At 53.5% G+C, this 56,799-nt stretch carries 54 protein-coding genes and 2 tRNA genes (2 of these 56 running past the window's edge); 26 read left to right on the top strand and 30 right to left on the bottom strand.

The window, feature by feature from the left end; translation table 11 throughout:
- On the top strand, window positions 1-157 hold the 3' portion of the coding sequence (locus tag M2407_RS07780; protein ID WP_044551811.1) for a fumarylacetoacetate hydrolase family protein. 500 nt of this gene lie to the left of the window's left edge; 157 of the gene's 657 nt are visible here — the last part of the coding sequence; its start codon lies beyond the left edge, outside the window; the stop codon is at window positions 155-157.
- Window positions 158-226: 69 nt separating this feature from the next.
- On the opposite strand, the gene M2407_RS07775 is transcribed toward M2407_RS07780, so the two are convergent.
- The gene (locus M2407_RS07775) at window positions 227-475 is read right to left on the bottom strand and encodes a CsbD family protein (protein WP_012145476.1); all 249 of its coding nucleotides are present in this window, start codon (window positions 473-475) and stop codon (window positions 227-229) included.
- 409 nt (window positions 476-884) lie between these two features.
- On the opposite strand from M2407_RS07775, the gene M2407_RS07770 reads away from it, so the two are divergent.
- Window positions 885-1,331 carry a YcgN family cysteine cluster protein gene (locus M2407_RS07770; protein WP_020827237.1) on the top strand — a complete coding sequence of 149 codons (447 nt, stop codon included), beginning with the start codon at window positions 885-887 and terminating at the stop codon, window positions 1,329-1,331.
- Between the two features lie 508 nt (window positions 1,332-1,839).
- On the opposite strand, the gene dsbB is transcribed toward M2407_RS07770, so the two are convergent.
- The gene (gene dsbB / locus M2407_RS07765) at window positions 1,840-2,370 is read right to left on the bottom strand and encodes a disulfide bond formation protein DsbB (RefSeq protein WP_020827236.1); all 531 of its coding nucleotides are present in this window, start codon (window positions 2,368-2,370) and stop codon (window positions 1,840-1,842) included.
- Window positions 2,371-2,494: 124 nt separating this feature from the next.
- Window positions 2,495-4,066, bottom strand: a complete 1,572-nt coding sequence (gene nhaB, locus M2407_RS07760) for a sodium/proton antiporter NhaB (protein WP_142815093.1) — start codon at window positions 4,064-4,066, stop codon at window positions 2,495-2,497.
- 243 nt (window positions 4,067-4,309) lie between these two features.
- Between nhaB and fadR the strand changes: the two genes are divergently transcribed.
- Window positions 4,310-5,029: a fatty acid metabolism transcriptional regulator FadR gene (gene fadR / locus M2407_RS07755; RefSeq protein WP_020827234.1), complete on the top strand. Its 720-nt coding sequence runs from the start codon at window positions 4,310-4,312 to the stop codon at window positions 5,027-5,029.
- 63 nt (window positions 5,030-5,092) lie between these two features.
- On the opposite strand, the gene M2407_RS07750 is transcribed toward fadR, so the two are convergent.
- Entirely contained in the window at window positions 5,093-6,628 is a 1,536-nt protein-coding gene (locus M2407_RS07750; RefSeq protein ID WP_020827233.1) for a SpoVR family protein, read from the bottom strand.
- Window positions 6,629-7,166: 538 nt separating this feature from the next.
- Here M2407_RS07750 and M2407_RS07745 point away from each other — a divergent pair.
- A complete protein-coding gene (locus M2407_RS07745; RefSeq protein ID WP_259217515.1) occupies window positions 7,167-8,471 on the top strand; it encodes a D-amino acid dehydrogenase in 1,305 nt (434 codons plus the stop codon).
- 73 nt (window positions 8,472-8,544) lie between these two features.
- On the top strand, window positions 8,545-9,618 hold the full coding sequence (gene dadX, locus M2407_RS07740) for a catabolic alanine racemase DadX (protein WP_142815094.1): 1,074 nt from the start codon (window positions 8,545-8,547) through the stop codon (window positions 9,616-9,618).
- Window positions 9,619-9,621: 3 nt separating this feature from the next.
- Here the strand turns inward: dadX and M2407_RS07735 are convergent, their stop codons facing one another.
- From M2407_RS07735 to M2407_RS07705, 7 genes are all read right to left on the bottom strand, one after another.
- Window positions 9,622-10,815 (bottom strand): multidrug effflux MFS transporter, encoded by a 1,194-nt coding sequence (locus tag M2407_RS07735; protein ID WP_259217514.1) that lies wholly within the window; start codon window positions 10,813-10,815, stop codon window positions 9,622-9,624.
- Window positions 10,816-10,924: 109 nt separating this feature from the next.
- Window positions 10,925-11,485: a 3'-5' exonuclease gene (locus tag M2407_RS07730; RefSeq protein ID WP_115058663.1), complete on the bottom strand. Its 561-nt coding sequence runs from the start codon at window positions 11,483-11,485 to the stop codon at window positions 10,925-10,927.
- A 62-nt stretch (window positions 11,486-11,547) separates the two neighbouring features.
- Window positions 11,548-13,266, bottom strand: a complete 1,719-nt coding sequence (locus M2407_RS07725) for an ABC transporter permease subunit (protein WP_259217513.1) — start codon at window positions 13,264-13,266, stop codon at window positions 11,548-11,550.
- Window positions 13,266-14,774: an ABC transporter substrate-binding protein gene (locus tag M2407_RS07720; RefSeq protein ID WP_217331336.1), complete on the bottom strand. Its 1,509-nt coding sequence runs from the start codon at window positions 14,772-14,774 to the stop codon at window positions 13,266-13,268. Before M2407_RS07720 ends, M2407_RS07725 begins: the two co-directional genes overlap by 1 nt.
- Before the next feature lie 17 nt (window positions 14,775-14,791).
- Window positions 14,792-15,583: an ABC transporter ATP-binding protein gene (locus M2407_RS07715; protein ID WP_122079537.1), complete on the bottom strand. Its 792-nt coding sequence runs from the start codon at window positions 15,581-15,583 to the stop codon at window positions 14,792-14,794.
- A 4-nt stretch (window positions 15,584-15,587) separates the two neighbouring features.
- Window positions 15,588-16,397 (bottom strand): ABC transporter ATP-binding protein, encoded by an 810-nt coding sequence (locus tag M2407_RS07710; RefSeq protein ID WP_130015433.1) that lies wholly within the window; start codon window positions 16,395-16,397, stop codon window positions 15,588-15,590.
- Between the two features lie 318 nt (window positions 16,398-16,715).
- Window positions 16,716-17,198, bottom strand: coding sequence for a hypothetical protein (locus tag M2407_RS07705; RefSeq protein ID WP_122079535.1), 483 nt, complete (start codon window positions 17,196-17,198; stop codon window positions 16,716-16,718).
- Between the two features lie 170 nt (window positions 17,199-17,368).
- Here M2407_RS07705 and M2407_RS07700 point away from each other — a divergent pair, with 170 nt between their 5' ends.
- Together M2407_RS07700 and M2407_RS07695 are read left to right on the top strand one after the other, a co-directional pair.
- Window positions 17,369-17,662, top strand: a complete 294-nt coding sequence (locus tag M2407_RS07700) for a hypothetical protein (protein WP_122079534.1) — start codon at window positions 17,369-17,371, stop codon at window positions 17,660-17,662.
- A 439-nt stretch (window positions 17,663-18,101) separates the two neighbouring features.
- Window positions 18,102-20,219 (top strand): TonB-dependent siderophore receptor, encoded by a 2,118-nt coding sequence (locus M2407_RS07695; RefSeq protein ID WP_259217511.1) that lies wholly within the window; start codon window positions 18,102-18,104, stop codon window positions 20,217-20,219.
- A 55-nt stretch (window positions 20,220-20,274) separates the two neighbouring features.
- On the opposite strand, the gene M2407_RS07690 is transcribed toward M2407_RS07695, so the two are convergent.
- Window positions 20,275-20,451: a GhoT/OrtT family toxin gene (locus M2407_RS07690; RefSeq protein WP_020827221.1), complete on the bottom strand. Its 177-nt coding sequence runs from the start codon at window positions 20,449-20,451 to the stop codon at window positions 20,275-20,277.
- A gap of 223 nt (window positions 20,452-20,674) precedes the next feature.
- Here M2407_RS07690 and M2407_RS07685 point away from each other — a divergent pair, with 223 nt between their 5' ends.
- The 3 genes from M2407_RS07685 (at window position 20,675) to M2407_RS07675 (ending at window position 22,561) form a co-directional block, all read left to right on the top strand.
- A complete protein-coding gene (locus M2407_RS07685) occupies window positions 20,675-20,833 on the top strand; it encodes a YqaE/Pmp3 family membrane protein (RefSeq protein WP_020827220.1) in 159 nt (52 codons plus the stop codon).
- Between the two features lie 328 nt (window positions 20,834-21,161).
- Entirely contained in the window at window positions 21,162-21,719 is a 558-nt protein-coding gene (locus tag M2407_RS07680) for a GNAT family N-acetyltransferase (RefSeq protein WP_128864698.1), read from the top strand.
- A 152-nt stretch (window positions 21,720-21,871) separates the two neighbouring features.
- Window positions 21,872-22,561 (top strand): alpha/beta hydrolase, encoded by a 690-nt coding sequence (locus M2407_RS07675; protein ID WP_201896318.1) that lies wholly within the window; start codon window positions 21,872-21,874, stop codon window positions 22,559-22,561.
- Window positions 22,562-22,660: 99 nt separating this feature from the next.
- Here M2407_RS07675 and M2407_RS07670 read toward each other — a convergent pair whose 3' ends face one another.
- On the bottom strand, window positions 22,661-23,233 hold the full coding sequence (locus M2407_RS07670; protein WP_128864696.1) for a type 1 glutamine amidotransferase family protein: 573 nt from the start codon (window positions 23,231-23,233) through the stop codon (window positions 22,661-22,663).
- Between the two features lie 614 nt (window positions 23,234-23,847).
- Between M2407_RS07670 and M2407_RS07665 the strand changes: the two genes are divergently transcribed.
- Entirely contained in the window at window positions 23,848-24,327 is a 480-nt protein-coding gene (locus M2407_RS07665) for a GNAT family N-acetyltransferase (RefSeq protein ID WP_259217505.1), read from the top strand.
- A gap of 30 nt (window positions 24,328-24,357) precedes the next feature.
- Here M2407_RS07665 and M2407_RS07660 read toward each other — a convergent pair whose 3' ends face one another.
- Together M2407_RS07660 and yeaG are read right to left on the bottom strand one after the other, a co-directional pair.
- Window positions 24,358-25,626, bottom strand: coding sequence for a YeaH/YhbH family protein (locus tag M2407_RS07660; RefSeq protein ID WP_020827215.1), 1,269 nt, complete (start codon window positions 25,624-25,626; stop codon window positions 24,358-24,360).
- Between the two features lie 189 nt (window positions 25,627-25,815).
- Window positions 25,816-27,750 carry a protein kinase YeaG gene (gene yeaG / locus M2407_RS07655; protein WP_020827214.1) on the bottom strand — a complete coding sequence of 645 codons (1,935 nt, stop codon included), beginning with the start codon at window positions 27,748-27,750 and terminating at the stop codon, window positions 25,816-25,818.
- A gap of 82 nt (window positions 27,751-27,832) precedes the next feature.
- Between yeaG and M2407_RS07650 the strand changes: the two genes are divergently transcribed.
- Both M2407_RS07650 and M2407_RS07645 read left to right on the top strand, forming a co-directional pair.
- Window positions 27,833-28,072: a hypothetical protein gene (locus M2407_RS07650; RefSeq protein WP_128864695.1), complete on the top strand. Its 240-nt coding sequence runs from the start codon at window positions 27,833-27,835 to the stop codon at window positions 28,070-28,072.
- A 108-nt stretch (window positions 28,073-28,180) separates the two neighbouring features.
- Window positions 28,181-28,945 carry a MipA/OmpV family protein gene (locus M2407_RS07645; RefSeq protein ID WP_020827213.1) on the top strand — a complete coding sequence of 255 codons (765 nt, stop codon included), beginning with the start codon at window positions 28,181-28,183 and terminating at the stop codon, window positions 28,943-28,945.
- A gap of 115 nt (window positions 28,946-29,060) precedes the next feature.
- Here the strand turns inward: M2407_RS07645 and M2407_RS07640 are convergent, their stop codons facing one another.
- Both M2407_RS07640 and gapA read right to left on the bottom strand, forming a co-directional pair.
- A complete protein-coding gene (locus M2407_RS07640) occupies window positions 29,061-29,936 on the bottom strand; it encodes a D-hexose-6-phosphate mutarotase (RefSeq protein WP_020827212.1) in 876 nt (291 codons plus the stop codon).
- An 80-nt stretch (window positions 29,937-30,016) separates the two neighbouring features.
- A complete protein-coding gene (gene gapA, locus M2407_RS07635; protein ID WP_012145453.1) occupies window positions 30,017-31,012 on the bottom strand; it encodes a glyceraldehyde-3-phosphate dehydrogenase in 996 nt (331 codons plus the stop codon).
- Window positions 31,013-31,360: 348 nt separating this feature from the next.
- Here gapA and msrB point away from each other — a divergent pair, with 348 nt between their 5' ends.
- Together msrB and M2407_RS07625 are read left to right on the top strand one after the other, a co-directional pair.
- On the top strand, window positions 31,361-31,774 hold the full coding sequence (gene msrB / locus M2407_RS07630; RefSeq protein ID WP_020827211.1) for a peptide-methionine (R)-S-oxide reductase MsrB: 414 nt from the start codon (window positions 31,361-31,363) through the stop codon (window positions 31,772-31,774).
- 65 nt (window positions 31,775-31,839) lie between these two features.
- On the top strand, window positions 31,840-32,112 hold the full coding sequence (locus M2407_RS07625; RefSeq protein WP_020827210.1) for a YeaC family protein: 273 nt from the start codon (window positions 31,840-31,842) through the stop codon (window positions 32,110-32,112).
- Window positions 32,113-32,150: 38 nt separating this feature from the next.
- Here M2407_RS07625 and M2407_RS07620 read toward each other — a convergent pair whose 3' ends face one another.
- From M2407_RS07620 to sppA, 4 genes are all read right to left on the bottom strand, one after another.
- Window positions 32,151-33,431, bottom strand: a complete 1,281-nt coding sequence (locus M2407_RS07620) for a glycoside hydrolase family 18 protein (protein WP_259217497.1) — start codon at window positions 33,429-33,431, stop codon at window positions 32,151-32,153.
- A gap of 231 nt (window positions 33,432-33,662) precedes the next feature.
- Window positions 33,663-34,295 carry a bifunctional nicotinamidase/pyrazinamidase gene (gene pncA / locus M2407_RS07615; protein WP_259217496.1) on the bottom strand — a complete coding sequence of 211 codons (633 nt, stop codon included), beginning with the start codon at window positions 34,293-34,295 and terminating at the stop codon, window positions 33,663-33,665.
- 24 nt (window positions 34,296-34,319) lie between these two features.
- A complete protein-coding gene (gene ansA / locus M2407_RS07610; protein ID WP_041415430.1) occupies window positions 34,320-35,336 on the bottom strand; it encodes an asparaginase in 1,017 nt (338 codons plus the stop codon).
- Between the two features lie 93 nt (window positions 35,337-35,429).
- A complete protein-coding gene (gene sppA / locus M2407_RS07605) occupies window positions 35,430-37,286 on the bottom strand; it encodes a signal peptide peptidase SppA (protein ID WP_259217494.1) in 1,857 nt (618 codons plus the stop codon).
- A gap of 160 nt (window positions 37,287-37,446) precedes the next feature.
- Here sppA and M2407_RS07600 point away from each other — a divergent pair, with 160 nt between their 5' ends.
- The 5 genes from M2407_RS07600 to M2407_RS07580 all read left to right on the top strand — a co-directional run bounded on the left by M2407_RS07600 (window position 37,447) and on the right by M2407_RS07580 (window position 42,535).
- Complete coding sequence (locus tag M2407_RS07600; protein WP_020827205.1) at window positions 37,447-37,998, top strand: NAD(P)H nitroreductase; 552 nt, start codon at window positions 37,447-37,449, stop codon at window positions 37,996-37,998.
- Between the two features lie 160 nt (window positions 37,999-38,158).
- Complete coding sequence (gene selD, locus M2407_RS07595; protein ID WP_201896322.1) at window positions 38,159-39,202, top strand: selenide, water dikinase SelD; 1,044 nt, start codon at window positions 38,159-38,161, stop codon at window positions 39,200-39,202.
- Window positions 39,202-40,320, top strand: a complete 1,119-nt coding sequence (gene mnmH, locus M2407_RS07590) for a tRNA 2-selenouridine(34) synthase MnmH (protein WP_259217490.1) — start codon at window positions 39,202-39,204, stop codon at window positions 40,318-40,320. Before selD ends, mnmH begins: the two co-directional genes overlap by 1 nt.
- Window positions 40,320-42,245 (top strand): DNA topoisomerase III, encoded by a 1,926-nt coding sequence (locus M2407_RS07585; RefSeq protein WP_020827202.1) that lies wholly within the window; start codon window positions 40,320-40,322, stop codon window positions 42,243-42,245. Before mnmH ends, M2407_RS07585 begins: the two co-directional genes overlap by 1 nt.
- A complete protein-coding gene (locus tag M2407_RS07580; RefSeq protein ID WP_128864690.1) occupies window positions 42,242-42,535 on the top strand; it encodes a DUF1496 domain-containing protein in 294 nt (97 codons plus the stop codon). Before M2407_RS07585 ends, M2407_RS07580 begins: the two co-directional genes overlap by 4 nt.
- A gap of 18 nt (window positions 42,536-42,553) precedes the next feature.
- Here M2407_RS07580 and M2407_RS07575 read toward each other — a convergent pair whose 3' ends face one another.
- From M2407_RS07575 to M2407_RS07545, 7 genes are all read right to left on the bottom strand, one after another.
- Window positions 42,554-42,955: a pyrimidine (deoxy)nucleoside triphosphate diphosphatase gene (locus tag M2407_RS07575; protein ID WP_046373373.1), complete on the bottom strand. Its 402-nt coding sequence runs from the start codon at window positions 42,953-42,955 to the stop codon at window positions 42,554-42,556.
- Window positions 42,956-43,000: 45 nt separating this feature from the next.
- The gene (gene xthA / locus M2407_RS07570; protein WP_020827199.1) at window positions 43,001-43,807 is read right to left on the bottom strand and encodes an exodeoxyribonuclease III; all 807 of its coding nucleotides are present in this window, start codon (window positions 43,805-43,807) and stop codon (window positions 43,001-43,003) included.
- Window positions 43,808-43,909: 102 nt separating this feature from the next.
- A complete protein-coding gene (locus tag M2407_RS07565; protein ID WP_020827198.1) occupies window positions 43,910-44,482 on the bottom strand; it encodes a TIGR00730 family Rossman fold protein in 573 nt (190 codons plus the stop codon).
- A 151-nt stretch (window positions 44,483-44,633) separates the two neighbouring features.
- Window positions 44,634-44,718, bottom strand: a tRNA-Tyr gene (locus M2407_RS07560).
- Window positions 44,719-44,814: 96 nt separating this feature from the next.
- Window positions 44,815-44,899: transfer RNA gene (locus M2407_RS07555), tRNA-Tyr, on the bottom strand.
- Window positions 44,900-45,057: 158 nt separating this feature from the next.
- Complete coding sequence (gene purU / locus M2407_RS07550) at window positions 45,058-45,906, bottom strand: formyltetrahydrofolate deformylase (RefSeq protein ID WP_020827197.1); 849 nt, start codon at window positions 45,904-45,906, stop codon at window positions 45,058-45,060.
- A 110-nt stretch (window positions 45,907-46,016) separates the two neighbouring features.
- Window positions 46,017-46,481, bottom strand: coding sequence for a YchJ family protein (locus M2407_RS07545; protein ID WP_046373374.1), 465 nt, complete (start codon window positions 46,479-46,481; stop codon window positions 46,017-46,019).
- A 143-nt stretch (window positions 46,482-46,624) separates the two neighbouring features.
- On the opposite strand from M2407_RS07545, the gene rssA reads away from it, so the two are divergent.
- The 5 genes from rssA to M2407_RS07520 all read left to right on the top strand — a co-directional run bounded on the left by rssA (window position 46,625) and on the right by M2407_RS07520 (window position 52,171).
- Window positions 46,625-47,530 carry a patatin-like phospholipase RssA gene (gene rssA, locus M2407_RS07540; protein ID WP_122079521.1) on the top strand — a complete coding sequence of 302 codons (906 nt, stop codon included), beginning with the start codon at window positions 46,625-46,627 and terminating at the stop codon, window positions 47,528-47,530.
- Between the two features lie 105 nt (window positions 47,531-47,635).
- Window positions 47,636-48,649 carry a two-component system response regulator RssB gene (gene rssB, locus M2407_RS07535; protein ID WP_041415428.1) on the top strand — a complete coding sequence of 338 codons (1,014 nt, stop codon included), beginning with the start codon at window positions 47,636-47,638 and terminating at the stop codon, window positions 48,647-48,649.
- A gap of 197 nt (window positions 48,650-48,846) precedes the next feature.
- Window positions 48,847-49,764, top strand: a complete 918-nt coding sequence (gene galU, locus M2407_RS07530) for a UTP--glucose-1-phosphate uridylyltransferase GalU (protein ID WP_130016750.1) — start codon at window positions 48,847-48,849, stop codon at window positions 49,762-49,764.
- Window positions 49,765-49,807: 43 nt separating this feature from the next.
- Window positions 49,808-51,151: a UDP-glucose/GDP-mannose dehydrogenase family protein gene (locus M2407_RS07525; RefSeq protein ID WP_061069108.1), complete on the top strand. Its 1,344-nt coding sequence runs from the start codon at window positions 49,808-49,810 to the stop codon at window positions 51,149-51,151.
- A gap of 9 nt (window positions 51,152-51,160) precedes the next feature.
- Entirely contained in the window at window positions 51,161-52,171 is a 1,011-nt protein-coding gene (locus tag M2407_RS07520) for an NAD-dependent epimerase (RefSeq protein ID WP_128864688.1), read from the top strand.
- A 206-nt stretch (window positions 52,172-52,377) separates the two neighbouring features.
- Here the strand turns inward: M2407_RS07520 and hns are convergent, their stop codons facing one another.
- Entirely contained in the window at window positions 52,378-52,785 is a 408-nt protein-coding gene (hns, locus tag M2407_RS07515; protein WP_006321188.1) for a histone-like nucleoid-structuring protein H-NS, read from the bottom strand.
- 701 nt (window positions 52,786-53,486) lie between these two features.
- Here hns and M2407_RS07510 point away from each other — a divergent pair.
- Entirely contained in the window at window positions 53,487-54,071 is a 585-nt protein-coding gene (locus M2407_RS07510) for a thymidine kinase (protein WP_122079517.1), read from the top strand.
- A 134-nt stretch (window positions 54,072-54,205) separates the two neighbouring features.
- Here M2407_RS07510 and adhE read toward each other — a convergent pair whose 3' ends face one another.
- A protein-coding gene (gene adhE, locus M2407_RS07505) for a bifunctional acetaldehyde-CoA/alcohol dehydrogenase (RefSeq protein ID WP_259217483.1) crosses the window boundary here: on the bottom strand, window positions 54,206-56,799 show its 3' portion. The gene runs 79 nt beyond the window's last position; only the last 2,594 of its 2,673 coding nucleotides appear in the window; its start codon lies off the right edge, out of view — the gene reads right to left on this strand; it ends in the stop codon at window positions 54,206-54,208.

Raw genomic sequence — 56,799 nt, 5'->3', positions numbered from 1 at the left:
GATCCTGCCGCTGATCAGCTATATGAGCCGCTTTTTCACGTTGCGCGCAGGCGACATTATCCTTACCGGCACGCCGCAGGGCGTCGGCCCGATGAGCTCTGGCGACATGCTGAAAGTCACCCTCAACGGTAAATCACTGACCACACGCGTGATTTGAAACCTGGGTAAAACGCAATAAAAAAGGCCCCGCAGGGCCTTTTTTTTCGGTGACGATAGGTCAAAACGCTTATTTACGGCCCAGCAAGAAACCGAAAACAATCCCGACGGCGGCGGCGATAGCTACGCCGGCCAGTGGGTTAGATTCAACCTGAGTCCGCACCGTATCGGCAGCATCTCGAGCCGCGTAACTGGCCTGAGAGGCATATTTGCGGGCTGCGCCTTTGACTTGATGATCCGGTGAGTCCGTTGCTTTACCAAAAGCTTCTTCAACGGCGCCGGCAGCTTCATTTACTTTGTCTTCTGCTTTCCCAAACATACTTGGTTCCTTATCTTCATTCAAAAGGCGAACATTAAACATAGCAGGGATATGCGCTTCTTGGCGGCAAAATGTGCTTTATGAGATGAATCTTACCCGTGAATAATGATGAACAGGGATATGGATGAGGGGGAAACGAAAGGATGATAGACCTGAGTTTTGTACGTATAATTAGACGATATGCTTGGTGTGTTTTATCCCTTTAAGTATCAAGGGTAACGGCCTGATAATACTGGCCGAAAATGTTGAATACCGTTGTTTTAAATAGCGTTTTTTTTAAGCGAACATATTGTTATCGCTATGATTATATTGTGTTTTCAGCCTTTCCATTTGGCTGGGATATCTATATAGTGCACCCTCAAAACCTGCTTGCAGGTTATCTATTCATTTACCTATACCGGACGCGAACATGTCACAAACCCCTTTTTGGCAACAAAAAACGCTGGCGGAAATGTCAGAACAAGAGTGGGAATCGCTGTGCGACGGTTGTGGGCAATGCTGTCTGAATAAGCTGATCGACGAAGATACCGACGAGATTTATTTCACCAACGTAGCCTGTAACCAGCTGAATATTAAGTCGTGCCAGTGCCGCAACTATGAGCGCCGCTTTGAGCTGGAAGAGGACTGCATCAAACTGACGCGTGAAAACCTCACTACCTTCGATTGGCTGCCACCGACCTGCGCATACCGTTTGATTGGTGAAGGCAAGCCGCTGTTTGCGTGGCACCCGCTGGTCAGCGGTTCTAAAGCTGCGATGCACGGGGAGCGTATTACGGTACGACATATTGCGGTGCGGGAAAGTGAAGTGGTGGACTGGCAGGATCACATCTTGAACAAACCGAGCTGGGCGAGATAAGGAAAAAAGCCCCTGCAAAGATGAGGGGCAAGACACACAACAACACCAGGGAAATCGTTAAATATTAACTTGCGGATATTATAGGGATTCTCTGATAAAACTTCATCAAAATATCGATGCAATAATGCATCGCTATGATGAATTTTTTTGTATGAAGTGAGTGGCGAGGAAAATCGTTGCGCCAGTATTTTTGTGAGGTAAGACCGAAAAAGTGAAGCGAGGCTTTCGTAGATAAGACATTTTACTCTTCTAACTTAATGTTATGTAAATTACGCGTCAAATCCTGCCCAGATGCTTCTTTTTAAACCTGATGTTAGGTAGTTTGAGCGCTCTCACGCTAAGTTTCGAGAGTAAAATAATGAAAATGATACGCCTGTTTGCCATAGCTGGAGCACTAATAGTGCTCGTTTATTACCTTACACATACCTAATCTCGCATTACCTCTGAAGATCATCAGTCACTCGATGAAAAACGGCGCCCTGAGGCGCCGTTTTTCATGCTGTCATGCTCAGCGGCCAAACAGATCGCGGCGGCGTGGGCGGACAAATTGTGCCAGCAGCACAACGATAGCAATCAACAAATAAGCTGCAAAGATGCCAACCAGCCACTGCGGCATTTCCAGCGTCAAAAATTCCCATTGGCGTACCGAACAGTCGCCTGATGCGTGGAACACCGCAGGCAGCCATTTGTCCAGCGGCAGCCAGGACGGGAAGCTGACGAAGAAATCGCAGGTATTAAACGGCGAAGGGTGTAGTTGGATCATGGTGTGTTTCCATGCCAGCTGCAGGCCTTCCCAGGCACTGTAAATCCACAGCAGAATAGCGGCATAACGCAGCGGCGTTTTCGGCGCGATGGCACCCAGCAGCGAGGCGCCGAGAATACCAAACAGCGCGCAACGTTCGTAAATGCACATGACACAGGGTTGCAGCAGCATTACATGCTGAAAGTAGAGTGCGACTAATTCCAGCGCCAGCGCAGTCAGGGCCATCAACAGCCAAGCACCGCGCCCCTGTGAGCAGCGGTTAAAGAATTGCAACATATATTTATTCTTCCATGCAGTAAGCAATTGAACTGGCAGTGTAAACCAATTCAACCCCGCTGCCAGCCACCTGAGCCGGATTCAGCACAAAAATAGTCGCTGACAGCGGAGTGGGTTTACAGGGTTAGTGTGCAGCGGCTTCGAGCGACGGCAGCGTCAGCCAATGCCACTGGGTCAGCAGGTCGGTCATGGGCGCCAGGGTAAATTGTACGCACAACAGACCAACCAGGGTTAATACCACTGTATAAGGCAATGCCATCCATACCATTCGCCCATAGGATAAACGTACCAGGGGGGCCAGTGCGGAGGTCAGCAAGAACAGGAAGGCGGCCTGGCCATTCGGCGTGGCGACCGACGGCAAATTGGTCCCGGTATTAATGGCGACCGCTAACATTTCAAACTGCTTCAGGGAAATGGCACCATTTTCAAATGCGGCGCGCGCTTCATTAATGTAAACCGTACCGACGAACACATTGTCGGATACTGAAGACAGCAAGCCATTGAACAGATAAAACAGCGAAAGTTGGGAAGAGGGTTCCGCCTGCAAAACGAATTGAATTACCGGGGTAAACAGGTGTTGCTCAATGATCACCGCCACCACGGTGAAAAATACCGTCAGCAGGGCGGTGAAGGGCAAGGCCTCCTGGAAGGCTTTGCCGATGGCGTGCTCATCGGTTACGCCACACAGGGAAGTGGCGAGGATAATCACCGACAGGCCAATCAGGCCAACCTCCGCCAGATGGAAGGCCAGGGCGACAATCAGCCAAACGCCGATAAGTGCCTGAACCACTAATTTGACCTGCTCTTGTTTACTGCGCCCGGCAGTCGCCTGGCGGTCAAACTCTGTCAGCACTTCGCGCACGCGCTCCGGGAGTTTTGCTCCGTAGCCGAAGACGCCAAAGCGCTCAAGCAGCAGGCAGACCAGCAGACCACAGATCAATACCGGTAAAGTGACGGGCGCCATGCGCAGGAAGAAGTCGACAAAGCCCCAGTCGGCGCTTTTGGCGATAATCAGGTTCTGCGGTTCGCCCACCATGGTCATCACACCGCCCAAGGCTGTACCGACACCAGCATGCATCAGCAGACTGCGCAAAAAGGCGCGGAACTGCTCCAGCGTCTGTTTGTTATCGTCGCTTACCAGGTTGCTGTCGTCGTTGACGTCGGCAGCGCCGCCGGAAGGGTTCGACACCACGTTGTGGTAAATCGAATAAAACCCGGTTGCGACGCTGATGACTACCGCAACAACCGTCAGCGCATCGAGGAAGGCGGACAAAAATGCCGCCGCAAAACAGAAGGCTAAAGACAGCAGTATTTTAGAGCGAATATTGAGCAGCAGCTTGGTGAAGACGAACAGCAGTAGCTGCTTCATAAAGTAGATGCCGGCCACCATAAAGATCAGCAACAGCAGGACTTCCAGATTATGGGCAATCTCTTCGCCCACCCGATCGGGGCTGGTCATGCCGATCAACACCGCTTCAATGGCCAGCAGGCCGCCCGGCAGCAGGGGATAGCACTTCAGCGCCATCGCCAGCGTGAAGATAAATTCGATGACCAGTAGCCAACCCGCGATGAAGGGATCGACCAGGAAGAAAACCAGCGGATTGACCAACAAGAAGATGAGGATGGCCAGTTTGTACCAGTCAGGTGATTGCCCGAGGAAGTTTTTCACCAGGGCACTGCGTAAAGTCGTTTCCATTATGCGTTACACGTCCTGAAAATAAGTTGTCACATATTACCCTAACAATGCCGCAGGGGCAGAAGCAATACGGGCTTGCTTTACGACGTGAAATTTCTCTGACGCGGTGTTTTTGCACGTTTTTTGCCACTTTATGCACACTTTCGTTTAATGTTTTTCGCTCACGCTATGTCATGCCAAGGCGATCTGGTATGATCAGCCGACTACTATTACTGATTATCGTTGCTACGGAACGTCAAACACATGGTCATAAAGGCGCAGAGTCCTGCCGGTTTCGCGGAAGAATACATTATCGAGAGTATCTGGAATAATCGCTTCCCTCCTGGCTCTATTTTGCCCGCGGAGCGTGAGCTTTCAGAATTGATTGGTGTTACGCGCACCACGTTACGCGAAGTTTTACAACGCCTGGCCCGTGATGGCTGGCTGACCATTCAGCATGGCAAACCGACCAAAGTAAATAATTTCTGGGAAACATCCGGCCTCAATATTCTTGAGACGGTGGCACGCCTCGATCACAAAAGTGTTCCACAGTTGATCGACAACTTGCTGTCGGTTCGTACCAATATTGCCGCAATCTTTATTCGCGCAGCGGTGCGTAATCATCCTGAGGCTGCTCAGGAAGTCTTGGCGAAAGCGACTCAAGTGGAAGATCAGGCGGACGCTTTCAACCTGTTGGACTACGAAATTTTCCGCGGTCTCGCATTCGCTTCCGGCAACCCGATTTACGGTCTGATCTTCAACGGCCTCAAAGGCCTGTACACCCGTGTCGGTCGTTACTACTTCTCAAATCCGGAGTCCCGCAAGCTGGCGCTGACTTTCTACAGCAAGCTGTCGACGCTGTGCCATGAAAAGTCGTACGATCAGGTGATGGATTGCGTGCGTAACTACGGTAAAGACAGCGGGGCCATCTGGCAGAGCATGCAAGGCACCATGCCGAGCGATCTGACTGAAGCCCGCCGTTAGTTTCACCTCTCGCATTACGCAAAAGGGGCGCCAGTGGCGCCCCTTTGTCATGGTCACTAAATCCTACAGCGGAGTCGGCCGCGGCGGACAACGTTCCAGCAGCTCGACGCTGCCATCCTCGTTGAGCTGTTCCAGAATAATGTCGAAGCCCCACAGGCGATGCAGGTGTTTCATCACCTCACGCCGGCTTTTGTCCAGCGGCGCCCGGTCTTGTGGAATATAACGCAACGTCAATGAGCGATCGCCGCGCAAATCCACATTCCAGATCTGAATGTTCGGCTCGTGGTCGCTCAGGTTATATTGCGCCGACAGCTCCTGACGGATCGCCCGATAGCCCGCCTCATTATGGATCGCCGCAATCTCCAGGTAGTTATTGCGGTCGTCATCGAGCACGGTGAACAGCCGGAAGTCACGCATGATTTTCGGGGACAGGAACTGGCTGATAAAACTTTCGTCCTTAAAATCACGCATGGCGAAGTGCAGCGTTTCCAGCCAGTCTTTACCGGCAATGTCCGGGAACCAGTAGCGATCTTCTTCGGTCGGCGACTGACAGATGCGCTTGATGTCCTGGAACATGGCAAAGCCCAACGCGTAAGGGTTAATCCCGTTGTAATAAGGACTATTGTAAGGCGGCTGGTACACCACGTTGGTGTGGCTGTGCAAAAACTCCAGCATAAAGCGTTCGGTCACCCGGCCTTCATCGTAAAGATGGTTGAGGATGGTGTAGTGCCAGAATGTCGCCCAGCCTTCGTTCATCACCTGCGTTTGTTTTTGCGGATAAAAATACTGGCTCACTTTGCGCACGATGCGCAGCACCTCACGCTGCCAGGGTTCCAGCAGCGGCGCATTTTTCTCCATAAAGTAGAGGATGTTCTCCTGCGGCTCGCTTGGATAGCGACGCGCTTGTTCAGGCGCCTCTTCGCGTTCTACCCGCGGCAGGGTCTTCCACAGCGTATTGACCTGACTTTGCAGATACTCCTCGCGGCTCTTCTGGCGGGCTTTTTCTTCGACCAGGGAAATCTTCTGCGGGCGTTTATAGCGGTCCACGCCGTAGTTCATCAGCGCGTGGCAGGAATCGAGCAGCTTCTCCACTTCTTCAACGCCGTAGCGTTCTTCGCACTGACTGATGTAGTGGCGGGCGAACAGCAGATAATCGACGATCGAACTGGCGTCGGTCCAACTGCGGAACAGGTAATTATTTTTGAAAAACGAGTTGTGGCCGTAGCAGGCGTGCGCCATGACCAGCGCTTGCATGGTGATGGTATTTTCTTCCATCAGGTAGGCGATGCAAGGGTTGGAGTTGATGACGATTTCATAGGCCAGCCCCTGCTGCCCATGTTTGTAGCGCTGCTCGGTCTCAATGAATTTTTTACCGAATGACCAATGGGTATAGTTAATCGGCATGCCGACGCTCGAATAGGCGTCCATCATCTGTTCTGAGGTAATCACCTCGATCTGATGCGGGTAGGTATCGAGCTTGTAATGTTTGGCTACGCGATCGATGTGCTCCAGATACACCTGCAGCAGCTCGAACGTCCAGTCCGGTCCATCGCTCAGACGTTTATCTTCCTTGACCTTTTCATGTGTTGAAGTAGTCATCAGCGCACCCTCGTTATTACGGACCTTGCTCGAACGGCAGACCCTAGATCAATCGTAGCTCAATCTGGGCAGAGGTAATAATGATATAAAGCTTAAAAATTCAACGATCTGACGTCGCCTTCCCGCCTCAGGAAGCGACAGGGGCATTTTAGGGCGAGTTTTTTCTGCTGAAGCGACTGCGGATATGTATGAAATGTTATCTCGATGAAATGGCTTTTAAGTGGTTTTTTATTCTGTTTCTGTGGGCCTGTTTCATTTTTATGTTCTGTTAAAACCTTGTTGCGCGTTGTAGCTTTTCTTGGTGCTCTCAATGCTGTCAATGACAGCATAATAGGGGCCGTTTCGCTCATTAATCTGCCTTTGACAACATCTTATCGCTATTTATAGGTAGCTATTGCAAAAGAACCGGCCATGAACGATAAATTAATTGTGAATGTTGTCACGTTTGATGATGAAGATGTTGGACGGATTTTTCCACTGAGTTAATTTCCTGTGAGCAGAAGATTATGCTTTGTGAAGCCTTGAGCTGGAGTCAGCGATGCGAGTGGTAATTTTAGGTAGTGGGGTGGTGGGCGTTGCCAGTGCCTGGTATTTGGCGAAGGCGGGGCATGAGGTGACGGTAATCGATCGTCAGCCTGGTCCGGCCATGGAAACCAGCGCGGCAAACGCCGGGCAAATCTCGCCGGGCTATGCGGCGCCGTGGGCTGCGCCTGGCGTACCGTTGAAGGCAATCAAATGGATGTTCCAGCGCCATGCGCCGCTGGCGGTTCGTTTGGACGGCAGCCGTTTCCAGCTGAGCTGGATGTGGCAGATGCTGAAAAACTGCAACACCGAACACTACATGACCAACAAAGGTCGCATGGTGCGGTTGGCGGAATACAGCCGCGATTGCATCAAAGCGTTGCGCCAGGAAACCGGCATTCAGTACGAAGGCCGTCAGGGCGGTACGCTGCAGCTGTTTCGCACCCAGCAACAGTTTGAAAGCGCCTCCAAGGACATCGCGGTGCTGGAAGACGCCGGCGTGCCTTACAAACTGTTGGAAGCCAGTCAACTGTCCACCGTCGAACCTGCGCTGGCTCAGGTGGCGCATAAGCTGACCGGCGGTCTGCAACTGCCAAACGATGAAACCGGCGATTGCCAACTCTTCACCCAGCAGTTGGCCAAGCTGGCCCAGCAAGCGGGCGTTACTTTCCTGTATAACCGCAGCGTCGATCGCCTGCTGGTGGAAGGGGATAAAATCAGCGGCGTGCAATGTGGCGGGGAGATCTTCAAGGCCGACAGCTACGTGGTGGCCTTTGGTTCGTATTCCACCGCGCTGCTGCGCGATCTGGTCTCGATCCCTGTGTATCCGTTGAAAGGCTACTCACTGACCATTCCCATTACGGATGAGGCCGCGGCACCATTCTCGACCGTTTTGGATGAAACTTACAAAATCGCCATCACCCGTTTCGACCAGCGTATTCGCGTCGGTGGCATGGCGGAAATTGTCGGTTTTAATACCCAGCTCGAACAAAAACGCCGCGAGACGCTAGAGATGGTGGTACGCGATCTTTACCCTAACGGTGGGCGGGTGGAGGAAGCTACTTTCTGGACCGGTTTGCGTCCGATGACGCCGGACGGTACGCCGATTGTCGGTAAGACTTCGCTGAAAAACCTGTTCCTGAATACCGGGCATGGCACGCTGGGGTGGACAATGGCCTGTGGTTCTGGCCAGCTGCTTTCCGATCTGATTTCCGGCATCACGCCGGCTATTCCGTCAGATGACCTGGCGGTAGCGCGCTACAGCGCCGGATTTCGCAGCGCTTACACTGCGCCCTTGAATGATGTGCATCACGCGCGTTAAAAACCTTAATTAGACAATGTTGCGGTCGCGGACGTAGGTTCGTGACCGCATTCGCAGGCCCGTAGGAGTTCCCATGCCTCGCCCGATTACCGCCACGCTGCACCTTGGCGCCTTTGAAAATAACCTGCAAGTGGTCCGTCGTTGTGCTCCAAGTGCCAAAGTCTGGTCAGTGGTCAAGGCCAATGCTTATGGTCATGGCATTAAACATGTTTGGCGTAGCATGGCGCAAACGGATGGTTTTGCCCTGTTGGATCTCGCCGAAGCGATTATGCTGCGCGAGTCAGGTTGGCAAGGACCGATCTTGCTGTTGGAAGGTTTTTTCAAAGCGCAGGATTTAGCCCTGCTGGATCGCTACCGTTTAACGACGTCGGTGCACAGCGATTGGCAACTGGCGGCGATAGCCGAAGCCAAACTATCGGCACCGCTGGATGTTTACCTGAAAGTGAACAGCGGCATGAACCGTCTGGGGTTTGCCCCTGAGCGGTTGCACGCCGTTTGGCTGAAAGCTCAGCAGATAAGCAATATTGCCAGCCTGACGCTAATGAGCCATTTCGCCACCGCCGACGGTCCACAGGGCGTCGAAGCGCAGATGGCGACCATTAAGACAGCGGCGGCGGGCATTACTGCGCCGCGCTGTCTGGCCAACTCTGCCGCCACCTTGTGGCATCCGGAAACCCATTGCAGTTGGGTGCGGCCGGGCATAGTTCTCTATGGCGCTTCGCCGAGCGGCCAATCGCAGGATATTGCCGACAGCGGGCTGCAGCCTACGATGACCTTGAGCAGCGAAATTATTGGTGTTCAAACGCTAAAACAGAACGATCAGGTTGGCTATGGCTGGCGTTATCGCGCCGAAGGTGCACAACGCATCGGGGTGGTAGCCTGCGGCTATGCAGACGGCTACCCGCGCCATGCGCAAACGGGCACGCCGGTCTGGGTGGATGGCGTGCTGACGCGAACGCTGGGTACGGTGTCGATGGACATGCTGGCGGTCGATCTGACGCCTTGCCCGCATGCCGATATTGGTGCTGAAGTGGAGTTGTGGGGGCGGCGCCTGCCGGTTGACGATGTCGCTGCCGCGGCAGGCACGCTGGGCTATGAATTGCTGACGGCGTTGGCCGCCAGAGTGCCTATCGTTACCGAGGCCTGAGCCTCAGGCAATTTTCTTCAGTTGCCCCTTGATTTGCTTGCTGCGCTGCCGTGCGTGCAGCGCCAGCAGGCAACCTACCAGCATCACCAGCGCCAGCGACAGCTTGGGCTGCAACGGCAGCGCCATCGCCAACAGACCCAGGCCTGCGCCGCCGGCCATCTGCACAAAACCTACCAGCGCAGAAGCGACACCGGCCTCGTTGGAGTAGGGCTCAAGCGCATAACTGGTCGCCGGGCCCATCACGAAAGCTAAGCCCGCGCAGGCGCTGGCGACGGGCAGCATATAGGCCAGCCAGTGAGTTTGCGCCGAGCCGGAAAGCCAGGTAACCCCGAGCAGCAGGCCTACGCATCCGATACCCATCAGAATTCCCCCGGTTGCCAGACACACCGGGCGTCCCACCTTGTGAATGATGCGGTTGGCAAAGAAACTCACCAGCATGATCCAAAAACCGTTGGCACCAAACACCAGAGAGAATTGCAATGGCGTCAGGTCGGCGGTGCCCATCAGCACGTTGGGTGCCAGCGAGACGTAGGTCAATGCCATACCCATCGCGCCGGAGTTGACCACGGCGAAGGACAGAAAACGGCGATCTTTGAGGATGCGAGCATATTGGCGTACCGGTAAACCTTTAACACGCACCGTATCTGCCGGGCGGGTTTCCGGCAGGCGCAGAGCGATCAACACCAGCACGGCCAGGGCATAACATACCAGGAACCAGAAAGGCGCGCGCCAGCCTAAGGCTTCCGCCAGTAACCCACCCAGCAGCGGGGCCAGTGCGGGAATAATGTTAAGCGTGCCGTTGAGGAAGCCGAAGGCGCGAGCCGCGTCGTCGCCGTTCATCCGATCGCGCACGCCGCTAAATGCCACAACGGCGGTGCAGCAGACCGCTACGCCCTGCAGCAAACGTGAAGCGACGAACACCGTCGGGGTGGTGGCCAGCGCGGCCATGGCGGCACCAATCATGTAGATGACGATACCGGCCAGCGCCACGGGTTTGCGGCCGTAGTTGTCCACCAGTGGCCCGGCAATAATCTGCCCAAGACCCAGCACCAAAATGAACAGTGAAATGGTGGACTGGATCAGCGCTTCACTGCTGTTAAGGCCAAGAGCGATGGCCGGGATAGTTGGCAGATAAAGATCGATACCCAGCGGGCCGAGCAGCACCAGGCTAAGGAGCAGAAACAGAAATTTTTGCATAACAAAAACAGCACATCCGAGTGACAAAGAGGGCTAGAGTAGAGACTCTGGCGATAAATGGAAAGGGGCAAAACATCGGCCGACCTTCGGCATGCCTAACTTACTGGAATCAAAGCGACGCGGCTTTGCGATAGTAAAGTGCGGAGATGGTATCCGCCACGTAGCGGGCCTGATGTTTGGCGTCGTCCAGCGCACGATGAGGTGTGCCTTCGAATGCCCGTTCTTTTTTCGGATTAAAGCCCAGCAATTCGGCCAGAGTGATCACCGTACGCACGTCCTGTGTGTCCCAAAACTTCCACGGGCAGGGCATGTCCAGTTGCTGAAAGGCATGCTCGAGGATAGTGCAGTCGAACTCCTTGCCATTGCCCCAGACTTTAACCTGGTCAGTGCTGTTCATATGGATAAAGCGACTCAAATTGGTCAACGTGCGCTTGAGGCTCTCAGTGCCGCCAAACGCCAGCTTGCGTGCTTCATCCGACTGCTTGGCCCACCAGGCGACGGTATCCAGGTTGATGGTTCTGCCTGGCTGATCTTTTTGGCTGCTGACGGCATTTTCAAATTCGGCACCGAGTTGGCCGGTTTGGGGATCGAAAAACACGGCGGCCACCACCAGGATCACCGCGCTCGGTTTTATGTCCAGTGTTTCTATGTCTAACATCAGATGGTGCATGGGGGACTCCCGGCTGGTAGAGATAAAAATAATGTTACTACAAACCGGATCAGGATGCGCCGTCAGCGTCGGCGATTGCCGGCGGTATTTGCCAGCGTGACAGCCAGCACGGCCAACAGCACCAGCGCTACCGCTGGCGCCAAAACGCCCCACGGCGCCCGTTCGATATAGGGCATGCCCTCGGCCAGTACCAGCCCCCATTCCGCACTCGGGGGCTGTGGCCCCAGGCCAAGAAAACCCAGCGCCGCCAGCGCCAGCGCAATACCCGGCAGGCGCAGCATGGCGTGGCGCAGCAGGGGAACCCACAGCGCCGGCAAGAGGTAGTGCGTCAGAGTACGACAGCGGCCGATCCCCAACACTGGCAACATGCGGATATAGGGCTGAGTGCGGGCCTCAGCCAACAGTGAGGCGCAGTGAGCGGACAGCGGCGCCCAACTGACCAGCATTACCGCGCAGGCAGCACCGAAGGGGGAAGGCCCGGTGACAGCGGTGACCAACAGCCCTGCGACTATCGGCGGCGTAGCGTTTGCCAACTCAATAATCCCGCACATCAGGCGAGGCATCAACCCGAACACTATCCCCAGGAACAGCGAGGCGAAGCTGACTGCCAGCGCCAACAGGCTGGTATTCAGTGCACCGTAGGCGACACGTGCCAGAATGTCCCGGCCGGTGGCGTCTGCGCCAAAGGGCAGATCCAGGCTGGGTGGCTGCAGACGGATATGCAGTGACGAAAAGGGATCGCGGATGATCCCGCTCAGCACTAACAGACACAGCAACAGCGCCGCGACGGCGGCAAAAATATAACTCGCCCGGCTGCTGTGCTGTGGCGGCGTTGAATTGGGTAATGCGGCGGCTATTCGGCCCAGCAACAGGTAATGGGCTCCCTGCATCAGGAAACCGGTGCCGAAGGCCAGCAGCAACAGGATCAGGATCCCGCATTGCAAGGCGGGCAGATCCTGAGCGATGGCGGCCCCCAATGTTGCCCGGCCCAGTCCCGGTATGGCGAACACTTTCTCGACGGCGATCGCGCCGCCGGTCAGTCCAATCAGCACTAAACCGACCTGCGGCAGCAGTGCAGGCAGCGTGCGGCGCAGAACGGCCAACAGGCAATGCCGCCGGGCGATACCGGCAAGGCTCCAGGTCAGCAACCAGCGTTCGGAGAAGGTTGCGGCCAGGCCGTCATTGAGCAACAGCGCCAGCAGGCCGCCGGCCGGTAAGCCCAGGGCCAGTGCTGGCAGAATGGCATGTTGCAGGCTTTGCCAGCCGTAGGGAGGAAACCACTGCAGCCAGACGGCGCCAACGATCAACAGCAGCGCCGCCAGCAAAAATTCGGGCAGTGCGGTCAGGGATACCGCCAACACGCCTGCGGGACGGTAGTTCTCGCCATGCAGGCCGCGCCACAGGGTTGGCAACGCCAGCAGTATCGCCACCACTACTGCGACTGCCAGCGCGTAGCCCATCAGCGTCAGAGAAACCCCTGTGGCCTGCAACATGCCTTCCAGCACCGGGCGACTGGAAATCCACGAGTTGCCGGCATCACCCTGCAGCACGCCGTGAAACCAGCGGCCAAGCAGCCGCAAGGGCCCGTCGTCCAGGCCATATTGCTGACGAATGGCATTCAGGGCTTCCGGGGTAGCCTCTTGTTCACCCGAACGCGCACGCAGCAAGCTGAGCGCAGGATCGCGCCCGGACAGCCAAGGCATCAGGCCAATCAATACGATCATCCCCAGCAGCGAGAACAGGCGTGAGGCGAGTGGCAATAGCCGTAGTGCTTTTTCCATCAAGGTTGCTCTGGGGCGATGAAGCTGCGAGGCGTCACCAGCAGGCGTTCACGCGGATCACGTTCTACGCTCCTCATTACGGCAGCCTCCCCCTGGATCACGCGTTCATGCAGCAAGGGTATCGCCGCATGGGTTGCCAGAATGCGGCTTTCTGCCGCGATGATGGCCTGACGTCGTTGTGGCCCGGCAGGAATGGCTGCGGCCTGAGTCAATGCTTCGTCCACCTGCGGATCGCACAGTTGAGCAATATTGAAGGAACCCCGGCAGGCGAAGTCACTGTACATGTAGGCCAGTGGATCGCCAGAGTCCAGCACCGTGGCTCGCGACAAGATAAAAGCATCAAATTTACCCGCCAGCGCATCGGCTTCAATGTGCGCATATTCCCGCACTTCCTGCTTTACCACAAAACCGGCGGCGCTGAGTTGCTGCGCCAGATATACCGCCACTTCGGGTAGCTCGGCGCGATCGCTGAAAGTGGCCAGAGTGATGGTTTTGCCTTCAACCGTGGTTGGCGGCAGAGTCGGTTGCGGCTGGCGCAACGGCGCGGCCCAACGCAGCGCTGGCCCCAGCAGCCCGGAGGCAATATCGGCGCGGCCTTCGTAAACGTTGTCCACCAACGGGCGACGCTGGATCGCCGCGGCGGCGGCGGCGCGCATGGCCGGATCGCGGAAAGCACCGACCCGGGTGTTCAGATACAGCGTATTGGTGCGCGGCATGGGTACTTCGTGGATCAATTCTGCCGCAATTAACGGTAACTGCGAGACTGGCAGCGCCTCTACCAAATCGGCGCTGCCGGTGCGCAGGGCGGCAGCGCGGGCGGCGCTATCCGGGACAAAGTTGACGTCGATTCCTGGGGCGGCCGCTTTCTCGCCCCAATAGCCGTCGAAGCGGTTTAGACGAGCGCTACTGGTGCCGTTGATCTCTGTTAGCACAAAGGCGCCGGTTCCGGCCTGCAAGGGATTAACCACCCCGTTGGCGCCATAGGCCCGTTCGGCGAGGATCGCCAATTGTGGGCTGGACAACCGCTGCGGGAGGAGCGGATCGGGCACGGCGGTTGTGATCACGACAGCATTATCACCTTCTGGGACGATAGCCAATTCGACGCCGTCAAGAATGCGCGGTTTGGGGGCGGCGTTCATCGCCGCTGAAAGCGAACGCACCACGCTGTCCGGGGTCATCGCGCTACCATCATGGAAATTGACCCCCGATCGTAGTACGAAGCGCCAGCGGTGTTGATCCAGCTGTTGCCATTCGGTTGCCAGCGCCGGTTCAGCCTCGCCGTCGGCGTTCAGCACCACCAGCGTTTCGGCGGTGCTCCAGCGCGAAAGTTTAAACGCGTCATCGCTCAACGGGGTGAGCCCGGAGCGTGGGGGCTGAAGCATCGCCAGTCGGATGCGCCGTTCGTCGCCGGTGTTTTCTTTGGGGTCAACAGGGTCAAAGCAGCCGACGAGCAGCAAACTGCCGGCGAGCAGGCAGCCGGTTGGGCCAATAAAGCGCGGGTTGAACATGCAAACTCCTCAAAATTTTAGTGCTGGAAAAAGGACGGCAACAGCGGAATGGCGTCGATCAAACGGCGGGTAGCGGAATGCCTCGGGGCGTGAAGCAGTTCATGGGTGGGGCGGTCTTCCACAATGACGCCCGACGCCATCACCAGCGTGCGCTGACATAAGGCGGCAACCAGTGAAATATCGTGGGAAACAAGCAACATGCCCATATTTTGCTGACGGGCAATCTGGTCGAGCAGGGCGATGATCTGCTGACGCAGCGGCAAATCCAGGCCGCTGACCGGTTCATCGGCCAGTAAAAAACGGGGTTTCAGCGCAATAGCACGCGCCAGGGCTACCCGTTGCGCCTGCCCGCCGGAAAGTTGCCCGGCTCGCACATACAGCAGGCTTTCATCCAATTCGACCTGTCGCAAAGCCCGTTCGGCCGCGATACCCCAATCCTGACGTGGACCAAGTTGGCGCAAGGGAGCGGTAATTAGTTCCGCTACCCTGTGGCGAGGGTTCAGCGAAGCATGGGCGTCCTGAGGTACGTACTGCACTAACCGTCGGTACCAGCGCAATCTATGAACCGGGGCGGGGCGAATTTCCTCGCCCTGACACATGATATGACCGGCGTCCGCCGTTTCGAGCGCCAGCAACAGCTTAAGCAGCGTTGATTTCCCGGCCCCGGAGCAGCCCACTAATCCAACGCGTTGTGCAGAGTACAGGTTCAGATCGGTAGGTTGTAGCCCACCGGCTCCCGATGAAAATTGTCGGCAGACCTGCTGCAGGCTGATAAAGGGCATTTCCCCGCTCATGGGCAGATTGTTCATGCCGTTACCCTGCCAGGCTCAGTGATGGGGGCCGGTTAAATGCCGGGCGTTGAGCACTGGCGACCAGCTGTTGGGTGTATGGATGCTGGGGGTGCTGTAACAATCGGCCGAAGGAGCCCTGTTCGGCTATTTCCCCGTTCACCAGCACGATGGCACGTTGACACAGACCGGCGGCAACGGCCAGATCGTGAGTAATAAACAGTAACGCCGGCGCGCTGGGGCGTTCGGTGTAGCTTTTCAGGATATCAATCAGCTGATGCTGGCTGACCATGTCCAGAGCGGTGGTAGGTTCATCTGCGATCAACAGGCTTTTCTCACCGAGTAAGGCCAGTGCTGCACATATTCGCTGACATTGGCCCCCGGACAGTTGATTGGGGTAACGCGTCATAACGTTGTCCGGCGACATTCCCAACGCTGTCAGTAATTCCGCGGCGCAGTGCTGGGCCTGGCATTTCGTCAGGGGATTTTGGCTGCGTAGCGCCAGGGTCAATTGCTGGCCCACGGTGGTCAGGGGATTGAGGCTGGTAAAAGGATCCTGAAAAATGGCTGCCAATTCAGTGTTTTTGCGCCGTTGCAAACGCAGACCATTAACTTCTCGCCCTTGCAGTCGAATCGAACCGCTAACCGTTGCTCCGACCGGCAGCGTGCCCAGAATGGCGGCGGCGGTCAGTGATTTGCCGGAACCCGATGCGCCCAGCAGGCATAAACGTTCACCTGCATGCAAAGTGAAGCTCAGATCGTGGACCTTGACCTCCGCGTTCAGTGAGAGCGTCAGGTGTTCTACGGTAAGTAACGGCGGGGTTTGGCTTTCCATTAATGCATCTGTGTTGGCTTATTGTGGTATGTAATAACATAACATTTCGACCTCTGAAATGACCAGCGGATTAATGAAATACTTTGAAATAGTCTAAACAGGGATAAGCAAGGTATGATAGTCAGGGTTTTGTTGTCAGGTTGGTCCTATCGGTGAGAACGCTTATTTTCATTTTATGCATGGCCGGTTATTTGCTGGTGCTGAGCTACCTTGGCGTATTTGTCACTGATAAAATATGTGAAAAATCCAATAACTACACCAAGGTCTGCCGTCTGGTTGATATCTCGGAACCCCATATCCCCCGTTAGATGCTGGCCGTCAGCCTAAATAATCGGTGGTAATTAACGGCGTCAGCACCCCCGACAGAACGGCTAACGTAGCCCATTGTCTCCACCCCAGGTTAGCCAGCCAATCTTGGCGCAGCGGCGGTGTCGCGAGCTGGCCGACAGAGACTGTGCCCGCCAGCAGCAGCGTCAGCAGAATGAACACCAGCCCACGGCTCCAGAGAGTAAACTCGATGTGCAGCAGGTTGGCGTAATACAAGCGCATCAGGATATAGTAAGCCAGCATGACCCAAGCGAAATAGGTGCGTTTTTTCAACACGTGGTAAAGCATAAACGCGATGAACAAGCTGTGGCACGCTGAGATCAGTGGCGCTTCAATCGGGTGCCTGACACAGCCGTTATATACTGCCAGATAAATATTAAAGATCAGCAACGCATAAACGGTATATATATACCAGCCAAAGATGATTTTAAGTTTTTTGCGGTTTGGCGGGATAGGGCGATCGTCCGGTATCATTGGAGCCTCCTGAGCTGACTAGCGTTATAACACCAAAAAACTAAATGAAATTTAAACGCCAGACAGGCTTTATTTTACCTTGAAGTGGGAACTATTCGGGGTCTATCGGGTCTGTTCAAAACGTCATGCTCAAGCTTGCTGTAGCCGAATTATAATGGTAATTCATTGATATGAAAGAGTATAAAAACGAGCGCTTCGCTCTGTGCTTGCTGATAGCTACGCTGGGATTTTATTTTTTTCTGCCGCCGCTGTTGGTCGCTATATTTTGCCAATGGTTTAACCTAAATCCCTTCTTTATTATTCGGATTTGGCACATTAATCCCTTTTCCGCCGCACGGGGAATTCCTCTCTACCAGACTTTTATATACATATTAACGCTGTGGGTAATGGCGAATGTTCTGCTTGGTGGTATTTTGCTGGTGGCTGGCCGTTTGCATGCCTGGTTCATTAAACGTTCTCGTTGAACGCCAATCGAGACGTAACGGCAGAAAGTTGTAGATAGAAATTCGTTCGTAAAGGATAATGATAGTCGTTATCATTATTGATTGCCAGGTGAGAGGTGAAGGGTTGTCTCCTTATGCGCTCCGCTCGTCTGGCCTGACAGGGTTCATATGACATCCCGTTTTCTTGCCAGCCTGGAGCTGGCTTTTTTTTTGTCTTTTTTTCATATGCATAAACGCTTTCTGGTTTATGTGCTTGCGGGCTGAACAGAACGCTTTGTTTGCTTATTAAAAGTTGCCTGATGCTTGAAATTTACTATCGATAAAGATAATAATTATCATTAATATTTCACTTTGTTTACATTCACCACACCGATTGAACATCTGAGCAAGTTGTCAGCCAGCGCTGCTGACAGGGGGGCTTTTGGGTGTCATTTAATGTTTTTTACTGGGGATTACAGGTATGCCGATGATTTTTCCTGTCAAACGGTCACGGGTTTTGTGTGCGTTTGCGATGTTCCTGCCGCTGGTGTCTTTCGCTGAGGATACTCTGGTTGTCACTGCTAAACCCGCGGATACGGCGGAAGCAGCGACGCACGGCTATCAAGCTACGACCAGCCTGGGGGCGACCAAAACCGATAAACCCTTGATCCTGACTGCACAGTCCGTTTCGGTGGTGACGCGCCAACAAATGACCGACCAGAATACTCAAACGGTTAACGATGCCCTGAAATATACACCTGGTGTTTTCACTAACTTCGCCGGTGGTGCAACGCGCTATGACACCATTGCGTTACGTGGTTTTCACGGTGGCGACGTTAATAACACCTTCCTTGATGGTCTGCGGTTATTGAGTGACGGCGGCACCTATAATGCCTTGCAGGTTGACCCCTGGTTCCTGGAACGCATCGACGTTATCAAAGGGCCTTCATCGGTCATGTACGGGCAAAGCATTCCGGGCGGATTGGTCGCTTTGACCTCCAAGCGACCCCAGTTTGCCACGGAAGGGCACGTTAACCTGATGGCAGGCAATAACAACACCCAGGGTGGCGCTTTCGATGTGACCGGCGCGCTGTCGGAACAGTGGGCTTATCGGTTGACCGGGATGACGCGCAGTAGCGAAACCATGTATGACCATCAACGTGAGGAACGCTATGCCATTTCACCGTCATTACTGTGGCAGCCGGATGAAAATACCTCGCTGCTGCTGAAAGCTTACCTGCAAAAAGATCCCTCAGGCGGTTATCACAGTGCGGTACCGGCAGATGGCAGCCTCTATTCCAGTTCCGGTGACAAGCTGGGGCGTGGCTTCTTTGATGGCGAGAGCAGCCGCAATGTGTTCAAACGTTGGGAACAGATTTACAGCTACGCTTTCTCGCACAGCTTTAACGACGTTTGGTCATTCCGCCAGAATGCCAGTTACACCCACTCCAATGTTGAATTACAGCAGGTGTACCAGATTGGTTGGAATGACGATCACAGCCTATTGAATCGCTATTACAGCGGTTCAGCCACTTCGCTGGATGCCTTCGCCGTTGATAACCAGTTGGAAGCCGATTTTGCGACCGGGCTGCTGGATCATAAGGTGATGCTGGGTTTGGATTACCAGCGCCTGCGTAATAATCTGTGGGATGAGTCTGCGGGAGCTTCGCAGCTTAATCCTTACACCGGCGTGTCCGGCGGTGACGCATTAACCAACCTGACACATACCGATTCCCGACGTCGTTATGAGCAGACCGGCGTTTATCTGCAGGATGAAATCAGCTTACAGAATTGGTATCTGAATCTGTCAGGGCGCTTCGACCGTATCGAATCTAAAAATACGGTGCTCAACACCGGCACCAGCGATGCCCGCACCGACGACAATTTCAGCGGCCGTGGCTCACTGTTGTACCGCTTCGATAACGGTTTCTCGCCTTACGTCAGTTACAGCACCGCAGTTACCCCGGAGGCATTGCCCGATCAAAACGGCCATATGCTGAAACCCAGCACCAGCGAGCAGTATGAGGTGGGCCTGAAGTACCAGCCACCAGGCAGTTCCTCGATATACAGCGTGGCGCTGTATGACCTGACGCAGAAAGACGTGGCTAACCGCGTGGTGCAGCAAAGCTATTACCTGCCGGCCGGCAAGGTGCATTCTCAGGGGCTTGAGCTGGAGGCCCGCAGCAAGATCACCGAACGCTTCGATCTGATCGCAGGCTATACCTACAATAAAGTGAAATTCAAAGATGCCATTGATGGCAACGACGGCAACACACCGTATCTCGCACCGAACCAAATGGCTTCACTGTGGGGCAAATATGCCACCTCATACGGTGTGGATCTTGGTGCTGGGGCGCGTTACATCGGCAAGCAGTGGGCCGATAACGAAAATACGTTGAGGATCCCTTCCGTTACGCTGTTGGATGCCTCGGTGCGGATGAATTTGGACAGGGTGAATCCGTCGTTGAAAGGTGCCTATGTGCAACTGAATGTGAATAACCTGACCGACCGGAAATATGTCGCGGCCTGCTATGGGACCGGCTATTGCTACTGGGGCGCAGAACGCTCCGTGGTGGCGACGGTTGGGTACGATTTTTGATGTAGTAGGCGGTGCTATCGCCCCGTCAGCGTTTGACGGGGTGGTTTCTGCAGCGTCAGAACAAGGAGAACATCAACACTACCGGTAGGCTCAGGGGCCAGGTTAAACCAATCGTTAAGGCACTGAGAAAACGAATTTTTATGGTATCCCGGCTGACCAGGTAGGTGAAAATCATAGAAACTACCAAGCCAATCAAATAAAAGTATTGTGTTGCAACCCACAGCGACGACATGAAACCTTACCCAGTTGTATTGTTAAGTTACAAATTTTAAGGGCTTAACCCCACATAATCAATGCTTATTAATTGTTTCTTCAATTTAGGCAGGTATCAACACAATTGCTGTGGCTATACGCATTTTTCATGCCACGTTGAAGACCGATTTGCTGGGTGAGATTTGAAAATGTTAAGCAGATATAATATGTTGGTGTCTTATGGAACAAAATGAGGCGCTATTATGAGTTTTTGGAGAATCGTATTTACCATCATCCTGCCACCGCTGGGCGTACTGCTGGATAAAGGTATAGGCGGCGCGTTTATCCTCAATATTATCCTCACCTTGTTTGGCTACTTCCCGGGGCTGATCCACGCATTCTGGATCCAGACGAAACAGTAGTCACCGTGGTTGCAAAACCTGGACGGCTATAGTGTGGCTTTGATAACCCTGGCATCAGCGCATGCCGGGGTTTTTTTATTCTCGCACGGCGTTAATGAATATTGAGGCTATAAACGAATAACCACGAAAAAAGCGTCGCCAGCAGGCTTACGATAAAAAGAATGGAGATCATTTCCTTCACGTAAAAATTCCCTATTGATATTGTTGAAAATACTTCTCTTTGTTTTTTCATGGGATTTTAGATCGTTATAGGTATAAATCCTAGTTTTAATCTTGTCAGAGGCGTGTAAGCCATCAAGGCTTTGGGCGTGCATAGGAGGTTTATTCCTTGGAAATTCCTGTTTTAGTCAGTCGGAGGCTAGTATTGCGCCCACTGACGCCTGGCGATGCCGAAGATATTCAGCTGTTGTTTCCACAGTGGGAAATTGTGCGTCATATGACAGATCAAATTCCTTGGCCATACCCTGAAGGCGCTGCGTTGGAGTTTATCAATAATATCGCGCTACCCGCGATGGAGGCAGGCACAGGTTGGTTTTGGTCTATCCGGCGACGAGAGGATGAGCAGCATTTGATTGGTGTAATTAACCTGAATTTGATTGGCAACAGTAATCGTGGATTTTGGCTATCACTGGAATGGCAACGTCAGGGATTGATGAGTGAAGCCAGCGAAACAGTGACTGATTACTGGTTCAATCAACTGGGGCAGCCGGTGCTACGGGTTTCCAAGGCAAAAGATAACCTGGCGTCTCGACGTATTTCCGAGCATAACGGCATGCGAGTGGTTGCGACCCAAGAAAGCGCTTATGTAGCAGGCCGCATAACTACGGAAATTTGGGAGATAACCCGGGCAGAATGGTTCGCCAGGAAGGATGTTGCAACAGATTAACTATTCGTAGCTATTGCTGGAAACTCTTGATGTGAACTATATACAAGGGGGCATATAAAGACGTTTGGGCTTGAGCCAGAGGGTGCTGGAAGTGAACAGTGCGGACGCTCAAGTTTGGTGTAGCGTCTCCACGCGAAAGAAGGAATCTTGTAATGAAGGCAAAACCTACCGTAGTCCTGGTCCATGGATTTTGGGGCGGTGCAGCGCACTGGAGCAAAGTCATTACCGAATTATCGCACAAGGGATATCACTCGATTCACGCGGTTGAAATGCCGCTGACATCGCTGGCAGACGATGCTGAACGTACGCGCAAGATGGTGGCGCAGCAGCAGGGGCCGGTGCTGTTGGTCGGCCATTCTTATGGTGGCGCGGTGCTCAGTGAAATGGGTAATCAACCCAACGTGGTGGGATTGGTGTATATCGCCGCCTTCGCACCGGACGCCGGCGAAAGCCCCGGAGGCATTACCCAGCAACATCCGCCAATTGCGGCGCCGAACCTGGCGCCGGACAGCGACGGCTATTTATGGATTAAGACAGACAAGTTCCACGAAAGCTTCTGTCAGGATCTGCCTGCTGATGAGGCATTGGTGATGGCGGTAACGCAAAAGGCGCCGTTGGCCAGCACCTTCGGCAATACGATCGCTGAGCCGGCGTGGAAACACAAACCTTCCTGGTACCAAATCTCCAGCAATGACCGGATGATAGCCCCCGAAAACCAGCAGCGAATGTCTGCGCGTTTGCAGGCCAAAAAGGTGATTACGCTGGACGCCAGCCACGCTTCTCTTGCTTCGCATCCGAAAGAAATCGCCGCTTTGATAGATGAAGCTGCCAACGGCTTATAAGGCATTTCTATTAGATGGAGCCCCGTCCAACTTGCGGGGCTTTTTTATGCTGAAAAGTGGGGGCGGGGGCCGTGTTTGACTCGGCTGAAACCAACGGGACTAAATTGGTTTGCTGTGTTCAGCGGCGTGCATGGCCAGGTAGGTTTTAAGGTTGTTATCGCTAACCCCTAACATATCCAGGATCTCCGCCATAAAACTGACCGGTGCGCTACCGGGGGCGGTTACCACGCGCTGGTCGGCTACGGCATAGGGCACATCCTGATAATATTCAGCTCCGCCGTAGTTAAGCTGCGATAAATTCTCAGCGGAATTGGAGGTGTGGCGAAGATGATCAAGTATGCCCGCCTGTGCCAAAACGCGGGTTCCATCGCAAATGGCGGCGACGACGATGTTTTTGCTGTGGGCCTCCGCTACCATCCCAGCGATATCTGGGGCCTGATCGGTTCGCCATACCGTGCCTCCGCATAGGATCAACAGATCTGTCTCGCTCAGTTGGATAGCCTCGAGCGCCATATTGGGGGTCACGTGCATGCCACCGGAGGAAATGACAGGGGCACCATTGGGGGAGGCAAAACGAGTATCGAAACCGTAATAGCCGCGGCAAGTAGAGTTGATCAGGGCAGTTTCCCAATCAGAGAAATTATCGGTAAGAATGGTCACAATGCGCGTCATTGGCGGCGATTTCCCTCTGTGTTGAACAAGGGCAAGAGGTGTCTCCTGCAGGAAGGCAAAGTGTAATGGCAGCCACTGTCAGTTTCTGGCAGCAGGACGCAGGGCTTGATACTTTTGGCTTTTCGGACGCATAAAAAAATCCCGCGCAGCGGCGGGATCAAGGGATGATAGCGACAAACTGGATGTTGTTCTGGTTATGTGATGGTGTGTGTCTCCAGATGGCGACAGTAGCGCACCTGAATTTCAGCGACAAGCAGAAAATCTGTAATGATGCAGGTATCAGAATATCCTCAGAAAAAACGCTGGGTATCGGTTCGATGATAAAGCCAGCCGGAGGGGATAGGGTGAGGCTGTGGCTAATAGGGGATTGTTGAACCACTTCCTTGTGTGAGGGCGTCCTAACGTCGTTTCCGCTTGGCGTTGAAAGTACTTATTCGTCTTTGTCGCAAATACATGACAAAGGAAAATACGACAACTGCGATCAAAACGACGATGATTGCGAAGGGAAGTAATTCCATAGCATTCACCTGAGATGGCAATTTGGCCATTCATTAAATAGGAATATTCCTAATTAGCGCAATGGGTAAAAACGTAATTAGGAATTACCTCAGCGGATGATGCTCACTAACCACAAAAATAACGGGGAGCCGAAATTGATTTTTCGCCTGGCAACAGTAACGGATGCTAACCTATTGATTGACATTGATACCTTGGCATCACAGGACCCACGTCGCTATGCTCAGATCGGCGAGTGGTGCGAGGCTGGTGTCTGTCACGTAGCCGAAATGGAGGGCATGGTCGTGGCTTACGGCGTATTGCACTATCACTTTTACGACAGTGGATTTATAGAAATTCTTATGGTTGGTAACCTGATGAGGCGTAAAAAGGTGGGGTTAAAATTTATCGAATATTTTAAATCGATCTGTGCGCGTCCAAAACTTTTTACCTCAACCAATAGCTCGAATTTACCGATGATAAAGCTACTGTCGAAGGCCGGATTTATTGAGAGTGGCCGTATTGATAATCTTGATGAGCAGGATCCTGAAGTGGTTTTCTTTTTACCGGTTAAAAAAACAGCCGGAAAACAGAGTTAACCGGCTGATTTAAAATGAATTTATGTGTAATTATACGGTCTGTTTGTGGAAAAGTTCGCGGAATACCGGGTAAATATCGTCCGGTTCGCGGATATGCTGCATGGCAAAGTTTTCGAATTTTGCCTGCAGGTCCTCGTATTCGCGCCACAGCGTCTGGTGGGCGCGGCGGGTGATTTCAATGTAGCTGTAGTAGCGAACCATCGGCAGCAGCTTTTTCGCCAGCAGTTCGTGGCACAGCGGCGAGTCATCGGCCCAGTTGTCGCCATCCGACGCCTGCGCGGCGTAGATGTTCCATTGCGCCGGATCGTAACGTTCCTCAACCACTTCATTCATCAGTTTCAGCGCGCTAGATACAATGGTGCCGCCAGTCTCCTGCGAGTAGAAGAACTCCTGCTCATCCACTTCCTTCGCTTGGGTATGGTGGCGTATATACACCACCTCGACGTTTTTATAGGTTCGGCTCAGGAACAGATAGAGCAGAATATAGAAACGCTTGGCCATGTCCTTGGTGGCCTGATCCATGGAGCCGGACACGTCCATCAGGCAGAACATCACCGCCTGGCTGGAAGGCTCCGGTCGGCGCTCATAGTTCTTATAGCGTAAATCAAAGGTGTCGATAAATGGCACGCTTTCGATTTTCTTTCTCAGTTCGGCAATTTCCTTGCGCAGTCGTTCCTCTTCCAGCAGTTGCACCGGCTCGGTGTTTTCCATCTGGGTGAGTTCGTCTTCCAACTCATGCAAAGCGCGACGTTTTCCTGCGGTCATGGCAGTGCGGCGCGCCAGCGAGTTTTGCAACGAACGCACCACGCTGATATTGGCCGGCACGCCGTTGGCGGTGTAACCGGCCCGATGGGTTTTGTACTCGGTGAGCTGCTTATACTGATTCTTTTTCAGGTTCGGCAGCGCCAGATCTTCAAACAGCAGGTCGAGATACTCGTCCTTGGATATCTGGAAAACAAACTCGTCTTCGCCTTCACCATCCTGGCTGGCATTGCCCTGACCGCCGCCGCCACCGCCGCCACCCTGAGGGCGTTCGACGCGGTCATTCTGCACAAAGTGGTCATTGCCCGGATGAACGCGGTGGCGTGTGCCACCGCGACCCTGATGAAACATAGGTTCGTTGATGTCGCCAGCGGGGATCGAGACGGACTCCCCACTGTCTACGTCGGTGACCGAACGCTTGTTGATGGCTTCGGCAATCGACTGTTTGATTTGCGACTTGTAGCGGCGCAAGAAGCGTTGGCGGTTAACCATGCTCTTGTTTTTGCCGTTAAGCCGTCGGTCAATGAAATAGGCCATACTTCCCCCAAACGACGTTGCCAACTTTCTATACTCGTTATACTTGCCGTTGCCTCTGTGTTGGTTGCGGTCACTTACCCGAATCACTTACCAGAGTAAGCTCATCGGGATAAGCGCTCTTACCGCCTTGATGCAACGCCAATTATTTTGGGTATACGCCATCTCCATGACGCTAATTCTCATTAGACGTTACGAAGACTTTCTGACCCGCAGATACCATTCACACAGCAGACGAACCTGTTTGCGGGTGTAGCCTTTCTCCATCATACGGTCGACGAAGTCGTCGTGTTTTTTCTGCTCATCCGTTGAGGTTTTTGCGTTAAAGGAAATCACCGGCAGTAACTCTTCGGTGTTCGAGAACATTTTCTTCTCGATCACGGTACGCAGCTTCTCATAGCTGGTCCAGTTAGGGTTACGGCCACTATTGTTAGCACGGGCGCGCAGCACGAAGTTGACTATTTCGTTGCGGAAATCTTTCGGGTTGCTGATGCCGGCCGGTTTCTCGATTTTCTCCAGTTCAGCGTTCAGGGACTCGCGATCGAACAGCTGGCCGGTGTCCGGATCACGGTACTCTTGATCCTGGATCCAGAAGTCTGCATAGGTCACGTAGCGGTCAAAAATGTTCTGACCGTATTCCGAGTAAGATTCCAGATAAGCCGTCTGGATCTCTTTGCCGATAAATTCGGCGTATTTCGGGATCAGATAGCCTTTCAGGTGCTCCAGGTATTTCTCTGCCAGATCTTGCGGGAATTGCTCACGTTCGATCTGCTGTTCCAACACATAGAACAGGTGAACCGGGTTAGCGGCGACCTCTGCGTGATCAAAGTTGAACACCCGCGACAGAATTTTAAATGCGAAGCGGGTGGACAGGCCGTTCATGCCTTCATCGACCCCGGCGTAGTCGCGGTATTCCTGGTACGACTTGGCTTTCGGATCGGTATCCTTCAGGCTTTCGCCGTCATAGACGCGCATCTTCGAGTAGATGCTGGAGTTTTCCGGCTCTTTCATGCGTGAGAGCACGGTAAAGCGCGCCAAGGTTTCCAGCGTGCCAGGGGCGCACGGCGCATGGGTCAGTTCGCTGTGATCCAGCAGTTTGTCGTAGATTTTGATCTCTTCCGAGACTCGCAGGCAATAAGGCACCTTGACGATGTAAACGCGGTCGAGGAAGGCCTCGTTGTTTTTGTTGTTACGGAAGGTCACCCATTCGGATTCGTTGGAGTGCGCCAGAATAATGCCGCTGAACGGCAGGGCAGAGATCCCTTCGGTACCGTTGTAGTTACCTTCCTGGGTGGCGGTCAGCAGAGGATGCAGCACCTTGATCGGCGCTTTGAACATCTCCACGAACTCCATAATCCCCTGGTTGGCACGGCACAGGGCCCCGGAATAACCATAGGCATCCGGATCGTTTTGCGCGTGGTTTTCCAGCTTGCGAATATCGACCTTGCCGACCAGCGCGGAGATATCCTGGTTGTTCTCGTCACCCGGTTCCGTTTTGGCGATGGCGATCTGTTCCAGGATGGAAGGACGCACCTTGACCACTTTGAATTTGGTGATGTCGCCGCCAAATTCATGCAGGCGTTTTGCCGCCCAAGGGGACATGATGGTGCCGAGGTAACGATTTGGGATGTTATATTCTTTTTCCAGAATAGTGGCATCTTCCTGCGGATTGAACAGGCACAGCGGGTGGTCGTTTACCGGGCTGCGTTCGCCGTTGGCGCTCAGGGTATAAATGGGCACGCGTTGCATCAGCGCTTTCAGGCGTTCTGCCAGCGATGATTTACCGCCGCCGACGGGGCCCAACAGATAAAGAATTTGTTTCTTCTCTTCGAGGCCCTGGGCGGCATGTTTCAGGTAAGAGACTATCTGTTCGATAGCTTCTTCCATACCGTAGAACTCTTCGAATGCCGGATAGCGTGCGATCACGCGGTTGGAGAACAGGCGAGACATACGCGACTCAAGCGCGGTATCCACCATAACTGGTTCACCGATAGCCATGAGTAGACGTTCTGCCGCATTGGCATATGCACTGCGATCTTGCCGGCAGATGGTAAGAAATTCCTGCAGTGTGAACTCTTCGTCCTTGGCAGCTTCGTAGCGCTGGCGATAGTGGTCAAATATGTTCATGGCGATGCCCGTCCTTTCGTTATTAGCACAGGTTAAAGGGAGCTGATGATTGTGTTTTGGCCCCCGAAAGAAGAAGTTATCCTTGAGTACAGCAACCCGTATGCCAACTTGGTGCGCTTATTATCGCGAGTTGCGCTGTATTGCCACTGGGCTCAGGATTCATTCACCTTCTGATTTAAGCTTAGTTTGCATACCAGAAAATTTCCTGCGTGGTAAAAAGCTTTTTTTAAGTCATATCAATGACTCAGTTATGACAGGGATAGCCAAATGCCTTGTCTGGCGCGGCCTGCGGCAAAAAACGTCACTGTTCCGCCATGATTAATTCATATTTCTATTCTAAGTTATTCGATCTTGGTTGTTTTCTATTGTAAAGATTAGGCGCGTAACGACAATTTCACATAAACTAAGCCAGCTATTAACTCTGTTATTTATGGAAAAAGAACCAGTGAAGATTTTTCAACTCAAAACGCTAGCAATTATCGCTTCCGCAATGGTTTGTGCGCAAAGTGCTCAGGCTGGGACCTGGTCACTCGGTGCTTCCGCGCTGGTTAGCCCGGATCCGTATCGTGGCTATCAGGACCGCGTGTATCCGGTACCCGTCATCAACTATGAAGGGGATGACTTCTACTTCCGTACCCTGACCGCCGGTTATTACCTGTGGAAAGATCAGGAAAACCAACTGAGTCTGATGGGTTACTACTCACCGTTGGGCTACCGTCCGGGTGACAGTGACGACGATCGCATGAAGAAGTTGGACAAGCGTCGCGGCACGTTGATGGCCGGTCTGGCTTATACGCATAATGCTGATTGGGGCATCCTGCGTACCACCTTTACCGGTGATACCCTGGATTACAGCAACGGCATGATTGGTGACTTCGCCTATCTGTACAAGTTTGAGCTGGACGCCTTCACCTTGGTGCCGGGTGTGGGTGTGACGTGGAGCAGCAAAAACCAGAACAAATACTACTACGGCGTTAGCGATAACGAATCTCGCCGCAGCGGTCTGGACAGCTACACGCCAAGCGACAGCTGGGCACCTTACGTTGAGCTGAGCGCCAACTACAAGATCAACAAAGACTGGAATGCCTTCTTTATGGGGCGTTACATCAAACTGTCTGATGAAGTGAAAGACAGCCCGATGGTGGATAAATCTTACACCGGGGTGTTAATGACGGGTGTGAGCTACAGCTTCTAAAAAGCGAATGCACAAAAAAAAGTGCAATGCAGGCATCATAAAGGGGCGCTGGCGCCCCTTTTGCACATCTGTAGTGCAATGATGCAGGGCAGGCGTTTTCACCGCCCCGCTGCGATCACGCGTTCTTGCGGGTGCGGAAGGTCACTGCCAGCCGTGCCGGTTGTTCCCCTGCGGCGATCAGCGGTTTGCTGACGCGGCCGGTTTCCACGCAAACCATGGTTTTATACCCGTCGTTAGGCATGTCCGCCATGCTGCAAGAAAGCTCTACGCCAGGGTTCCAGGCAATCACATCGCTCATGTGATGGTGATGAACCTCAATGGTGCGTTGGAGCGCCGCATCTTTGATCAGGCTAAAGGCCTCCGGCTGGGTATAAACCCGATCGGTCTGGCCGACGAAGGTCACGTCACCGGTCTGTTTGGCCTCTGCGCCCCCAGCGACTTTATCGATATAAGGCACGCCGAGCCCGGCTACCTTAACCTGTTCAATGTCCCCGATCTGGAAGTAGCTATGCAGCGCCGCAGTGGCCTGATAATCACCGTGAGACTCCAGCTCTATCTCACACTCTTCGCCTAGCTTGAAGCGGGCAATCAGCGTAAAGGCGTGTGGCCACAGGCTACGGGTTTGCTCATTATCTTTCAGCGTGAAGGTCAGAATGACGCCGTTGTCATCTTCATCATGCGCCGTCAGACTCCAGGGCTGATTGCGGGCGAAACCGTGTGAAGGTTTTGCCACCGGACCAAACCAGGGCCAGCAAATGGGGACGCCGCCGCGGATAGCATTGCCTTTTTTAAATGGCGTGTTGTTGCTCAGCCAAATGACCGGCTTTTCACCGCTGGGTTGCCAGGCCAATAGATGCGCGCCTTGCAGCGTGATAGCCGCACGCACTTTCGGGTGGGAAACCACCACCACGGGCAGTTCGTCGAGTTGCCGTTGGCTGATATAAGGAGAAATTTGCTGAGTAACGGGTAGGGTGAAAATTTTTTCGTTCATCGGTTGGCCTTTTGTTCGCCGTAGAAACAAAAAAAGGGCGACAAAAATGTCGCCCTCATCATCAGCTTGGCATCAATCCATTATTTGGAGATGTGAGCGATCAGATCCAGAACCTTGTTGGAGTAACCAGTTTCGTTATCGTACCAAGAAACCAGTTTCACGAAGGTGTCGCTCAGAGCGATACCGGCTTTGGCATCGAATACGGAAGTCAGAGTTTCGCCGTTGAAATCGGTAGAAACCACTTCGTCTTCGGTGTAGCCCAGCACGCCTTTCAGCTCGCCTTCAGATGCAGCTTTGATAGCAGCACAGATTTCTTTGTAAGAAGCTGGTTTTGCCAGACGAGCAGTCAGGTCAACCACAGAAACGTTCGGGGTAGGAACGCGGAACGCCATACCGGTCAGTTTGCCGTTCAGTTCTGGGATAACTTTACCTACTGCTTTAGCAGCACCGGTAGAAGAAGGGATGATGTTCTGAGATGCGCCGCGGCCGCCGCGCCAGTCTTTGTGAGACGGGCCATCAACGGTTTTCTGAGTTGCGGTAGTTGCATGCACGGTGGTCATCAGCGCTTCAACGATGCCGAACTTGTCGTTGATAACTTTAGCCAGTGGTGCCAGGCAGTTGGTGGTACAAGAAGCGTTAGAAACGATTTCCTGACCAGCGTAAGATTTGTGGTTCACACCCATAACGAACATTGGGGTGTCGTCTTTGGATGGGCCAGTCAGAACAACTTTCTTAGCGCCTGCAGCGATGTGTTTACGTGCAGTTTCGTCAGTCAGGAACAGGCCAGTTGCTTCTGCAACGACGTCAACATTGACTTCGTTCCACTTCAGGTTAGCCGGATCTCTTTCTGAGGTACAACGGATGGTTTTGCCGTTAACAACCAGGTGGCCGTCTTTAACTTCTACAGTGCCGTTGAAGCGGCCGTGAGTAGAGTCATATTTCAGCATGTAAGCCATGTACTCTGCGTCTAACAGGTCGTTGATTGCAACGATTTCGATGTCAGAACGTTCTTGAGCAGCACGAAAAACAATGCGACCGATACGGCCAAAACCGTTGATACCTACTTTGATAGTCATATATTCCACCAGCTATTTGTTAGTGAATAAAAGGTTGCCTGTAAAATTACAAAAACCTTACCAAGCGTCAAGCGGAATCGTGTCAATACTTGCTGTAAATCAAACCTCGCAGCCTGGTTTGAGCGCTTATTGCACGTTCCGTTTGCGTTCGGCCTCATCCGTAATATGGGGTCAAACCGCCAAGTATAAAGTCAGTCCATATAAGATATGTGATCGGTATCACATATTGCCGCGACGTGACCTTTATGGGCTACAGTTTAGGCCAAAAAGCGCTGCAGTGTTGTTAATTTTTTGTTATTATTACTCATTGTTTTCGTTGACATTATCCACATTCAGAGAAACGCACAAATGGCTAAAGAGACAACCCCTGACCATCCGGCCACGGAACTGAATGAAATCCAACGTTATGTGACTCAGGAACGTGGTACCGAGGCGCCGTATTCCGGCAAATTGCTGCACAACAAACGCGAGGGCGTGTACCATTGCCTGTGCTGCAACCACCCGCTGTTCTACTCAGACAGCAAGTACGACTCCGGCTGCGGTTGGCCGAGCTTCTATCAGCCGGTATCTGACGATGCGATTCGTTATCTTGATGATAATTCACATAATATGCATCGCGTTGAGATCCGCTGTGGTCACTGTGACGCGCATTTGGGCCACGTATTCCCCGACGGCCCGCAGCCGACCGGCGAGCGTTTTTGCGTTAACTCGGCGTCGCTCAGTTTTACCGACGGTGAGAACGGTGAGAAAACGGCTGGCTAGAGCTAGTACGCTGTTAGAAAAATCGATTCAGCTAATTATTCTTGCATGAGTAAGGAAAGGCCCTGATGGATGTGAAAGACCTGATTGCCGCCATGACGCCGGAAATCTATCAACGGCTGGTATTGGCCGTTGAGCTGGGCAAGTGGCCGGATGGCGTAGCCCTGACTCCGGAACAGAAAGAAAACAGCCTGCAGGCGGTCATGCTGTGGCAGTCGTTGCACAATGCCGATCCGCAACACATGAGTATCGGCACCGACGGCCAGATTGTGATGAAGAGCAAGCAAGAGCTGAAACAGCAGTTTATCGCTGAACCCTTGGCTAAGCTGAAACCGCAGTAAATCGAATAACGGGGCGATAGTGACATCGCCCCGTGGGTTTAGCCTTTCCCGCCGTTGATCCCCAGCGATTCCGCCAGTTGATGCGCGAGCCGGTTATTGTCGTCTGCGCCATATTCCCAGAACATCGCGCCCCCCAATCCCTTACTTTTGATGTAGTCAGCCTTCAGCTCAACCGAGCGCGGGTTCTCGTACGAAATGGCGAATAAAGGTTTGCCCTCGGCGGATTTCATCGTCAGATAGGGTACCTGGGCATCGCTGTCCCAATGGGCGCTGAAGCGCCGCTGTGGATCGTTTAACAGCTTGCTGACGATATCGTTATATTTGAAGTAGCTGTCTTTGGTCAGGTCCAACCCCAGTGATTTGAAGACGGCGGTTTCACGCGCGGTGAAATAGGGTTGGGTGACAGGGTTTTTCTCTGCGTCGGCTTTGTCCCAGTCGATGCCGGGCTCAGTGGCGCGTTTGGGTACCCGACCATAAAAACCGATGCCCAGATTTAACTGCGTCGGTTTAAGTCCAGCGGCCAAATAGTTATCCACGACAAAATTGGCGCTGTAGCGATCGGCCGCCGCGACGGTCGGCCACTGTTTGGAATCATACAGATTGGAGTTGAAATACTGAGTGCCGTACGCCATGTCGTAGGTCATCAGGTTGATGTAATCGAGGTAGGGCGCAATACCTTTGACGTCCACCCATTCCTGCGGACTTTTGACGTTGGCACCCACGGCGATGGTCAGCAATTTATTTTTATTCAGGGCGCTATGCAGTTCTTTCAGCAGCACTGTGAAGTTGGCCCGGTCCGCCGGTTGGCTTTCGACCAGCCCCCAGGCGCCGTTAACCGGGTACTCCCAGTCGAGATCGATGCCGTCCAGTTGGTACTGCTTGATGACGTCCAGCACCGAACGGATAAATACGGTCCGGCTCTCTGGCGTTGCCGCCGCACCAGAAAAACCGCGAGCACCCCAACCGCCGACGGACAGCAGCACTTTCAACTCCGGATTCTGTTTACGCAATACCGGCAGCAGCTTCAGATCGGCCATCACTTTAGGTGACAGATAAATCTGGTGCAGGCGAGCCGGGTCTTTTAGCGCCGGATTGGATTCGTCTTTCTCATCGTTGTAGATCAGGCCGAAGGAGTAATTGAGGTGGGTAATTTGCGTGACGTCCAGCTTGTTGATGTCACCGCCTGGACCGGCGGTAACGTCACCCCCGCCGTTGAAATAACCGACGGAAAGGTAAGAGGCGGCATGCGCCATGCCGGCACCAGCCATACCAAACTGCACCGCCACCAGCAAAGGCAGCAGTTTACGGATGAAAACCATGTTATCTCCTTTGGTCGGCAAGGCCGACCCGAAACCGCCTCAGGCGGTAACATAAAGCCGGGCTCAATGGGCCCCGGATGCGTATAACTGATTGATGCCAAGGCATCAGCGGTCATAACAGCAAATGTGCTGCACGCGAACAAGATGTCATCACAGGAGAATGGTCGGAATGTGAGCGATGTCGAGATTTGTCGGTGGGGGAATGGGCGGGTGCCATCAGCACCCGACGCATTATCGTTCGATGAATTGTGACAGGGTAACGAGTTTTGCACCAGCCTGCTGCATGGCCTGAAGGGCTTCCTGACTGTCACCAGGTTGCAAATTAACGCCGCGACAGCCGTCGGTAATTACCGAGGTCTGGTACCCCAGCGCGAGAGCATCCAGGACGCTGAATTTGACGCAGTAGTCGGTTGCCAGCCCCATCACGGCCAAATGACTCACGTCATGAGCTTTCAACCAGCGGTCCAACTCGGTGCGTGAGCGATGCCCGTTGTCGAAGAAGGCGCTGTAGCTGTCGATATCCGTATTTTGACCTTTACGGAATACGGCGACGATATCCCGTTGGTTTAATTGCGGATGAAGCTCGGCACCTGGGCTTTCCTGTACGCAGTGCACCGGCCACCACACCTGCGGCAACCCCTCCAGTTCACCCAGCGTACCCACCTGTGCGTTGGCGTTTACCGCAAAGCTACGGTGATTGGCAGGATGCCAGTCCTGGCTGGCGACCACAGGTTCGCCCCGCGCGTTGCAGGCCTCTATTGCCCGATTGGCTACGGCGATCACGGCATCGCCGTCTGTCACCGCCAGTGCGCCGCCGGGGCAAAAATCGTTTTGCAAATCGATTAGCAGCAGGGCTGTTTTCATCGCGACTCCGTCTTGGGGTTAGGGTTAACCACTGATGCTTAGTTCACCGCGCAAGTCTTGCTGCATCTGGCTGCGGATTTGCTCCGGCGTCAGCGGTTGGCTCAGCAAATAATGCAGCTTGGTCAAGGCGGCTTCCACCGTCATGTCGAAACCGCTGATGACCCCCGCATGGGCCAGCGCGTTACCGGTGGCGTAGCCTTCCATATTCACCCGACCGGAGATGCACTGGGTCAGGTTCACGACCACAATGCCGCGTTCGGAAGCGTCGCGCAATTCATCAACCAGCTCCGCTTTTTGCGGTGCGTTGCCCACGCCGTAAGAGCGCAGGATCAAGGCTTTCACCGGTTGCAGCAAAAAGTTGCGGACTACCGCGCCGGAGATCCCTGGGTAAATCGTCACCACACCGATCGGCTGCGGGGTAATGTCATGCACTTTCAGCTCACCGTTGCAGACCGGGCTGTCGATACCGTTCTGGCGACGGATATGGATCCCTGCTTCCAGCAGTGGCGGCAGGTTAGGCGAGGCAAAGGCGTCGAAACCGTCAGCGTGCGCCTTGGTGGTACGGTTGCCGCGGAACAGTTTGTTGTTGAAGAACAGACTGACTTCATTCACCGGATGGTTGGCGGCCAGGTACAGCGCGTTCAGCAGGTTGGTTTGACCGTCGGAACGCAGTTCAGCCAGAGGGATTTGCGAACCGGTGACGATCACCGGCTTGGCCAGGTTTTCCAGCATGAACGACAGCGCCGAAGCGGTGAAGGCCATGGTGTCGGTACCGTGCAGGATCACGAAGCCATCATAGAGGTGGTAATTCTTTTTGATGTCGTCGGCGATATGCTGCCAGTCTTCCGGCGTCATATCGGAGGAATCGATCAGCGGCGCATATTCATGAATGGTGAAGTCCGGCATCTCCGGCCGGTGAAACTCAGGCATCAAGGCCAGTTGGCGCTGCAGGTGACCGGACACCGGGATGTAGCCGTGATCGGAGCGTTGCATGCCGATGGTACCGCCGGTATAAGCGACGTAAATCGATTTCTTTTGCATGGTCATTGTTTTAACAGAAATATGATGGGCTGAATTATAGGGGGATAAGCGCAGAAAAAAAGCCCGGCGGGTGCCGGGCTGAGGATTAATTTGTTAGCGGACTTCTCCGCAGGTCAAACAGATGGCATAGCGGTTTTGCGGATCGTTCAGGTTGTTGAACAAACCCGGCTGTTCTTTCACCGCCATGGCTACCGACGCCAGCGGCGCAGGCAGCATTGACTGAATGGCTGCCGGCAGCATGGCGTGAATAGACACGCCAAACTGGCTGAGTACCATATCGGTCAGGCTTGGCGTATCGACAAACCAGTTAAGCTGCCATTGTTTCAACTGCGCCAGTTCGGCCGCTTTTTTCACCGCGTCGTCAAAATCGCCCAACTGATCGACCAGACCGTTGGTTTTGGCATCGCTGCCCAACCACACGTGCCCCTGAGCAATTTGGTCAACCTGCTGGGGCGTCATTTTGCGGGCCTTGGCGACCAGATCGATAAAGTTTTGATAACCTTTCTCGATGTTCAACTGCATCATCTGCGAGAACTCTGGTGGCAGCGCCTTGGTCACCGCCAGATCCGCCAGCGGCGAGGTGGCCACACCGTCGGTATGCACGCCAATGCTGTCCAGCGTCTGCTCATAGGTGTTGATCACCCCGAAGATGCCGATAGAGCCGGTGAGGGTGCTCGGGCTGGCGATGATGTAGTCCGCCGGGGTAGAGACCCAATAACCGCCCGATGCCGCCATACCGCCCATGGAAACCACCACTGGTTTTCCGGCGGTGCGTACTGCGGCCAGTTCGGAGCGGATCACTTCAGAAGCGCTGACGCTGCCCCCTGGGCTGTTAACCCGGAAGATAACCGCTTTGATCGCCGGATCCAGTCGTGCCTGACGCAGTTCCGCGGCGGTGGTGTCACCCCCAACGGTGCCTGGCGTCTGCGGGCCGTCCATGATCGCGCCGTTGGCGAAGATCACGGCAATTTTGCCTCCCTGATCTGGCGCCGCTTTTGGCTGATAGTCATAGATGCTGGTGGCGTTGAAATCGTTCGCCTGCTTGTCCCAACCGAAAGTCTTGATCAGTTGGTTCTCAATGACGGTGCGGGAAGCCAGCTCGTCAACCAGTTTATTGTCCAGCGCGTACTTGGCGGTATCGCCACCGGCGGCCTGTAAGCCGGTCAACACGCCCGCCGCACCGGGGAACAGTTGCTGCGCGGTGATCTGACGGTTGGCGGCTACCGTATCCAGGTAGTTCTGCCACAGCCCGCCAATCCAGCGGCTGTCGGCCTCACGGGCGGCCGGTGACATATCGTCACGGATCAGCGGTTCTACCGCAGATTTATAGGTACCCACGCGGAAGATATTGGTGGTGACCTTGAGTTTCTCCAACAGGGATTTGTAGTAAAGATTGTTGGTGGCGAAACCGTGCAGATCGACGGCGCCCTGTGGCGACAGATAAACCTTGTTGGCGTAGCTGGCCAGATAGTATTGCGTCTGGTTATAGCTGTCGCCAATGGCGAAAATCGGTTTCCCGCTGTCGCGGAATTCCCGCAGCGCCTTGCCCATATATTGCAGCGAAGGCTGATCGGCGCCGGCAAAATCATTTAACTGCAATACCATGCCGGTAATGTTTTTGTCGTCCTTGGCTTTGCGGATGCTGTCAACCACGTCAAACAGGGAGTTTTCCTGCAGACGGTTACTGGACGCACCCAGCAGTTCACGGCCCCATTGGCGCACTTTGTTGTTCATCGAAGGTTGGTCAACGACCACGCCGCTCAAGTCCACCAGTAACGCACCGCGAGTAGGCACGGCAGGGGTGGTTGCGCTCTGGAATGAAAGATAGATGCCAACCCCAACCAGGATCAGCAACACCAGGAACAGATTAAGGATCAGTTCCCTGATAAAGTTCAGCAGACGCCATGTCCACCTGAAAACGCCGGCAATGATTTGCCACAATGTGCGCATGTGCTCTCCAGCAAGAGTCGAGAATGTTCCGCTATCCTAATGAGCGGCCGAGGAAATGTCAGCTTTAAATCGTGTGTCACAGAGGGTATTACCGACGCTGTCACTCGCCGTTTAGCTATGTTAACGTGATCGTAATGAAAATTGTTATCAGGAGTTTACGATGGATGCACTGGATCTTTTACTGAACCGCCGTTCGGCCTCACGCCTCGCCGAGCCTGCGCCCACCAATGAGGCTCGTCAAAATATCATCAACGCGGGCCTGCGGGCACCTGACCACGGCGCATTGCAGCCATGGCGTTTCGTGATGATTGAAAACCAGGGCCTGGAGCGCTTCAGCCAATTGTTACAAGCTGCTGCAAAGCAGGACGAAATGGACGAAGCGGCTATTGAGAAGGCGACAAAAGCGCCGTTCCGTGCACCGCTGATCATCACCGTAGTGGCGCATTGCACCGAAGAAACCAAGGTGCCGCGCTGGGAGCAGGTAGTTTCTGCCGGTTGTGCGGTACAGGCGATGCAGATGGCCGCGCTGGCGCAAGGTTTCAACGGCATCTGGCGTACCGGGGCCTGGACCGAACATCCTCTGGTTCGCGAAGCCTTTGGCTGCCGTGAGCAGGACGAAATTGTTGGCTTCCTGTATTTGGGGACTCCTCAGTTGAAAGCCGCAACCAAAGTTGTCGCACCGGACAGCACGCCGTTCGTCAGCTACTTCTAATAAACTCCGGCGCAGGGTTGCCGCAAAAATGCGTTAAATCCCGCCATTCTGTGTTGTTTCTGAGCAGGCTGTTCGGTTATCGACAGCCCGCTCTTACCATTCCCCTCGGCAAGCGCTACCCTATGATATCTTGAATGCCGTTAACCGAAGGGAGTGGTATATGACATCGCCAGCGATCCGTTTAACCCAGTACAGCCATGGCGCAGGCTGCGGTTGTAAAATCTCACCGAAAGTTCTCGAAACTATTCTGCACAGCGAGCGGGAGAAGTTTGTCGATCCGCGTTTGCTGGTGGGCAATGAAACCCGTGACGATGCTGCGGTGTATGACATCGGCAACGGCGTTGGCATTATCAGCACTACCGATTTCTTTATGCCTATCGTTGATAACCCGTTCGACTTCGGCCGCATCGCGGCAACCAATGCCATCAGCGACGTTTATGCCATGGGCGGTAAACCGATCATGGCGATTGCCATTCTGGGTTGGCCGATAGCCAAGCTGCCGCCGGAAGTCGCGCAACAGGTGATCGACGGTGGGCGCTATGCCTGCCAACAGGCGGGGATCGCGTTGGCAGGCGGCCATTCTATCGATGCGCCTGAGCCTATTTTTGGCCTGGCGGTTACCGGCATCGTCAGCACCGAGCGGGTGAAGAAAAACAGCGCGGCCCGGGCCGGAGCGCGGTTATTCCTGACCAAACCTCTGGGCATTGGCGTGCTGACCACCGCCGAGAAGAAAAGTAAGCTGCGGCCTGAACATGAAGGTCTGGCGACCGAGGTCATGTGCCAACTGAACAAACCGGGCGCGGATTTTGCCGATGTCGAAGGCGTAACGGCGATGACCGACGTGACCGGTTTCGGTCTGCTGGGCCACCTGAGTGAGGTTTGCCAGGGGTCAGGATTGCAGGCGACGGTCTGGTTTGAGCAAGTGCCAAAACTGCCGGACATCGAGCGCTATATTGACGAAGGCTGCGTGCCGGGCGGCACCGGGCGCAACTTTGAAAGTTACGGCCATCTGGTGGGTGAAATGACCAGCCTGCAGCGGCAATTGTTATGCGATCCGCAAACCTCCGGTGGCTTGCTGCTGGCTGTGTTGCCGGAAGCGGAACAGCAGGTTCAGGCGATTGCCGAACGTCACGGCATTCAGCTACAGGCCATCGGTGAACTGCATACGGCCGTTGCGGGCAAGCCGCTGATCGAGGTTGTGTAGTGTCTACTACGCTGGAGCGGGTAGATACCCAGGATTATCGACGTATTTTTTTGCAGGACATCCCGCTGATTGACGTGCGCGCGCCGGTTGAGTTTCAGCAGGGCGCTTTTGCCAATGCGGTAAACCTGCCGTTGATGAACGACGATGAACGGCAGGCTGTTGGCACCTGTTACAAACAGCAGGGTCAGCAGGCGGCGATTGCCCTGGGCCACAGCCTGGTTAACGGCCGATTGCGCGAGCAGCGCACGGCGGCGTGGCTGGCGCAATGCGCGCAATGGCCAGAAGGTTACCTCTACTGTTTTCGCGGCGGTTTGCGTTCGCAACTGGTACAGCAATGGCTACGTGAGGCTGGAGTGACCTATCCGCGCATTATTGGCGGCTACAAGGCGCTGCGTCAGTTCTTGCTGACCACGTTGGAACAAAGTGCCGAACTGCCGATGGTGCTGATCGGCGGCAATACCGGCAGCGGCAAAACGGTGTTGGTCAATGAGCTGGCCGAAGGTATCGATCTGGAGGGCGCGGCCCGGCATCGCGGTTCAGCTTTTGGCCGAACGCTGGTGGCACAAAGCGGCCAGATTGATTTTGAGAATCGTCTGGCTGTGTTATTGCTGAAAAAACAGCATGGTGGCTGCCGCCGCTGGGTGTTGGAGGATGAAGGGCGCATTATCGGCAGCAACAATCTGCCGTTACCCATCTTCAACCGCATGCAGCAAGCGCCGGTGGCCGTTATCGACGATCCGTTCGAGGTGCGTCTGGCACGGCTGCAGCATGAATATATCGATCGCATGCGCCTGGAGTTTGAACAGGCTCTGGGGGCGGAGCCGGGTTGGCAAAAATACGATGAGTATCTGCACCATGGGCTGTTCGCCATTCGCCGTCGTTTGGGTCTGGAGCGTTTTCAGCAGCTGACGAAGAGCCTGGAATCGGCGTTACAGCGCCACTATGTCAGCGGTAATAGTGACGCGCATCAGGAGTGGCTGGTGCCGTTGTTGCAGCACTACTATGATCCGATGTATCACTATCAATTGGAAAAGAAATCCCAGCGGATCGTATTCCGCGGGAATTATGCTGAAGTAAGAGAATTCCTGATGACGTATAGCCAGAATAACGGTGAATAATGCGACTGTTTATTGCCGAGAAACCGAGTTTGGCGCGCGCCATTGCCGACGTACTTCCCAAACCGCATCGCCGCGGCGACGGATTTATCGCCTGCGGTAACAATGATGTGGTGACCTGGTGTGTGGGCCACTTATTAGAGCAGGCGCAGCCTGATGCTTACGACAGCCGCTATGCGCGCTGGTCGCTGGCGGACTTGCCAATCATCCCAGAGAAGTGGCAGTTGCAGCCGCGCCCGTCGGTGAGCAAGCAGCTTAATGCGATCAAAAAACTGTTGCATGAAGCCGATGAGGTGGTGCACGCAGGTGACCCGGATCGCGAAGGCCAACTGCTGGTGGACGAAGTGCTCGACTATCTGGCGCTGACGCCGGAAAAACGGCACAGCGTACGCCGTTGCCTGATCAACGATCTCAACCCGCAGGCGGTGGAACGTGCCATAGAGCGGCTGCGTGATAACCGCGATTTTATCCCTTTGTGTGTATCTGCCCTGGCGCGTTCCCGCGCTGATTGGTTGTATGGCATCAACATGACCCGTGCCTACACCATTTTGGGGCGCAATGCCGGTTATGACGGCGTGTTGTCCGTTGGGCGGGTGCAAACGCCAGTATTGGGGCTGGTGGTACGGCGGGACGAAGATATCGAAAACTTCGTGTCGAAAGACTTTTTCGAAGTAAAAGCGCACATCGTGACGCCGAAAGAGGAGCGATTCGTCGCCCTGTGGCAACCCAGCGACTCCTGCGAACCCTATCAGGATGAGGAAGGGCGTCTGCTGCATCGACCTTTGGCGGAGCACGTGCTTAAGCGCATCGAGGGCCAACCGGCGCTAGTCACCTCCTATAATGATAAACGGGAATCAGATACCGCTCCGCTGCCGTTTTCATTGTCGACCTTGCAAATCGAAGCTTCCAAACGTTTTAACTTGAGTGCCCAGCAGGTGCTGGATGTCTGTCAGCGCCTGTACGAAACCCATAAGTTAATCACTTACCCGCGTTCTGATTGCCGCTACCTTCCGGAAGAGCATTTCGCCGGGCGTCATTCGGTGTTGAACGCCATCAGTGTTCATCAACCGGATCTTTATCCGCAGCCGGTGATCGACAGCGATCGTCGTAACCGTTGCTGGGATGACAAGAAGGTGGATGCCCACCACGCTATTATTCCGACAGCCCGTGCCAGCAAAGTCAGCCTGAGTCAGGACGAACTGAACGTTTATGGGCTGGTTGCCCGACAGTACCTGATGCAGTTTTGCCCGGATGCGATGTTCCGCAAATGCGTCATTGAGCTGGATATCGCCGGAGGCAAGTTTATCGCCAAGGCACGCTTTCTGGCTGAAGCAGGGTGGCGCACGCTATTGGGCAGCAAAGAGCGCGATGAAGAAAACGAAGGCGCACCATTACCGGTTGTGGCGAAGGATGACGAACTGCTGTGCGAACGCGGTGAAGTGGTTGAGCGTCAGACGCAGCCGCCGCGTCCGTTCACCGATGCCAGTCTGCTTTCCGCCATGACCGGTATTGCACGTTTTGTTCAGGATAAAGCGCTAAAGAAAATCCTGCGAGCGACCGATGGTTTAGGGACCGAGGCCACGCGCGCAGGCATTATTGAGTTGCTGTTCAAGCGGGCGTTTTTGTATAAGAAAGGGCGTTATATTCATTCCAGCGAAACCGGTCGGGCGTTGATCCATTCGCTGCCGGATATTGCAGCCCGTCCGGATATGACGGCGAACTGGGAGGCTACGCTGACGCAAATCAGTGAGAAATCCTGTCGCTATCAGGACTTTATGCAACCTCTGGTGGGGACTTTGCAGGAGCTGATTTATCAGGCCAAGCAGAGCCGGGCGAGTATGGCGTTTCGCGGGTTGCCGCCGCCACCTTCCTCCGGGGCAAAAAAACGCAAGAAAAGCGCCGGCAAGGCGCGGGAGAAGAGCGAATGAATTACGCCTTACTGATGCTGACCACTGGCGCACTGCTATTTTCGTCGGCAGTCATGGCCAACCGTGGCGATGTGGACGTGGTGGTGCCGGTGTCACCGGAAATTTGGGGTGCGGCGAAAAGCGCGGTGGCTCAACCTGTCGTGCAACCTTGCAGCCGCTGCTGTATTTATCAGGACCAAAACTATTCTGAAGGGGCGGTACTGAAGGTGGAAGGGGAAGTGCTGCAGTGCGTGCGCGATCCCAACGTGGTGGGAACCAATCCGCTGATCTGGATCCGTCTGAAGAAGTGACGCGGTAACGTCAACGGCTCAGGCTTTTGAGGTTAAACTGGCAATATACGCCGTCAGCAGCGGTACGTCGGCCGGAGCCAGCGGATAGTCAAACGCCTGCTCCGGCGTGATCCAAACAAAGTCGGCATGGCAGCGGTTCTGTAATTCGCCACTGAATGCCTCGACACGCCACGCATGTAACCTAATCACCCGCTCAGTTTGCTGCCACGTATTACTGGCGACGTAATTGCCGACGCTGGCCACAATCCCCAACTCTTCGTCCAGTTCACGCGCCAGGGCTTGAGGCTGACTTTCGCCCACTTCAACTTTTCCGCCGGGGAACTCCCACAGGCCGGCTTGATCGCTGTCGGCATCGCGTTGCGCCAGTAAAATTTTGCCATTCTTTTCGATAATGGCGGCGACGACATCGATAATTTTCATCTTTACCACAGAGAGAAACCCCGGCCGGGGCCGGGGTTGGGTTAATTACAGCGAGAACTCCGCCCAAACCGGCGCGTGATCCGAAGGTTTTTCCATCCCGCGGATATCATAATCGATGCCGGTGGCGATACAACGCGCGGCCAGTGGCGTGCTGGCTAACAGCAGATCAATGCGCAGGCCGCGGTTTTCATCAAAGCCGCGCGAACGGTAGTCGAACCAAGAGAACTGATCGTTGCGTTCTGGGTTGGCGTGGCGATAGGTATCCACCAGGCCCCAGTTCAGCAGGCGATCCATCCATTCACGTTCTTCCGGCAGGAAAGAGCATTTACCGGTGCGCAACCAGCGCTTGCGGTTCTCTTCACCGATACCGATATCATAATCGCTTGGGCTGATATTGACGTCGCCCATCACCAGTACCGGTGAGTCTACCGACATCTGCTGCTCAAGGTAGTTTTGCAGATCCTGATAGAAGCGCGTTTTGGCAGGAAATTTGATCGGGTGGTCACGGCTTTCACCCTGTGGGAAGTAGCCGTTGATCACCGTCAAAGTGCCCTGCGGCGTAGCCAGGTCGGCCATGATGATGCGACGTTGTGCGTCTTCCTCATCGGTAGGGAAACCGCGACGCACGGCCAGCGGCTTTTCTTTGGTTAGCAGTGCTACGCCGTAATGGCCTTTTTGTCCGTGATAGAACACGTGATAGCCGTACTGGCTGACGTCTTCCAATGGAAACATATCATCGTGAACTTTGGTTTCTTGCAGACCGATCACGTCGGGTTGGTGCTGCTCGATAATTGCGGCCAGTTGGTGCGGACGCGCGCGCAGTCCATTGATATTAAAAGAGACAAACTTCATGAGCGGTGCCGTTTATGCGAGAAAAATGTGTTGAGATAGTAGCAGAGTTTGGCCGGAAATGTAACGCGGGCCAGCGGCAATGGCCGCCGCTGGCAAGCCGGATTATTTCGCCCAGCGGTCGTAATTTTTGGGCTGATAGTCGTCGAATTGTTGCAGCAAGGTTTGTGCGGATTCGCTGATGTGCATGGTGCCGAGGTAGTCATGGCGCATAAAGCCCTGATCGGCCACGTGCTGCAGGAAATTGTTTAGCGGGCGGTAGAAACCGTTCACGTCGAGCAGGCCCACCGGTTTGCTGTGATAGCCAATCTGGCCCCAGGTCCAGATTTCAAACAGTTCTTCCAGCGTTCCTATGCCGCCAGGCAGGGCGATAAAACCGTCTGCCAGCGCCGCCATACGTGCTTTGCGGGTATGCATGTCAGGGACCACTTCCAGCTCGGTCAGGCCACGATGCGCGGTTTCTGCTTCGACCAATCGCTCAGGAATGATGCCAACGGCTTCGCCACCGGCGGCTAACACGGCATCCGCGACAATGCCCATTAGCCCTTTTTTACCGCCACCGTAGATTAAACGTCGACCCTGGGCCGCGAGAGTTTGGCCCAGTTGCCGTGCATTTTCGGCATATGCAGGGTTAACACCTTCGCTTGCTCCGCAAAAAACGCAGATATTGTTACGCATGCACTTTTTTCCTTACTGCATTAAAGAAGCCAGTGGTATAGCGAATTGTTGGCCGGAGTTCAAGTTGAGGATGTGCTGAAGGGTTAAGGGAATTGATAAATGAGATATCGGATTGCCAAGGATTGATTTGATTCAGGGGAGCATACAAGGATGGTGGTGGGGGAAGGATTCGAACCTTCGAAGTCTGTGACGGCAGATTTACAGTCTGCTCCCTTTGGCCGCTCGGGAACCCCACCATGGTATTCATGGCTTTACAAATTGTAGTTCCGGTTTTATCCGGAAGAAACCTGGCCGGTTTCCTTACTGCGTCTTCGCTCTTGGCAGAGAGAAGATGGTGGTGGGGGAAGGATTCGAACCTTCGAAGTCTGTGACGGCAGATTTACAGTCTGCTCCCTTTGGCCGCTCGGGAACCCCACCACTGGCCTTGCTTGCGAAACGTCTGTCTCGGTAAGCGGGGCGCATCATATCAAATGAAGCGCGCGTGTAAAGTATTGAAATGCAGAAAATGAATCGTTTGCCGATTTTTTACCCTTGGCGGTGCATCCCTGAACGAAAGGCACCGCTTTATTGAGCAATTACAGAATAACCGTCCGGTTGCCGTATACAAATACGCGCTGCGCCAACACGTGATAAAGCGCACGGCTAAGCGCGTTTTTCTCAACGTCACGTCCGGCGCGCATCATATCTTCGGCAGAGTAGGTGTGATCGACGTGGATCACGTCCTGCATGATGATCGGGCCTTCATCCAGATTATCGTTAACGTAGTGCGCCGTGGCGCCGATGATTTTTACGCCGCGCTCGTAAGCCTGATGATAAGGCCTTGCGCCGATAAAGGCCGGCAGGAAGGAGTGGTGAATATTGATCACCTGGTTCGGGTAGTGCTGTACGAATGCTGGCGTCAATACGCGCATATATTTGGCCAGTACCACGTAGTCCGGTTGGTATTGGTCGATCTGGGCCATCATTTTCTGATCGTGCTGATCGCGAGTCAGGCCTTCATGACTGACCAGATGGAATGGGATGTCGAAACGTTCTACCAGCGTTTGCAGCGTATCGTGGTTGCCGATAACCGCCGCGATCTCCACGTCCAGGCCACCGTAGGCGCTTTTCATCAGCAGGTCGCCCAGGCAATGTGCTTCTTTGGTCACCAGCACGACAATGCGGCGGCGGCCGGAGTTATGCAGTTCACGAACCGAGCCTGCCGGCAGCGCGCTGTCGAGATCCGCCAGCAACGTGGTGTCGTTGAAAATGCCTTCCAACTCGGTACGCATAAAGAAGCGACCGGTACGGTGATCGACGAACTCGTTGTTCTGAACAATGTTGAGCTCATGCTTATAGCAAATATTGGTGATCTTGGCGATCAGGCCTTTGGCATCCGGGCAAATGGTGCGCAAAACTTTTCTTTGTACATTTTGGTGTGGCATGGGGATGAGGATCCTGTCTGATACGGTATGTCCTGTCTGCGCAGGCGAGAATTTTATCGCTTTCATTTTCAGGCCATCGCCTGAAATCTCTTGAGCACGGTGACTGCCGGCTAACGCCCGCAGCACTTTTTATATTTTTTTCCTGAGCCGCATGGGCAAATGGCATTTCTGCCAGGCTGAGGTTTGGTTCCGTCAATATAATACCAGCGTTGGCCAAGCTGAAGGAAGCGCGAGCGTTCGTGCATCGCCCTTTGCTCACCGGTGCTGCCGTCGATGAAGCGGGCAATGAACTCGACAAAACCTTCACTGGCCTCATGGCCGGGTTTTTCTTCCACCACCGTCAGGCCGAGCCATTCGGTGTCTTTGAAACTGTCGACGATGCCATTGCGCCATTCTGCCGCGTGGCAGTCGGGGTGCCAGGTAGCAATCAGATAATCCACGTTGTGTTTTACGTAAGCGCTAAAGCGCGAACGCATTAACTGTCCGGGGGTCGATGGCGTTTGGCTACCGTTGATGTAGGGCTCGCAGCATGCGCTATACTCCACTCCGCCGCCGCAGGGGCATAATTCGGACAAGGTGACTCCTAAAATGGCCGGAACCTGAGGAACGGGCCGATGCCGAAAGAAATTTAGCGCATATGTTACCTAACATTATTCGATCGTGACAATCTACGCTGACAGCGTCATTGATACAATTCACCGGGCAAAGGGCGGAAACTATGCGAAAAATAAAGATTGGATTGGCATTGGGCGCGGGTTCGGCGAAGGGGTGGGCGCATATCGGCGTGATCAACGCGCTAAAGAAGTTGGGCGTTGAGGTCGATATAGTAGCCGGCTGCTCGGTGGGTGCCCTGGTGGGGGCCGCTTTTGCCAGCCATCGTTTGCCCGCTATGGAAACCTGGGTGCGTTCGTTCAGCTATTGGGACGTGATCCGATTGATGGACTTGTCCTGGCAACGGGGCGGGCTGCTACGCGGTGAACGGGTTTTCAACGCGGTGGGACAATTGCTGAAGATCGATGATATCGCCGAGTGCTCACTCAAATTCGGCGCCGTGGCAACCAATCTCAGTACCGGGCGTGAGCTGTGGTTGACGGAAGGCGATATTCATCAGGCGGTGCGTGCGTCGTGCAGCATGCCGGGCCTGTTGGCACCGGTCTGGTTTGATGGCTATTGGCTGGTGGATGGCGCAGTGGTGAATCCTGTGCCTATTTCATTGACCCGTGCATTGGGCGCCGACATCGTCATCGCCGTCGATTTGCAGCATGATGCTCATTTAATGCAGCAAGATTTGTTTTCGGTACGTAATCATGACGTAGAAGCGCCACAAGATCTCCCCGCCCGCAACTGGCGGGGGCGTTTAAGAGAACGAATCAGCAAAATGACGGCCAGAAAGCCTAATTTCACCCCAACGGCGATGGAAATCATGGGGACGTCGATCCAGGTTCTGGAAAATCGCCTGAAACGTAACCGCATGGCCGGCGACCCGCCAGATGTGTTGATTCAGCCCTATTGTCCGCAGATTTCCACGCTGGATTTCCATCGAGCGGATGAGGCAATCGCAGCTGGGAAATTGGCGGTAGAAAAACAGATCGATATGCTGTTGCCGTTGATAAAAAACAAATAACTACCGGTTTGCGGGAAAATACTCCACCGTTGGAAAAATTTCCGGCAAGCATAAATGGCCTTTTTGAGCCACTATTACACTATGGAAAGGGAAGAGGCACGGCTGATGGCATTACCATTGACTCACAAGCGCATTTTGGTGGTCGAGGACGAACTGGTTTTTCGTTCGGTGCTTGTTGGCTATTTGAAATCGTTGGGAGCAGAAACCAGTGAGGCGCCCAATGGTTTGCTGGCCTTGAGTCTGGTGGATGACGTTCATCCGGATTTAATCCTGTGCGATCTGGCGATGCCGGAAATGGACGGGATAGAGTTTGTCGAACATCTTCGCCTGCAGGGCGTACAAATTCCGGTGTTGGTGATATCGGCAACCGATAAAATGGCCGATATCGCCAAAATGCTGCGGTTAGGCGTACAGGACGTGTTGTTAAAGCCGGTGACCGATCTTAATCGTCTGCGTGAAGCGGTGCTGGGTTGTCTGTATCCCAATATGTTCACGTCCCCGGCGATTGAAGAAGTGGAGCTGTTACAGGACTGGGACGCGCTGAGTAAAAACCCCTCCGAAGCGGTGAAGCTACTCAAACAGTTGCAGCCTCCAGTGCAGCAGACCGTTGCCCATTGCCGGATTAATTATCGGCAATTAACCACCGGTGAAAACCCCGGGCTGGTACTGGATATTGCGGCGCTGTCGGATAAGGATCTGGCTTTCTATTGTCTGGATGTGACGCGTGCAGGGGATAATGGCGTATTGGCGGCGCTACTGTTGCGAGCTTTATTTAATGGGTTACTGCAAGATCATTTAGCGAATCAGCGTCAAAGGCTGCCGCAAATGAGCGCATTGTTAAAGCAAGTTAATCAATTATTACGCCAAGGCAAGTTGGAAGGGCAATTCCCACTGCTGGTGGGTTATTACCACGCCGAATATAAAAACCTGATTCTGGTCTCCGCCGGCCTGCATGCCAATGTGAATACCGGCGACAATCAAATTCAATTGAGCAACGGCGTGCCGCTCGGCACGCTGGGTGCCACCTACATGAATCAAATCAGCCAGCACTGTGCTGCCTGGCAGTGTCAGGTTTGGGGTTCTGGCGGGCGACTGCGGTTGATGCTCAGTGCCGAATAATCCCAACGGCTAAAATAGTATTTGAAATCCAGATATTTGAGATGCTTATTTTTACCTCAGTTAACCCCTTGGGTAATTGTCCTAAATTCTTTCTATTTGTGCTGCGGTTAATGCCAGACAGTCATAAGCTGGTATACTCCGAAGGTTTTTATATGGCGAAAAAGCTCATAAAGTGAGCGCTATTAAGAGAGGAAATAATGCCTGCTGTAAATCGTAAAGTCAGAAAGGCTGTGATCCCGGTTGCAGGCTTGGGAACACGGATGTTACCGGCGACAAAAGCCATTCCAAAAGAAATGCTGCCGCTGGTCGACAAACCCCTGATCCAATACGTGGTTAATGAATGTATTGCCGCGGGGATTAACGAGATTGTGCTGGTTACCCATTCCTCCAAGAATTCGATCGAAAACCATTTCGATACCAGCTTTGAGTTGGAAGCGATGCTGGAAAAGCGCGTTAAGCGCCAGTTGCTGGACGAAGTGCAGTCCATCTGTCCGAAGGGCGTGACCGTGATGCAGGTACGTCAGGGCGTTGCCAAAGGGCTTGGGCACGCCATTATGTGTGCCTATCCGCTGGTGGGTGACGAGCCGGTGGCCGTGATTTTGCCTGACGTAATCCTTGATGAGTACAGCTCCGATCTTAAAAAAGACAACTTGCACGAAATGCTGCAGCGGTTTGAGCAAACCGGCATCAGCCAGATCATGGTTGAACCCGTACCGCATAAAGATGTCGGTAATTACGGCGTAGCCGATTGCAAAGGCTACGCACTGCAGCCGGGTGAAAGTGCTCCGATGGTCAGCGTCGTCGAGAAGCCATCACCGGACGAAGCGCCTTCCAATCTGGCGATTGTAGGACGCTATGTGCTTTCTGCGGATATTTGGCCGCTGCTGTCGAAAACCCCTCCGGGCGCCGGCAATGAAATCCAGCTTACCGACAGCATCGAAATGCTGATGCAGCAAGAAACGGTTGAAGCCTATCACCTGAAAGGGATCAGCCATGACTGCGGCAACAAGCTGGGCTATATGCAGGCGTTTGTCGAATACGGCATGCGTCATCCGACACTCGGCAAAGATTTTTCGCAGTGGTTGAATCAGTTACTCGCCGCTGATAAAGAATAATTTATTTATCTTTCGTCTTAATTTGAAAAACTAGGATTTTCCCATGAAAGTAACAGTTTTTGGTATTGGCTATGTTGGCCTGGTGCAGGCTGCGGTGTTGGCTGAAGTCGGCCATGACGTTATGTGTATTGATATAGACGAACGTAAAGTCGAAAACCTGAAGAAAGGGAATATCCCTATTTTTGAGCCAGGCTTAACGCCATTGGTTCAGCAGAACTATGAAGCCGGCCGCCTGCATTTTACCACCGATGCCAAGGCTGGGGTGGCGCATGGTGCCATTCAATTTATCGCGGTGGGAACACCGCCGGATGAAGACGGTTCTGCCGATTTGAAATACGTGACTGCCGTTGCGCGCACCATCGCGGAGCACATGACCGAACACAAAGTGGTGATCGACAAATCTACCGTGCCGGTCGGCACCGCAGATAAAGTCCGCCAGGTGATGGAAGAAACCCTGCAAAAACGTGGCAGCAAAGTGCCTTTCGATGTGGTTTCCAACCCAGAGTTCCTGAAGGAAGGGGCAGCGGTAGCAGACTGCATGCGTCCTGAGCGCATCGTAATCGGTACCGATAACAAAGATGTGATCGAGCCTATTCGTGAACTGTACGAGCCGTTTAACCGCAATCACGATCGCATGATCATGATGGATATTCGCAGTGCCGAGTTGACTAAATATGCCGCCAACTGCATGCTGGCGACCAAAATCAGCTTTATGAACGAAATGTCCAACCTGGCCGAAATGCTGGGGGCGGATATTGAGAAAGTACGCCAGGGTATCGGTTCAGACTCCCGTATCGGTTATCACTTTATCTATCCAGGCTGCGGCTACGGCGGCTCCTGTTTCCCGAAAGACGTTCAGGCGCTGATCCGCACTGCGGAACATATTGGCTACCAGCCAAAACTGTTGCAGGCCGTAGAGCAGGTTAACTACCAGCAGAAGTATAAGCTGACCAAATTTATCAAGCAGCATTTCGGTGATGACCTGAAAGGCAAAACCTTTGCGCTATGGGGCTTGGCATTCAAACCGAATACCGACGATATGCGCGAAGCCTCCAGCCGGGTGCTGATGGAGCAACTGTGGGAAGCGGGCGCTATCGTTCAGGCTTACGATCCTGAAGCGATGAATGAAGTGCAACGTATTTACGGTCAACGTGACGATCTGAAGCTGGTAGGGACCAAAGAAGCGGCGCTGCATGGGGCTGATGCGTTGGTTATCTGTACTGAGTGGCAGAATTTCCGTGCGCCGGACTTCGATGTGATTAAGGGTGCGCTGAAGCAGCCGGTGATCTTTGATGGTCGCAACCTGTTTGATCCAGAGCGTCTGGAAAGCCGAGGCTTCACTTATTATGCGATTGGTCGCGGTGCGTCCATTCAGCCGGTTATTTAAGGGTTAACTATGAAATTCCTGGTTACGGGCGCGGCCGGTTTTGTCGGTTTTCACGTTGCTGAGCGGCTATTAGCTGCGGGGCATCAGGTTGTCGGTATCGATAACCTGAATGATTATTACGATGTGGGCCTGAAAATGGCCCGTCTTGAGCTGCTGGCGGATAAGCCAGCTTTCCAGTTTATTAAGCTGGATTTGGCCGATCGAGAGGGGATGGCGCAGTTATTCGCAGAACACCAGTTCCAGCGAGTGATCCATCTGGGTGCGCAAGCTGGCGTGCGCTATTCGCTGGAGAATCCACTGGCGTATGCGGACGCAAATCTCATCGGGCATTTAAACGTGCTGGAAGGCTGCCGACACAATAAGGTCGAACATCTGTTATATGCTTCGTCCAGCTCGGTATATGGCCTGAATCGTAAGCTGCCGTTTGCGACTGAAGATTCGGTCGATCACCCTGTATCATTGTATGCGGCAACCAAGAAAGCCAATGAGTTGATGTCGCACAGCTATTCTCACCTGTATGGTCTCCCAACCACCGGCCTGCGTTTCTTTACCGTCTATGGCCCGTGGGGGCGTCCAGATATGGCGCTGTTCAAATTCACCAAGGCCATATTGGCGGGTGACAGTATCGATGTATATAACCACGGTGAGATGCACCGTGACTTTACCTACATCGACGATATTGCCGAGTCTATTGTCCGCTTGCAGGCGGTTATTCCTCAGCCAAATGCTGACTGGACGGTAGAGCAGGGATCGCCGGCGACCAGTTCTGCCCCATACCATGTTTATAATATCGGCAATAGCAGCCCGGTGAAGCTGATGAAATATATCAGTGCACTGGAACAGGCGTTAGGGATTGAAGCGCGTAAAAATATGCTGCCTATGCAACCTGGCGACGTGTTAGATACCAGTGCCGATACCGCCGAGCTCTATCGCGTGATTGGATTTAAACCGGAAACCAGCGTTGAAGAAGGCGTGAAACGCTTTGTTGAATGGTATAAATCATTTTATAAAGCTCAGTAATTGAGCAGTGCGTTAATGCTATAAGGGGCTCAGGCCCCTTTTTTTATGCTTTGGAAAAATGAAGGGCTCTGCCGTTAGCTGGCGGATAAATGGGGCTGTCCATTAGGATAATTACGCAAAGCCCAGTGGGGGCTCTAAGAAACCTGAAAATAAGCATAACAAAAAGGCTCCCTTGGGAGCCTTTTTAACATGTGACTGGAATGCTATTACAGCAGGAAATCGTCCAGAGATTTACCTTGCTCTTCGATAGCTTTCTTAATCACTGCTGGGGTACGGCCCTGGCCAGTCCAGGTTTTCAGTTCACCGTTTTCGTCTTTATATTGGTATTTAGCTGGACGTGCTGCACGTTTCGCTTTACCTGCGGCTTTAGTTGCAGCCATAGTTTGCAGCAGTTCATTTGGATCAATACCGTCAGCAATCAGCATTTCACGATATTGCTGCAGTTTACGGGTACGTTCTTCAACTTCTGCTTGAGCCTGGCTGTCTTCTTCGCGACGTTCGTTCACAACAACTTCCAGTTTTTCAAGCATCTCTTCCAGCGTTTCCAGGCTGCATTCTCTTGCCTGAGCGCGGAGAGTACGGATGTTGTTCAAAATCTTTAATGCTTCGCTCATTGTCCTAGTCTCAAATTATATTGGTGGGGGGCGTCTGGATAATAATAGAGTGCTCTTTTCTTTTCTGCAATAGCCAAATTGAAAGGAACGCTCAAATTTACCTTTTAAAAGACCTAACCAGAACTCTCTGGCTAATATAAGCGGGGGAGATAAGTATTACAACCTCCCTTTTTAAGTCAAATTTTCTACAGCAGCGCTATGTTTGCTGCACCACAAAGGCATTCATGGCTAAGTTATAATTGTGTTTTATATCAATATAACTCTGAATTCTGTGGGTTAAATCACGAGTTTTAGTCTGCCAACACTGTAAACAATAGGGGTATATCAGTAAAGGTAACGTCAAGAACTGTACCCGGTCTGTTTTATGTCATTAAATACTCAGGCGCGGCGTCTGGAGGGGGTAATAGATTTAATCTTACGCGCTGGCACCTGTTGCAGGGCCGCTTCACGGCATTGGCATAACCATTAATGTTGGGCGCTAATCATTAGTAGTAATTAAATGTGATGACGGACAGAAACCATCCTGTAAATAGATGTAAAAGCGCTATGGTAGCAGAACGGAATGTTTCATTTGAAAGTCGACTATTCGTCTGGCCCGGATATTGATTAATCCCGAGGTGTAAGCCGGTTGTCGCCTTATGGTACACTTGGCTGCTGAATCAACCGCTGAATATTTCTTATACCATTGGAGTAGCGGGCCCATGGCTCAACTTTATTTTTATTACTCTGCTATGAATGCAGGGAAATCTACCGCGTTGCTGCAATCTTCATATAATTATCAAGAACGTGGTATGCGTACGCTGGTGTTTACCGCCGAAATAGATCACCGTTTTGGCGTGGGTAAGGTGAGCTCGCGGATCGGCCTGTCTTCCCAGGCACAGCTGTATAATAATGACTCTATGCTTTTTACGATGATTGCGCAGGAACATCAGCAGCAACCTGTGCACTGCGTTTTGCTTGATGAAAGCCAGTTCCTGACGAAACAGCAGGTCGAGCAATTGTGCGATGTTGTCGATCAGTTGGATATTCCGGTGCTGTGTTACGGTTTGCGTACCGACTTCCTGGGGGAACTGTTTATTGGCAGTCAATATCTGCTGGCCTGGGCAGACAAGTTGGTGGAGCTGAAAACCATTTGCCACTGCGGGCGCAAGGCGAATATGGTGCTGCGACTTGATGAGAGCGGGAAGGCGATGCATGCCGGTGAACAGGTGGTGATTGGCGGTAACGAAAGCTACGTCTCCGTCTGCCGCAAACATTACAAAGAAGCGATACAGGCATTGGAATAGCCTCCAGCGTGCAACAGAGAACCTTGCAGAGCGTTTTGACGCTATTGCGTAGACACTACCGGATTGATGAATAATATCACCGCATAAAAAAACCGCCTTTCGGCGGTTTTTTGTTGGCTCAACTCAATGAACCGTTATTTTTTGGTCTTTTTTACCGTCTTGGCGACAACCGGTGCGGTCAGAACCTCTTCATCAACCGCTTCGCTGAATTTACGGCCGTAGAAGGTATCCAGCATGATTTGCTTGAGTTCAGCAATCAGCGGATAACGAGGGTTAGCGCCGGTACATTGGTCATCAAAGGCGTCTTCAGACAGCTTGTCTACTTTCGCCAGGAAATCGGCTTCGAGCACGCCGGCTTCGCGGATTGAAGCAGGGATGCCCAGTTCGGCCTTGATTTCGTCCAGCCAGGTCAGCAGCTTCTCGATTTTCTGTGCGGTACGGTCGCCCGGTGCGCTCAGGCCCAGATGGTCAGCGATTTCAGCGTAGCGGCGACGCGCTTGTGGGCGGTCGTACTGGCTGAAAGCCGTTTGCTTGGTTGGGTTGTCGTTCGCGTTATAGCGAATGACGTTGGAAATCAGCATAGCGTTGGCCAAACCGTGTGGGATGTGGAACTCGGAGCCCAGTTTGTGGGCCATTGAGTGGCAAACCCCGAGGAAGGCGTTGGCGAACGCGATACCGGCGATGGTCGCAGCATTGTGCACGCGCTCACGGGCTACCGGGTTCTTGGCACCTTCTTTATAGCTGGTTGGCAGATACTCTTTCAGCAGTTTCAACGCTTGCAGCGCCTGACCGTCGGAGTATTCGTTCGCCAGGACTGAAACATAAGCTTCCAGCGCGTGAGTTACCGCATCCAAGCCACCGAAGGCGCACAGGGATTTCGGCATGTTCATGACCAGGTTGGCGTCAACAATCGCCATGTCTGGTGTCAATGCATAATCCGCCAGAGGATATTTCTGGCCGGTTACGTCGTCGGTCACTACTGCAAACGGCGTAACTTCTGAACCGGTACCTGAGGTGGTGGTGACGGCAATCATTTTTGCCTTCACGCCCATTTTCGGGAACTTGTAGATGCGTTTACGGATATCCATAAAGCGCAGCGCCAGGTCTTCGAAGTGGGTTTCAGGGTGTTCGTACAGCACCCACATGATCTTCGCAGCATCCATCGGTGAACCGCCGCCCAGCGCGATGATCACGTCTGGCTTGAAGGAGTTCATCTGTTCAGCGCCTTTACGCACGATGGACAGCGTTGGATCCGCTTCAACTTCAAAGAATACTTCTGTTTCAATGCCGTGCGATTTCAGAACGGAGGTAATCTGGTCTGCATAGCCGTTGTTGAACAGGTAGCGGTCGGTCACAATGAAGGCGCGTTTTGCCCCGTCGGTCGCTACTTCTTCCAGCGCGATTGGCAGTGAGCCACGGCGGAAGTAGATTGATTTCGGAAGTTTATGCCACAACATGTTTTCTGCTCGCTTCGCTACAGTTTTCTTGTTGATCAGGTGTTTTGGACCGACGTTTTCAGAGATGGAGTTACCGCCCCAGGAACCGCAGCCCAGCGTCAGAGACGGAGCGAGTTTGAAGTTGTACAGGTCACCGATCCCACCCTGAGAAGCAGGGGTGTTGATCAGGATACGCGCGGTTTTCATCTTGTCGCCGAAGAAGGCTACGCGTTCCGGCTGGTTATCCTGGTCGGTGTACAGACAAGAGGTGTGACCGATACCGCCCATGGCGACCAGTTTTTCCGCTTTGCTGACGGCGTCTTCAAAGTCTTTGGCGCGATACATAGCCAGCGTTGGCGACAGTTTTTCGTGAGCGAAAGGTTCTGACTCATCGACCAGCTTCACTTCACCGATCAGCACTTTAGTGCTTGCCGGGACTTTGATGCCTGCCATTTCAGCGATTTTCGGTGCTGACTGACCGACGATAGCCGCATTGAGGCCACCGTTTTTCAGGATGATGTCCTGTACGGCCTTCAGCTCTTTACCCTGCAGCATGTAGCCGCCATGGGAAGCGAAACGTTCGCGCACTGCGTCATAGATGGAGTCAACCACGATGACGGATTGCTCAGAGGCGCAAATCACACCGCTGTCGAAAGTTTTAGACATCAGAATAGAGGCCACGACGCGTTTGATATCCGCCGTTTCGTCAACCACTACCGGGGTATTACCCGCACCCACGCCGATGGCCGGTTTGCCGGAGCTGTAGGCTGCTTTCACCATGCCTGGGCCACCGGTGGCCAGGATCAGGTTGATGTCAGGGTGGTGCATCAGCTGGTTGGAGAGTTCAACGGTAGGTTGATCGATCCAGCCGACGATGTCTTTTGGCGCACCGGCGGCAATCGCTGCCTGCAGCACGATATCGGCCGCTTTGTTGGTGGCGTTTTTCGCACGTGGGTGCGGAGAGAAAATGATACCGTTACGGGTTTTCAGGCTGATTAACGCTTTGAAAATGGCCGTGGAAGTTGGGTTGGTGGTGGGTACGATACCGCAAATCAGGCCGATAGGTTCGGCGATGGTGATGGTACCGAAAGTATCGTCTTCAGACAGGATACCGCAGGTTTTTTCATCTTTATAGGCGTTATAGATAAACTCTGATGCGAAGTGGTTCTTGATCACTTTATCTTCAACGATACCCATACCGGATTCTTCAACGGCCATTTTAGCCAGAGGAATACGGGCATCGGCAGCGGCGAGGGCAGCAGCGCGGAAAATTTTATCAACTTGCTCTTGAG

The sequence above is a fragment of the Serratia sp. BIGb0234 genome, from assembly GCF_024809915.1.
In the GTDB taxonomy this organism is placed as follows: domain Bacteria; phylum Pseudomonadota; class Gammaproteobacteria; order Enterobacterales; family Enterobacteriaceae; genus Serratia; species Serratia liquefaciens.
This window is presented reverse-complemented; position numbering and strand designations above follow the sequence as displayed.

Excerpts from the sequence above, each read along its gene's own strand:
- M2407_RS07775 (WP_012145476.1), bottom strand. The coding sequence starts at position 475 with ATGTTTGGGAAAGCAGAAGACAAAGTAAATGAAGCTGCCGGCGCCGTT.
- M2407_RS07770 (WP_020827237.1), top strand. The coding sequence starts at position 885 with ATGTCACAAACCCCTTTTTGGCAACAAAAAACGCTGGCGGAAATGTCA.
- dsbB (WP_020827236.1), bottom strand. The coding sequence starts at position 2,370 with ATGTTGCAATTCTTTAACCGCTGCTCACAGGGGCGCGGTGCTTGGCTG.
- nhaB (WP_142815093.1), bottom strand. The coding sequence starts at position 4,066 with ATGGAAACGACTTTACGCAGTGCCCTGGTGAAAAACTTCCTCGGGCAA.
- fadR (WP_020827234.1), top strand. The coding sequence starts at position 4,310 with ATGGTCATAAAGGCGCAGAGTCCTGCCGGTTTCGCGGAAGAATACATT.
- M2407_RS07750 (WP_020827233.1), bottom strand. The coding sequence starts at position 6,628 with ATGACTACTTCAACACATGAAAAGGTCAAGGAAGATAAACGTCTGAGC.
- M2407_RS07745 (WP_259217515.1), top strand. The coding sequence starts at position 7,167 with ATGCGAGTGGTAATTTTAGGTAGTGGGGTGGTGGGCGTTGCCAGTGCC.
- dadX (WP_142815094.1), top strand. The coding sequence starts at position 8,545 with ATGCCTCGCCCGATTACCGCCACGCTGCACCTTGGCGCCTTTGAAAAT.
- M2407_RS07735 (WP_259217514.1), bottom strand. The coding sequence starts at position 10,815 with ATGCAAAAATTTCTGTTTCTGCTCCTTAGCCTGGTGCTGCTCGGCCCG.
- M2407_RS07730 (WP_115058663.1), bottom strand. The coding sequence starts at position 11,485 with ATGCACCATCTGATGTTAGACATAGAAACACTGGACATAAAACCGAGC.
- M2407_RS07725 (WP_259217513.1), bottom strand. The coding sequence starts at position 13,266 with ATGGAAAAAGCACTACGGCTATTGCCACTCGCCTCACGCCTGTTCTCG.
- M2407_RS07720 (WP_217331336.1), bottom strand. The coding sequence starts at position 14,774 with ATGTTCAACCCGCGCTTTATTGGCCCAACCGGCTGCCTGCTCGCCGGC.
- M2407_RS07715 (WP_122079537.1), bottom strand. The coding sequence starts at position 15,583 with ATGAACAATCTGCCCATGAGCGGGGAAATGCCCTTTATCAGCCTGCAG.
- M2407_RS07710 (WP_130015433.1), bottom strand. The coding sequence starts at position 16,397 with ATGGAAAGCCAAACCCCGCCGTTACTTACCGTAGAACACCTGACGCTC.
- M2407_RS07705 (WP_122079535.1), bottom strand. The coding sequence starts at position 17,198 with ATGATACCGGACGATCGCCCTATCCCGCCAAACCGCAAAAAACTTAAA.
- M2407_RS07700 (WP_122079534.1), top strand. The coding sequence starts at position 17,369 with ATGAAAGAGTATAAAAACGAGCGCTTCGCTCTGTGCTTGCTGATAGCT.
- M2407_RS07695 (WP_259217511.1), top strand. The coding sequence starts at position 18,102 with ATGCCGATGATTTTTCCTGTCAAACGGTCACGGGTTTTGTGTGCGTTT.
- M2407_RS07690 (WP_020827221.1), bottom strand. The coding sequence starts at position 20,451 with ATGTCGTCGCTGTGGGTTGCAACACAATACTTTTATTTGATTGGCTTG.
- M2407_RS07685 (WP_020827220.1), top strand. The coding sequence starts at position 20,675 with ATGAGTTTTTGGAGAATCGTATTTACCATCATCCTGCCACCGCTGGGC.
- M2407_RS07675 (WP_201896318.1), top strand. The coding sequence starts at position 21,872 with ATGAAGGCAAAACCTACCGTAGTCCTGGTCCATGGATTTTGGGGCGGT.
- M2407_RS07670 (WP_128864696.1), bottom strand. The coding sequence starts at position 23,233 with ATGACGCGCATTGTGACCATTCTTACCGATAATTTCTCTGATTGGGAA.
- M2407_RS07665 (WP_259217505.1), top strand. The coding sequence starts at position 23,848 with ATGATGCTCACTAACCACAAAAATAACGGGGAGCCGAAATTGATTTTT.
- M2407_RS07660 (WP_020827215.1), bottom strand. The coding sequence starts at position 25,626 with ATGGCCTATTTCATTGACCGACGGCTTAACGGCAAAAACAAGAGCATG.
- yeaG (WP_020827214.1), bottom strand. The coding sequence starts at position 27,750 with ATGAACATATTTGACCACTATCGCCAGCGCTACGAAGCTGCCAAGGAC.
- M2407_RS07645 (WP_020827213.1), top strand. The coding sequence starts at position 28,181 with ATGGAAAAAGAACCAGTGAAGATTTTTCAACTCAAAACGCTAGCAATT.
- M2407_RS07640 (WP_020827212.1), bottom strand. The coding sequence starts at position 29,936 with ATGAACGAAAAAATTTTCACCCTACCCGTTACTCAGCAAATTTCTCCT.
- gapA (WP_012145453.1), bottom strand. The coding sequence starts at position 31,012 with ATGACTATCAAAGTAGGTATCAACGGTTTTGGCCGTATCGGTCGCATT.
- msrB (WP_020827211.1), top strand. The coding sequence starts at position 31,361 with ATGGCTAAAGAGACAACCCCTGACCATCCGGCCACGGAACTGAATGAA.
- M2407_RS07625 (WP_020827210.1), top strand. The coding sequence starts at position 31,840 with ATGGATGTGAAAGACCTGATTGCCGCCATGACGCCGGAAATCTATCAA.
- M2407_RS07620 (WP_259217497.1), bottom strand. The coding sequence starts at position 33,431 with ATGGTTTTCATCCGTAAACTGCTGCCTTTGCTGGTGGCGGTGCAGTTT.
- pncA (WP_259217496.1), bottom strand. The coding sequence starts at position 34,295 with ATGAAAACAGCCCTGCTGCTAATCGATTTGCAAAACGATTTTTGCCCC.
- ansA (WP_041415430.1), bottom strand. The coding sequence starts at position 35,336 with ATGCAAAAGAAATCGATTTACGTCGCTTATACCGGCGGTACCATCGGC.
- sppA (WP_259217494.1), bottom strand. The coding sequence starts at position 37,286 with ATGCGCACATTGTGGCAAATCATTGCCGGCGTTTTCAGGTGGACATGG.
- M2407_RS07600 (WP_020827205.1), top strand. The coding sequence starts at position 37,447 with ATGGATGCACTGGATCTTTTACTGAACCGCCGTTCGGCCTCACGCCTC.
- selD (WP_201896322.1), top strand. The coding sequence starts at position 38,159 with ATGACATCGCCAGCGATCCGTTTAACCCAGTACAGCCATGGCGCAGGC.
- M2407_RS07585 (WP_020827202.1), top strand. The coding sequence starts at position 40,320 with ATGCGACTGTTTATTGCCGAGAAACCGAGTTTGGCGCGCGCCATTGCC.
- M2407_RS07580 (WP_128864690.1), top strand. The coding sequence starts at position 42,242 with ATGAATTACGCCTTACTGATGCTGACCACTGGCGCACTGCTATTTTCG.
- M2407_RS07575 (WP_046373373.1), bottom strand. The coding sequence starts at position 42,955 with ATGAAAATTATCGATGTCGTCGCCGCCATTATCGAAAAGAATGGCAAA.
- xthA (WP_020827199.1), bottom strand. The coding sequence starts at position 43,807 with ATGAAGTTTGTCTCTTTTAATATCAATGGACTGCGCGCGCGTCCGCAC.
- M2407_RS07565 (WP_020827198.1), bottom strand. The coding sequence starts at position 44,482 with ATGCGTAACAATATCTGCGTTTTTTGCGGAGCAAGCGAAGGTGTTAAC.
- purU (WP_020827197.1), bottom strand. The coding sequence starts at position 45,906 with ATGCCACACCAAAATGTACAAAGAAAAGTTTTGCGCACCATTTGCCCG.
- rssA (WP_122079521.1), top strand. The coding sequence starts at position 46,625 with ATGCGAAAAATAAAGATTGGATTGGCATTGGGCGCGGGTTCGGCGAAG.
- rssB (WP_041415428.1), top strand. The coding sequence starts at position 47,636 with ATGGCATTACCATTGACTCACAAGCGCATTTTGGTGGTCGAGGACGAA.
- galU (WP_130016750.1), top strand. The coding sequence starts at position 48,847 with ATGCCTGCTGTAAATCGTAAAGTCAGAAAGGCTGTGATCCCGGTTGCA.
- M2407_RS07525 (WP_061069108.1), top strand. The coding sequence starts at position 49,808 with ATGAAAGTAACAGTTTTTGGTATTGGCTATGTTGGCCTGGTGCAGGCT.
- M2407_RS07520 (WP_128864688.1), top strand. The coding sequence starts at position 51,161 with ATGAAATTCCTGGTTACGGGCGCGGCCGGTTTTGTCGGTTTTCACGTT.
- hns (WP_006321188.1), bottom strand. The coding sequence starts at position 52,785 with ATGAGCGAAGCATTAAAGATTTTGAACAACATCCGTACTCTCCGCGCT.
- M2407_RS07510 (WP_122079517.1), top strand. The coding sequence starts at position 53,487 with ATGGCTCAACTTTATTTTTATTACTCTGCTATGAATGCAGGGAAATCT.